The organism is Kribbella capetownensis (assembly GCF_004331485.1).
Taxonomy (GTDB): domain Bacteria; phylum Actinomycetota; class Actinomycetes; order Propionibacteriales; family Kribbellaceae; genus Kribbella; species Kribbella capetownensis.
On the sequence record NZ_SJKD01000013.1, the window covers coordinates 111320 to 167135 of the forward strand.

Below are 55816 nucleotides of genomic sequence, written 5' to 3' on the forward strand. Positions count from 1 at the left end.
CGACCCTTCATCGGGTCGTAGGCGAGCAGGAAGACCCTTGCTGCCAAGGCATCCGGCGCCTTCGCCTTGCCGAGGGCAACAGTCTTCCGGGCACGTGCCGGGCGTCGGGTCGGGACACTCCGGGCGGGCCGCCGCAGCGGCGTCACCACAGCTCTACTCATGGTCTTCCTCCTTGGCCGGACGGCCCGGGCGGCGGATCTTGCCGACACCTGACGGCAGCCGGCCGGCATCGGCCAGCGCCCGCCGGAGCAGGTACTCGATCTGTGCGTTGGTGCTGCGCAGGTCGTCGGCCGCCCACCGGGCCAGCGCGTCATGCACCACGGGATCCAGCCGGAGCAGGATCTTCTTGCGTTCGACGGCCACGGCGCCCGCTCACTGGTAGAGCGAGCCGGCGTTGACCACCGGTTGGGCATCCCGGTCGCCACACAGGACCACCATCAGGTTGCTGACCATGGTCGCCTTGCGCTCCTCGTCCAGGTCGACCACCTCGTGCTCGGACAGCCGGGCCAGGGCGAGCTCGACCATGCCGACCGCGCCCTCGACGATCCGCTGCCGGGCCGCGACGACCGCGCCGGCCTGCTGGCGGCGCAGCATCGCCTGGGCGATCTCCGGTGCGTACGCGAGGTGGGTGATGCGCGACTCGATCACATGCACCCCGGCCGCCTGCACCCGCGCGGCGATCTCGGCCGACAGCGTCTCGGTGATCTCGTCGGTGCTGTCCCGCAGCGACAGGCCACCCTCGTCGGAGTGCACGTCGTACGGGTAGCTGTTGGCGATGTGCCGGACCGCGGTCTCGGTCTGGATCGCGACGAACTCGACGAAGTCGTCCACCTCGAACATCGCCTGCGCGGTGTCCTCGACCTGCCAGACCACCACCGCGGCGATCTCGATCGGGTTGCCGTCGGAATCGTTGACCTTGGCAACGGCCGTCTCGTGGTTGCGGATCCGGGTGGAGATCTCGCGCCGCTGGGAGATCGGGTTCACCCAGCGCAGACCGTCGGTGCGCAGCGTCCCGGCGTACCGACCGAGGATCTGCAGCACGCGAGCGCGGCCCGGCGAGACCGGCGTCAACCCGGCGCCCACGATCAGGCCGGCCAGGAAGATCAGCACGGAGACGGCGGTCAGCACGCCCTGGTCCTGGCTCACGCCGATCACGAACAACGCCACGGCGCCCACCACCAGCACGAACGCCAGCCCGGCCATCGGCCACCCGTTGACCTCCCAGGCGCCCCGCTCGGTCACCTTCGGCTTCGGCATCTCCACCGCAACATCCACGTCCGCCATCACCAGCTCCTCTCGAATATCCCCAAGGTAGCAAAGTGATATCACTTTAACAAGCGATCGAGTCGCTGGCGGGTTCTGTCACCGCTGGCGGGGTTCTATCCGGCCAGCGAGCAAACAACCCGCCGGCGAACCTGCCTAGAGGGGTTGGGAGAGGGCTTCTAGGTGGGATTGCCAGTGGGGGGCTTGGGAGTTGGGGAGGGGGTCTATGGCGGAGTCGGACCAGGCGTGGATGGGGCGGATGCCGTGCAGGGCGTTGACGAGCCAGGCCTCGGTGGTGTTCTGGAGCTCGGTCGGGGTGATGGGGTGTTCGGAGACGGGCGTGCCTTGGGCGGTGGCGACGCGGCGGAGGAGTTGGGCGGTCACGGACGGCAGGAGCGGGCGGTCGGGCGGTGGGAAGCAGAGCGTGTCGTCCTCCCACCAGGCGAGAGCCGAGTAGGCGGCCTCCAGCACGGTGCCGTCCTGGTCGAGCAGGAGGATCTCGTCGGCACGATGCGCGGCGGACTCCTTCAGCTTGCCCAGCAGCTCCAGGTCAGGGCCCTTGACCCGCGGCTCGGTGCGTGGATCCGGACCCTCGAGTACGGCGACCCGGAGGCGGCCGCCGGTCGGCGGAGCGGGCCGGCGCTGAACCGCCAGCTCACCCGACTCGTGCAGCTCGAACCTGGGAAACCAGCGACCGAAACCCGGCAACCGGCCGACCTGTTTGTCCCAGTACGCCGACGCATCCACCCCCGCCGCAGCACACGACCCGACGAACCGCTCCCGGTGCAGCTCGATCCCCCGAACCTTGCTATCAGCAACCAAGAACGAGTCCGCCACCCGCAGACCACCACTCATGTCCCCCACCCTTCGGCCGCGGCGTTCCCGCCCACGGCTGCCATTGCCTTCAGCACCATTTCGTCGTACTCCGCGACCGGGTCGGAGTCGAGCACGATCGCACCCCCCGCGCCTACTACCGTTCCGTCCGGCGTCAGTACCGCCGTACGGATCACCACACTCAGATCCGCCCGCCCGTCCACGGTCAGATAGCCGAGCACACCCGAGTACACGCCACGGGCACTCGACTCCAACGAGTCCAGAATCTCCATCGTGCGGATCTTCGGCGCGCCCGTCATCGATCCCGGCGGGAAGCACGCCTGGACCGCGTCGATCGCACTCACCCCGGAGCGCAACCGGCCGCGGACCGTGGTGACGAGTTGATGGACGGTCCGGTAGCTCTCGACCTGCATCAGCTGCGGCACGTGCACCGTGCCTGGCTGGCTGACCCGGCCGAGGTCGTTGCGGATCAGGTCGACGATCATCAGATTCTCGGCCCGGGTCTTCTCGTCCTCGGCCAGCGCCTTCGCCGCCAACTGGTCCTGCGCCGGGTCCGAATCCCGCGGCGCGGTCCCCTTGATCGGGCGGCACTCGGCCCACCCGTCCGCGTCCACGGTCATGAACCGTTCCGGCGACGAGCTGGCCACCGCCAGATCGCCGTACCGGAGGAAGGCGGCGTACGGCGCCGGGTTGGTCGCCCGCTGCCAGCGGAAGAACTCGAACGGGTCGGGTACGGACGGCAGGCGGACCCGGTTGGTCAGGCAGATCTCGTACGTCTCCCCCGCCTCCAGCGCCGCCATGCACGCCTCGATCCCGGCCAGGTACGTCGGCCGGTCCTGCTCGAGATGCGCCTCGAGGTCGAGCCGCGCGATCGCCGGTACGCCGTCGCCGGCCATCCACCAGTCCGACGCGGTCCGCACCGCCCGGTCCAGCCACCCCGCGCCCGCGTCTCGTTCGTCGACGGCGACGAGGTACGTGATGTCCCGGTCGTGGTCGATCACGACGAACCGGTTCGCCCAGATCCACAGCGCGTCCGGTGTCGGCGCCTCATGCGCCGCGACTCCCCCGGTCAGCGCCTTGAGCTCGTAACCGAAGTACCCGACGTACCCACCGTTGAAGAGTCCGGTCAGCTCGTCCGGTACGGCGTCCAGCCGGCCGGCCTTCTCCGCCAGCCGCTCGCCCAGCTCAACGAACACATCGCCATCGGCGGCATCCCGGACGACAACCTCGGCGTCGGGCCCGGCCGTCGTACCGAGCACGGAGACACGTCGTATCGCCCGGTCCGTCAGGCTGCCGTCGAGCCAGAACGCAACAGGTTCTTCGGCCAGCAGCTCGCGGTAGACAGTCTCTCCGTCGAGCGCCCGGTCGACCGTCCGGACGGACCAGCTCAGCGCACCCACAGGCACACGCTACCTACCTGCGGGCGGATCCACGCCCCTTGATCGTCAGGCGGTCAGAGCGAGCTTGGTGCGCATGGCTGTGATCCGGCGGATCGGGATCGCGACCTCGAGGCCGTCCTTCGACTCCGCGCGGTCCGCCAGCCATCCGGCCGCGGTGTCGCGACGGGCATCCGGCGTACCGGGAAGGTACAGCGCGTTCACCAGACGGTGGGCGTCGTCGCGGCTGCGGATCATGTAGACGTACCGCTCCCGCTGGCTCTCCATCACGTCGAACCCGGCGTGGTGGAGCTGGTCCTTGAGCTCGGTGATCTCGCCACCGGCCGGGAACTGCGGGGTCGATCGCAGCCGCGTGGTCAGACCGCTCAGCGTGCGGATGTCACCGCGGCGGAGCGGTCGTACGGCGGGCACGATCGCGGCCAGGACACCGCCGCGACGCAGTACCCGGGCCGCCTCGGCCAGGACCGCCGGCAGCGGCTGCAGCACCATCAGGCCCATCGAGCAGGTGACGACGTCGAACACCTCGTTCGCGAACGGCAGGTGCAACGCGTCGGACTGCACCCGTGGACCGGGCGCACCGGCCAGCTGAGCCGGGTTGTTGTCGACGCCGACGACCCAGTGGCCGTGCAGCTCGCGGGAGACCGGCCCGTTGCCGCAGGCCAGGTCGAGGACGCGCCGCGCCTCGCCGGAGACGGCGCGAACCAACCAGCGGTACGGCGTGTGGTCGCCGGCCACCGCGCGGGAGAGCAGGGCTTCGGTGCTACCCGGAGTCGCGGTGTGGAACTCGCGCAGGTACTCGGGCCAGTCGATCAGATTCTCGGACATCGCGCAGTGAGGCTACCTCGTGACCACCCGCCGTACACCATCGAGCGCACAGCGTGGGTGGTCTCTTAATACAGCTTTGAACTCAGACCCGGCTGACGAAGATGTGGCCGGCGGTCTCGTCGCTGATCACGCCGCCCGCCTCGCGGCTGCCGACCAGGACACCCTCGGAGTCCATTGTCGAATCGACCTCGCGGCCCGGCAGCGCGCCGGCCCGGCGCAGTACGGCCATCGCGCCGTCGTCGGTCTGGACCGGCTCGGCGATCCGGCGGACCAGCACCCGGACACTCTCGCCGGTGGACGCGTCGAGCACCTTGTCCAGCGGCTCGACGCCGATCCGGAAGTCCTCGATCCCGCTCGCCCGGCCGCTGGTCTCCAGCTCCTCCAGACCCGGGATCGGGTTCCCGTACGGCGACTCGGTCGGGTTGTTCAGGATCTTGAGCAACCGCAGCTCCACCGCGTCGCTCATCACGTGCTCCCAGCGGCAGGCCTCCGCGTGCACGTCCTCCCACTCCAGCCCGATCACGTCGACCAGCAGCCGCTCGGCCAGCCGGTGCTTGCGCATCACCCGGACCGCCTGCTTCCGGCCGACGTCGGTGAGCTCCAGGTGGCGGTCGCCCTCCACCTTGATCAGCCCGTCGCGCTCCATCCGGGCGACTGTCTGGCTGACCGTCGGACCGGACTGGTGCAGGCGTTCGGCGATCCGCGCGCGCAGCGGCAGGATCCCCTCTTCCTCCAGCTCGTAGACGGTCCGCAAGTACATCTCGGTGGTATCGATCAGCTCGCTCACGACAACCATTCTCACCTATGTAGGCAAGCCTGACCGAATTCCCGGTGAACACGCGGATCGAGTAGGTCATCAGCGCAACTGCACGCAGGATGGACCGATGGCGCCTGCGGTGATGTGGTTCCGGCGGGACCTCCGGCTGACCGATAATCCTGCGCTGCTTGACGCAGTCGCCGCGGGTGACGGCCGGGTGCTCGGCCTGTTCGTGCTCGACCCGCAACTGTGGGACCGCGCGGGTGATCCACGCCGTGAGCAGTTGACGGCGTCGTTGCGGCAGCTCTCCGATTCCATTGGCGGCCGGCTCGTCGTACGACGGGGTGATCCGGCAACCGTCGTACCGGCGTCGGCCGAGGAGATCGGCGCGGCCAGTGTCCACATCAGCGCGGACTACGGCCCTTACGGACAGCGCCGGGACAAAGAAGTTGAAGCCTCATTGAAGTGTCCGCTGGTGGCGACCGGATCGCCGTACGCGATCGCTCCCGGGCGCATCCTGAATCAGCAGAATCGCCCGTACCAGGTGTTCACGCCGTACTTCCGTGCCTGGCTCGAGCACGGCTGGCGTCGCCCGGTCGCTGCGCCGGCGAACGTCAGGTGGCTCGAGGCAGGTGGTGAGGATCTTCCGAAGAGCACCCTGGGCAGCGCCGCGCTCGACCAGTGGCAGGAGTACCTCGACGACGTCGCGCGGTACGACGACGAGCGGGATCGGCCGGATCTCGACAGCACCTCACGGATGTCGATTCCGTTGAAGTACGGCGAGATCCACCCGCGCACCATGCTCGCCGACCTGGCGCGCAAACGCAGTCAGGGCGCGGAGGCCTATCGTCGCCAGCTCGCCTGGCGCGAGTTCTGCGCGGATCTGCTCGCGCGGTATCCCGATGCCGCCTGGAAGCCACTACGGCCTGAGTTCGAGCGGATGGAGTACGACGAACCCGGCGCGCTGTTCGATGCGTGGCGCGAAGGCCGGACCGGGTATCCGTTCGTCGATGCCGGGATGCGGCAGCTCGCCGAGACCGGCTTTCTGCACAACCGGGTGCGGATGGTGGTCGCGTCGTTCCTGGTCAAGGACCTGCATGTGCATTGGAAGTTCGGCGCCCGCTGGTTCATGCGATCGCTGCGTGACGGCGACCTCGCGTCGAACTCGCTGAACTGGCAGTGGGTGGCCGGCTGCGGAGCCGACGCGGCGCCGTACTTCCGGATCTTCAACCCGGTCGGCCAGGGCAAGAAGTTCGATCCCGACGGCGAGTACGTCCGCCGCTGGGTGCCCGAGCTGCGCGATCTCGACGCCAGCGCGGTCCACGAACCGTGGAAGCACGGCTACCCCGATCCGGTCGTCGACCACGCCGAAGCCCGCCGCGAGGCACTCCGCCGGTACGACGCCATCCGCTGATCCCCGGATCTCCGCCACTCACCAACCACTCAGTGCCCGCCGCCACCCGCTCACCGCCGGTCGAACCCGGCGAGTGAGCAGGGGTTGGTGAGTGGCGCACGTCCGCACCCTTGACGCCCACCTCACCCATACATCTATAGTGCTAGGTAACTAGATGAATGGGGTTTGGTTGATGATCGAGTTCCATCTGGACGGGCGGTCGGGGGTGTCGCCGTACCAGCAGATCGTCCAGCAGGTCCGGAACGCGCTGCGCCTCGGACTGCTGCGCAAGGGCGACCAGTTGCCGACGGTGAAGGACGTCGTCGCGGCGCTGGCGATCAACCCGAACACGGTGCTCAAGGCGTACCGCGAGCTGGAGCACGAAGGCCTGGTGCAGGCCCGGCCGGGACGCGGCACGTTCGTGACCCGGACGCTGACCGACAACACGCTGGCCGCGCACGGCCCGCTGCGGCAGGACCTGCGCCGCTGGCTGGCGAAGGCACGCAAGGCCGGCCTCGACGACGAGAGCATCGAGGCGTTGTTCCTGACGACCTTTCGGTCCGCCGCTCTGGAGGACTTAGCATGACCCCCGTCCTGCAGGCTCGCGGCCTGGGTAAGAAGTACGGCCGGCGCTGGGCGCTGACCGACTGCGATCTGGAAGTGCCGGCCGGACACGTCGTGGGGCTCGTCGGCCCGAACGGCGCCGGCAAGAGCACGCTGCTCAACCTGTCCGTCGGGATGCTCACGCCGAGCGCCGGATCCGTCGAGGTGCTGGGCGGGCCGCCCGGCGCACAGCAGGCCAAGGTCGGGTACGTCGCTCAGGACGCGCCGACGTACGCCCGGTTGAGCGTCGCCGACCACCTGAAGCTCGGTGCGAAACTCAATCCCGGCTGGGACCACGCCGTGGCCCGGCGGATCCAGCGACTCGGGCTGGACCCGAAGCAGAAGGCCGGCAAGCTGTCCGGCGGCCAGCGAGCCCAGCTCGCGCTCACTCTCGGCCTGGCCAAGCGGCCCGACCTGCTGATCCTCGACGAACCAGTTGCCGCGCTCGACCCGCTGGCCCGGCGCGAGTTCCTGCAGGACCTGATGGAGGCTGTCGCCGAGCAGGAGCTCAGCGTCGTGCTGTCCTCGCACCTGGTCTCCGATGTGGAGCGTTCCTGCGACTTCGTGATCGTGCTGGTCGACTCGCGGGTCCAGGTCAGCGGCGAGATCGACACCCTGCTGGCGACGCACTTCCGGCTGACCGGTCCACGCCGCGCCGCCAAGGATCTGCCTGGCGATCAGCACGTGGTGACCGAGAGCCACACCGACGTGCAGTCGACGTTCCTGATCCGGACCGAGAAGCCGATCCTCGATCCGGCCTGGACCGTCACCCAACTCACCCTCGAGGACCTGGTACTGGCGTACATGGCCAGCAGCGTCCCCGCTCAACCCGAACGTCCGGTCCTGGAGGTGCAGCGATGATTTGGCTGACCTGGCGGCAGTTCCGCGTCCAGTTCCTCGTGGTCGCGTCCGTGCTCGCCGCGGCCGCGGTCGTCCTGGCGGTGACCGGCCCCGGCCTGCTCGACGACTACCACCGCCTGGCCGACGACTTCATCGCGAATCTCGGCTTCGAGCGCCTCAACCCGGTGCTGTACAACGCCGGGCAGGTCCTGCTGTACGCCGTTCCGCCGGTGATCGGCGCGTTCTGGGGCGCACCCCTGATCGCCCGCGAACTGGAGACCGGCACCCACCGGCTGGTGTGGAGCCAGAGCGTCTCGCGGTGGCGCTGGCTGGCCACCAAGGTCGGATTCACCGGACTCGCCGCGATCGGGATCACCGCCCTGCTGAGCCTGGCGGTCACCTGGTGGTCAGACCCGATCGACGACGCGATCAACGCCGGCCAGCAGTCGAACAGCTACCTGCCGCGGATGTTCCCGCCGGTCTTCGGCGCCCGCGGTCTGGTCCCGATCGGGTACGCCGCCTTCGCCTTCGCGCTCGGGGTCGCGATCGGGCTCGTCGTCCGGCGTACTGTCGTCGCCCTCGCGATCACGCTGGCCGCGGTGATCCTGGTGCAGGTCCTCACCCCGACCTTGATCCGGCCGCACCTGATGGCGCCGACGGAGACCTATCTGACCGTCAGCCTGGACAACATTCGTGGCTTCATGCTGACCGGGGACGGCAATCCTCCAACAGTGAAGCAGATCGAGGTGGCGAGCGGGTCAGTCGGCGCCTGGAAACTGTCCGACCGCACCGTGGACAAGGCCGGCAACACAGTGGGCACGCTGCCGAGCTGGGTGATCGGGTGCGAGCCTGGACCGCCCAATCAGACCGCCGCCGAGCGACCGGAAGCGGCCGCTTGCTTCCAACGGATGGCGGACGAGGGCTACCGGCAGCACATCAAGTACTTCGATGCGGACAGGTTCTGGGCGCTGCAGTGGCGTGAGTTCGGGCTGTTCTTGCTGCTGGCGCTGGGACTGACCGGGTTCAGCTTCTGGCGGATCCGCCGCGACCTGTCCTGAGTTTCCTGACGATCAGGGCGATCGCGAGGAGTCCGGCGCCCACCACCGCTGACGTCCACGGGAGGGTGACGGCGAGAACGACGCAGCCGATGAGGCCGATCACGTTGAGGGCACGGGGCCATCGACGCTGATCGGCCGGCTGTGTGAAGGCCGAGGCGTTGGCGATCGCGTAGTACAGCAGGACGCCGAACGACGAGAAGCCGATCATGCCGCGCAGGTCGGTGGTCAGGACGAGGATGCCGACGACCACGGCGAGCGCGAGCTCGGCGTGGTGCGGGACCTGGAAGCGTGGATGGACGGCGGCCAGCCAGCCGGGGAGATCGTGGTTGCGGGCCATCGCGAGCGACGTACGACCGATGCCGGCGATCAGGGCGAGGAGCGCGCCCAGGCTCGCGAGCGCGGCGCCGATCCGGACGACGGGACTGGCCCAGGCAGCGCCGACGGTGTCGACCGCGGCGGCGAGCGGGGCGATGGTCGTCGCCGGATCGAGCACGAGCAGCAGCGCCACGCCGACGGCAAGGTAGATGCCGATAGCAACGATGACGGCGGTACTGATCGCCCGCGGGATGGTCTTGGCCGGCTCCCGGACCTCCTCACCCATGGTCGCGATCCGCGCGTACCCGGCGAACGCGAAGAACAACAGTCCCGCGGCCTGCAGGACGCCGTACGGCGAGGTGCCGGTGAGCTCCAGGTCGCGATGTGGCTCACCGGTGAGCAGCACGATCAGGACGAGCGCGAGGACTGCGAGCGTGCAGGCGACCAGGATCCTGGTCAGTCGCGCGGTCTTGGTGACACCTCGATAGTTGACCGCCGCCAACCCGCCCACGGCAGCCAACGCAACCAGCCTGCGCAACCATCCGCCACCCGGTACGGCGTACGTCGCGAACGTCAACGCCATCGCGGCACACGACGCCGTCTTCCCCACCACGAAACACCAACCGGCGGCGAAGCCCCACCACTCCCCCAGCCGCTCCCGCCCGTACACATACGTCCCACCCGAGACCGGATAGACAGCCGCCAACTGAGCCGAGGACACCGCGTTGCAGTAGGCAACAACCGCGGCAATCGCCAACCCGATCAGCAGCCCCGACCCGGCGGCCCGCCCAGCCGGGCCCCACACCGCGAAGACCCCGGCGCCGACCATCGACCCGAGGCCGACCACGACGGCGTCGCCAACGCCCAACCGCCGGGCCAGAGCGGGTTGAGGCTGGGCGGGTTGACGCTGGGCGGGTTGAGGCTGGGCGGGTTGAGGCTGGGCGGCACTCACGTCAGTCGCCCGCCGCCATCGCCGCGGCGATCTTCCGGTCGGCATCGGCAACGTCCTCCTCGGGCGCCGGCGGCATCAGGTCGGCCCACAGCGGCAGCATCTCCCGGCGCGCCTCCAGCATGCCCAGCGGCCGCGGGTAGAACCACACGTGGAAGTGGGCCGAACCGTCGCCCCAACGATAGACGTGGACCCGGGCGATGCCGCCGAGCCCGAGGATCGCTCGCTCGATCCGGGCGACCACCGGACCGTAGCTGGTCGCGTGGGCGGCGGGTAGGTCGGCGAAGCTGTCGTGGTGACCCCGGCTGGCCAGCCAGACCACTCCGGGGATGGTGACGTCCTTGGCCGGGCACAGCGCCCAGTTGTCGTCCATCCAGAGCGGCGGCCGGTGTTCGGACTTCTCGAACGACGCCAGCCAGTCGCAGAGGCCGCACGGATCCCCACCGGGCTCGCCGACGCGGGGTGGTTCGGGGATCACGCGCGGCGGCGGGTCGCGGCGGATCAGCGGTTCGGCGTAGGGCAGTGTCATGGCGGTCCCTCCAAAGCTGTCGGTCCCGTCAGTGAAACATGACTGTTGCAGAAATTGCAACGACCATGTTTCAGAAGTTCAGGACTCCGCGCAGCGTCAGGTCGAGGGTGAGCCGGCGGACCCGGGCCTTGGACCAGTGGTGCCGGCCGCGCATGTGCACGTAGGTGAAGATCGCCGACACCATCAGCACCTCCGCCACGTCGCTGATCCGGCCGTGCGGATGCAGCGAACCGTCCTGCTCGCCCTCGCGCAGGAACCGCTCGAACGGATCGATGAACGAGACCGGGCCGTTGCGTGCCTGCTCCTGGTGGAACACCAGGTCCGAGGACAGGATCAGCGGCAGATGCCGGTCGATCACGTCGAACAAGGCCTCGAGCGTCTTGACCAGGCCTTCTCGGCCGGTGCCGGAGCCGGCCAGGATCGGCCACAGCGTGTCCCGGTAGTCCTCGGCCAGGGCGTCGAGCAGCGAGTTCAGCAGCAGTTCGACGGTCAGTCCCTGCCGCCACAACGTGACGCGGGACCGGCCGACCTTCTCGGCGACCCGCTCCAGCGTGACGCCGGACCAGCCGTGCTCGGCGAGGACGGCGACGGTCGCCTCGCGCAGCGTCTCGTCCACCGCGATGGTCATCTCCGGCCACTCCTCACCGAGGGCTCTTGTGCAACACGGTCGTTGCACTGCACGATGACTGTACCAAGAACCGAAGGAGCGACCGTGGACACCAGGACGGAGATCCGGTTGCGGCTGACCCCGCAGGAGGTGGCGGGGCTCGCCGCGCTCGCGGTCGGGCTGCGTGGGGTGACCGAAGCCGAGCTGACCGAGGAGGACGCGGCCGTCGCGGCGCTGGAGCTCGCGCTCACCCGGCTGATCGAGGACTTCGAAGTGCCCGATGAGACCGCTCGGGTGCGGGTCCAGCAGGCCCGCGACGAGCTGCGGGCCAACTGGGTCCGGGGCGGCGCATCACTCTGAGGACGTGGCCCTGAGGATGATCAGCAGGCGGGCCACCTCGGCGGCTACCTCGTCGCGGGCCGGGCCGAGGTACTTGCGGGTGTCGACCAGGGCCGGGTTGCCCCCGAGGACTTCGCGGACCTTGGCGGTGAAGACGTTGTTGAGGTGGGTGGCGATGTTGACCTTGGTCATGCCTGCCTCGACGGCTCGGCTGAGGTCGGGGTCGGCGACGCCGGAGGATCCGTGCAGGACGAGGGGGACGGGGACGGCGGCGTGGAGTTCGGTGATGAGGTCGAAGTCGAGGGACGCCGTACGTTCGGTCATGGCGTGAGAGGAGCCGACGGCGACAGCCAGGGCGTCGACGCCGGTGGCTTCGGCGAAGGCGAGGGCGTCGTCGGGGCGGGTGCGGGCTCCGGGCGCGTGCACGCCGTCCTTGCCGCCGACCTCACCGATCTCGGCCTCGACGAACACGCCGTGGTCATGGCAGAACGCCGTCACCTCGGTGGTCGACGCGACGTTGTCGGCGTACTCGAGCTTCGACGCGTCGTACATGACGGAGGTGAAGCCGAGTGAGACTGCCTCGGTGACCAGGTCGCGATCCATCGCGTGGTCGAGGTGGACGACCACCGGGACCGTCGCGGCGGCCGCAGCGGCCAGGGTGGCGACACCGATCGGTTTGAGGGCGCCGTGGTACTTCACCGCGTTCTCGCTGATCTGCAGGATGACCGGCGCACCGACCTGCTCGGCGCCGGCGATCAACGCGGTCGCGTGCTCCAACTGGATCACGTTGAACGCACCGACCCCGCGACCGGCTTTAGCGGCAGCGAGGACGACCTCTGCCCCAGACACCAAAGGCATTCGACTTCTCCTTAAGAGTTGACCGTGACCTGGGGGTGCCAGCGGCGGTAGGCGGCCAGGTCGATGTCCCCGGCAACCGGTGTCAGCACCGCAGCGGCCGATGCGGCCACGGCGGACTTCAGTACGACGGACCAGTCGGGCTCCGGCGATTCCGCGACGGCCGCCGCAACCACCGCCGTACAGGCATCGCCGGCACCAGTCGGGTTGCCACTCACCTTCTCGACCGGCAGCGCGCGCCACACACCATTGTTGCTGGCAGCAACCATGCCGCGCGACCCGTCGGTGATCACGGCCGCGCTCGCGCCCAACCCGACCAACTGCCGGGCGCCGTCCTCGACCGTCGTATCGCCCAAGGCGTCACGTAACTCGGCCGCGTTGGACCGCACCACCGCACCAGCCTTCGCAGCCGCGGTCAGCGCGGCACCGCCGGCGTCGATCACGGTCAGTACGTCGTGATGCCGCGCGCGGACCGCGAGTTCGGCGTACGCGTCAGCAGGCAGACCCGGCGGGAGGCTGCCGGAGCACGCCAGCACGCCCAGCCGCGACCACGGCATCCGGTCCCCGAACGCACGCCACTCGTCGGCGGTCACCGAAGGCCCGGTCTCGTTGAAGATCGTCGCGTCCCCGTCGGCACCGTTGACGATGGCAACGGTACGCCGGGTCTCGCCGGCGATCGGCGTGAGCAGTGCGGTCAGGCCGGCATCGAACAGCTCCTCGGCAACCAGCTCACCGGTGACCCCGCCGACGAACCCGAGCACCAGTACCTGGTGTCCTAACGTCGACGCCACTCGAGCGACGTTCACACCCTTGCCACCGGCCCGCTGTCGGACAGTGCCGACGCGGTGACTGCCACCGACGACGAGCTCGTCGACCTCATACGTGACGTCCAGCGCGAGGTTGAGGGTGATGGTCCCGATCAGTCCAGCCACGACCCTGCCCGCATCACCTTCTGAACGACGTACCCGTCGTCCAGCAGCACCAGATCCGCCCGTTTGCCGGTCTCGATCCCACCCACGTCGTACCAGCCGAAGGCCTGCGCCGGCGTGGTCGACGCCATCCGGGACGCGTCCACCAGGGACACCCCGGCCTTCACCGCGTTGGCGTAGGAGACATCCATCGTCAACGTGCTGCCGGCGATCGAATGCTTGCCGTGAGCAAGCGTCACCAGGCCTTCCTTCACGTCCACCTCGAGACTGCCGAGCTTGTACCGGCCGTCCGGCATCCCGGTGGCCTCCATCGCGTCGGTGATCAGGGCGATCCGGTTCACTCCAGCCGCCGCGAGGGCGACCCGGACGACCTGCGGATCCAGGTGCAGGCCGTCGTTGATCACCTCGAGCAGCAGCCGTTCGTCGTTGAGCGCGGCACCGACCGGCCCGGGATCGCGGTGGTGGAACGGCCGCATCCCGTTGAACAGGTGCGTGGCCACGGTCGCCCCAGCGTCGGCACCGGCGATCATCTGCTCGTACGTCGCGTCAGTGTGCCCGAGCGCGGCGACGGCCCCCGCGTCGACCACCTGGCGGATCGCGTCCAGACCGTGTTCGAGCTCCGGCGCGATCGTCACCATCTTCACCGCGTCGCTCAGGACCTTCGTCACGTCGTCGGCGACCGGGTCTCGTAGGAGCGTCGGCTCGTGCGCACCACACCGTGCCGCGGACAGGAACGGTCCTTCGAGGTGGACACCGGCGATCACGCCGTCGGTGATGAGGTCCGCGAGACAGGCGGTCTGCGAGACGATGTCATCGAGCGGCGCCGTCACCAGGCTGGCGAGGGTGGTCGTCGTACCGTGCCGGGCGTGGAAGGCCGCGACCTTGCGCGCCTCCTCCGGGTCGGTCGTCGAGTACGTCGATCCGCCGCCGCCGTGAGTATGGATGTCGACGAAGCCCGGGACGACGGTGACGTTGCCGAGGTCCTCGGGCCGCTTGCCGTCGGCCGGCATCCCCTCCGACCTGCGGCCGAACGCGACGATGTCCGCGTCGACCACCTGGATCCAGGCGTTCTCCAGAACGTCGTCCGGCGTGACCAGCCGGCCCACGCGATACGTCGTCATACCGTCTGATCTCCACTCTCGTCGGTGGTCACGCGGTCCCAGGCCATCACCGCGGCGCCGAGGCAGCCCGCGTCCTCGCCGAGTACGGCGGCCACGATCTCGGGCTCGCGCTGGAAGGTGAGCCGCGCGTGGATGCCGTCGCGCAGCGGTTGGAGCAGAGTCTCTCCCGCGCCCACCAGCCCGCCGCCGATTGCGATCCGGGTCGGCGCGACCAGAGTCGTGTAGAGGACGAGCGCGTCGATCAGCGCCCTCAGCGCGTCGTCCCAGACATGTGCGGCGTCCGGATCTCCTGCAGCCAGCAACTCCAGGACCTCGCGCGCGCCGTCCACGGTCCGGCCGGTACGGGCGCCGTACCGACGGGCCAGGGCGGCCGCGGAGGCGACCGTCTCGAGGCAGCCCCACTGACCACAGGCGCACTGCTCGGCCGCGTCGCCGTGGACGAATCGGGTGTGGCCGAGTTCGCCGGCCCAGCCGTCGCCGCTGACCAGGGAGCCGTCGATCACCATCGCGGCGGCGATGCCGGTGCCGAGCGGCAGGAACATCGAGTTGGTAGTGCCGGTGAGTGCGCCCTGGCGGAGCTCGGCGTATCCGCCGGCGCGGACGTCGTGGGCGAGCACGATCGGTACGCCGTCACCGATCGCGGTCTCGAGTTCGGCGCGCACCGGCGTACCGACCCATTCCAGGTTCTCGGCGCCGACCGTGCCGGACTCGGCGTCGATGACACCGGGCACGACGACACCGATCGCACGCACTCGGTGACCGTCCGCAGTCGCCTTCTGGCTCAGCTCGACGACGGTTTCCAGCAGGGCATCGAGCACGGCGCGGCCCCCGGCCTCCCGGGGAGTCGGCCTGGTCTCGCGGTGCAGCACGGCACCGTCCGCGGCGACCAGGCCGCACTTCATCCGGGTTCCACCGAGATCGACGGCAACCACGACTTCACAGGGGTCCACGGAGCGCCATTATGCAGCGTTACCGGGCAGTCCGAACATCCGTGAGCAATCTCTGGACAACCTCGACCAGACCACTGGTGTCCCGCAAGCGATGTAGCTCGAGCGATGGCGGTGTCCAGGTGCGTGCATCGCTTGCGGGACACCGGCGACTCTGGTTCAGTTGCGTCCGAAAATCCGCGGGCAGGGCGCCGCGGGTCATCGGCCGCCACCGGATCAGGTCCGGAGGCCCCGGTCGAAGGCGGCGACCAGGAACGCGACCAGGTTCTCGGCCAGCTTGCCCGGGTCCTCGGCATCGTCCACGCCAGGCGCGCGGGACAAGGCCTGGGACTGGTGCAACGCGAGCAGTCCGAGCATGTTCACGTATCCGAAGGCGACCGCCTCGGGCGAGGCGTGTGGCAAAGCCGACTGAAGCGCGGCCAGGTACCGCGATTCGATCGGGTCGGACTCGGCGGCGTACAACTCCCGGATCCGCTGGCTCGGATCGAACGCGATCCGGCCGATGAAACGCGCGACCACCGCGCCACGCTCACCCCGGCGCAGGACCAGATCCAGCCCGGGCTCGATGAATGCGCGGATCACCTGCTCCGCGCTCGGCCCGCCGCGGGCCTCCAACTGGTCCAGCCGGCGCCGGCGCTCGGTGTTGACCGGCGCCATCGCGCGCGCGACCGCGGCTCGCAACAACGCTTCCTTCGAGCCGAAGTGGTAGTTGACCGCGGCGATGTTCGCCGCCGCCGCGACCGTGATGGCGCGCAGCGACGTTCCCTCGTAACCCCCTTCACCGAAGCGTTGCTCGGCGACATTGAGCAATCTCTCCCGGGTCGATTCGACCGGTGTTTCCACAAACTTCTCCTTCCCCCCGGCTACCGCTCGCTCAGGCACCCCACCTGCTCACTCGCCGTAGCCTGCAGTCAGCATAGTTCAAACGGTCGTTTGAACTGGAGGGCTCAGCTCCCTAATCTCCGAGAATTCCTCAGATTTATCTGAAAACTCCTTCCTTCCCACGGTTCACAGCCCTCACACTTCCCGATCGCGGTCCGGTTGCCGCCGTGATCGGGCGTCTGGTTAGGGTCGTGCGGTATGAGTCTGGTTCGGGTGGAACGGCGGTTTCAGGGACCCAAGCGGTCAGGCAATGGCGGGTACGTCGCAGGACAGGTGGGTACTGCGCTGGCCGAGCGGATCGGCGCAGGTGTGGTGCCGCGGGTGACGCTGCGGATGCCGCCACCGATCGAGAAGGACCTGGCGCTGGACGCCGACGTCGAAGGGGCGCGACTGACGGACGGGGAGGCCGTGGTCGCCGACGCCGTACCGGTGGACGCCGCCTTCCTGGCCGACGCGACCATCGACCCGGTGTCGCCCGATGAGGCTCGTGCGGCCGAGGCGGCGTACAAGGGTCTGAGCAATCATCCGTTCCCGAGTTGCTTCGTCTGCGGGCCGGAGAACCCGGACGGCCTGCAGCTCAAGCCAGGACCGCTCGGCGACGGACGAACGGCGTGCACGTGGCAGCCGAGCGGCGATCTGGTGACCGACGGCCTGGTCGACGACGTGTTCGTGTGGTCCGCGCTCGACTGCCCCGGCGGGTGGACGATCGATCTGGAGGGCCGCCCGTCGGTTCTCGGTCAACTGACGGCCTGCATCGACGCGCGCCCGCAGCCCGGCGAGCAGTGCGTGGCGCTCGGCCGCTACCTCGGCGAGGAGGGCCGTAAGACATTCACCGCGAGCACCCTGTACGACGCCGACGGCCGCGTGCTCGCTCGCGCCCGGCACACGTGGATCATGGTCGACCCGGCGCTCTTCAACTAGCGGGCGCGGGCCGCGTGGGCTCGGACCTTGGCCCGGTTGCCGCACGTCGCCATGGAGCACCACCGCCGGCGCCCGCGCGGGTCGAGGAACAGCCAGCCGCACGACTCCCCCGGGCACATCCGGACATGCGCCCGCGACGGTCCGGTCAGCAGCTCACCCGCGAGCAGAGCCAGGTTGTCCAACGGGAGCGCCAGATCCTCCGGCAGCTCCCACACCGGGCCGTCGTCCGACAGCACCAACTGCCGTCGGCCTGACGCCCGTTCGATCACCAGGGCCACGGCTTCGAACGACTCAGCGGTCGCCTGCCCGGTCAGTACGTCGTACAGCTCGGTCCTGAACTCGAGGGTCGTGTGCAGCCGCCGCGTCGCCTCGGTCGGCTTGCCACCGGCCTGCTCGATCAGCCGGAACACGGTGGCCGGCGGCACCAGGCCGACGTACGAGTTCCAGATCAGGAAGGCCTCGTACGAGGTCAGCCACTCGGTCCGCGCCGGGCCACGGGTGGTCCAGTCGGACCGAGTGTTGACGAAGTCGAGGACCGGGTCCGCGCCGACCGGCTTGGGCAGGACGACGCCCTGCACGAGCTCGAGGTGCGACGGCAGCGCGGACATCACTCAGCTCAGCTCAGTTGCCCGGCTGCTGGGTCGTGGTGGCCGGCGTCGGCACCGGGATGCTGACGTTGCCGTTCTGCGGGATGACCATGAACTGGATCTTGCCCGATTCGATCGCGGTCTTCAGCAGGTAGCCCTGCGCGCCGAGCATCGCGACCTGTGCCTTGACCGACTGCAGTTCGACGTTGACCTGCTGGTTCTTCTGCTCCTGGGTCGCCTTGGCCAGCTCGGCCCGCTGCTTGGCCTCGAGGCCGTCGATGATGCCCTTGTCCAGCGGCGTCGGCTTCTGGATCGTGAAGGACAGCTCGCCACAGTCGTTGGTGCCGTTGTACGACGGGCCGCAGAAGTAGTCACCGCCGACGGCGGCCGGCAGCAGCCGGGTGAACTCCTTCGCCGCGGCGGACTGGAAGGCCGCCTTCTTCGACTCGTTGTTGTAGAGCTCGGCCCAGCCGTAGTCGGCCGCGACCGCCGCCAGCGCCCGGTCGATCTGGGGCCGGAAGTAGCTCTGCAGCATCTGGTCCCAGCCGTCGTCCTCGTACGCGTCGGTCTTCAGCCCGATCCGCTCGTGGAACGACTTCAGCACGGCCTCGTCCCGGTTCAGGGTGAAGTACACCTGGACCCGGACCCCGAGCCGGACGTTGTCCTTGCTGACCACGGTGACCTCGTCGGCCGCGTCGGTGTCGGCACCGTCGCCGCCGATGATGTACGAGCGCTGGTCGACCGGGTAGGTGTAGACCGTGTCGCCAGGGCCGATCAGCTTGTTCGTGGAGCCCGGCGGGATGACCGACTTGAACTTCTTGTCCTCGATCACGCCGCCGCCGTAGTGCAGACCGATCCGGTTCGCGTCGGTGTCGGCGAAGTTGAAGATGTTGAACAACGCGATGATCACGATCACGGCCGCGATCAGGCCGCCGATCACCTTGACCTTCGTGCTCCCACCCTTGGCGACGGCGGTCGCACTCCCCAGTTTGGCCATCAGTCGTCGAGCTCCTTGCGTTCCACCAGTCGCCGGATGTCGGCGAGGGTCAGGTCTGCGGTGACCGCGACATCGCGCGGCACCGACGGATGCGAGCTGAGCGTACGCAAGCCCTGCTCGGCAGCCGCGACCGCCCGTTCCAGCGTCCTGACCTCGTGCATCAATGCCCGGTGCTCGGCGTTGACCTCGGCCAGGGCCTGCTCGGCCTGGGCAGCCCGGCGGTACGACGCCCACGCCATCCAGGCGGTTCCGACCAGCAGGATCACGATGACCGGAAGTCCGAGTCTCAGCATGTCTCCTATGGGACCACGGCACCCCGTTCGTCTGTGCGCGAAAACTGGTTGAACGCCGGGCCTTCGAACAGTAGGTTTTCAGTACACGCGAAGGGAGGTGGTCCAACGCATGAATTGCTATCGGACTCGTGAGGTGGCGGCGGGCTAACCGCCAACCACTAACAAGTGGGCATGTGGTCGGCCAATTCAACGCCAGCCACCGGGCCCGCGGGCAGTCAGGTCAGTCCGCCTGACCCAGAGTTCGGCCACCCGGTCGCGTTCTGGAAGCGCTCGCGGGCTTTTTTCTGCCCTCACTCCGGTGGTGGGCAGTCCAGGCCGAGTTCTTCGCCGATCTCGCGAAGTTGGGCTTCGAAGTACGCGCCGGCATCCGGCAGCACCCAGTGCAGCTGTCCGAAGACCTCCATGCAGATCAAGCCGTAGAGCCTGACCCAGTAGCTCAGCGCGAGGTAGATCGCACCGGCCGGCATGCCCTGGAACTCCTCCGTCTCTTGCTGCAGCTGGGCGAGCAGCACCGGTCCGAGGTCCTCGTCGGCCGGGTACGGGAACGGCTTCCAGTGCCAGATCTGCGCGACCAGGTCCTTGAACACGGCCCCGAAGCGCATCGCCGCCTGATGCCCAGGGGTGTCCGCGTGGTCCTTGGCATCCGGGTTCGGAATCGCCGTACCGAACAGCAGCGCGAACTCCGAGGGATGCGCGAGCGCCCAGTCCCGCAGTCCGTTGGTCAGCAGGAACAGCCGGGCACCGAGATCCGCGTCGGTGTCGGCGGCCTGCAACTCCATCAGCGCACCGGTCAGTTCGTCGTACAGGTCGGCGATGAGGGCGGTGACGAGCGCCTCGTGGCTCGGGAAGTAGCGGTACAGGGCCGGTGGGGTCAGGCCGAGCTCGCGCGCGACCGCACGCAGGCCGACCGCGCCCACGCCGCCGCTGACCAGCAGCCGCCGCGCGACTGCCTTGATGTCGGCCAGTGTCGCGGCCCGCTGCCGGTCACGCCGGGTCGCACCCTCATCCATCGAAATTCTCCTTGACAGGCCGGCCTCCCGGATGTCTAGAGTTAACACCGTTAACAGTTAACGCTGTTCACTGAGACACCCGCCGCTCAAATCTAACGCCCTGGGGAGAGTTTCGTGTTCGAGACGCTCGGCCACTTCACGTACCGGCGCCGTCGCCTGGTGCTCGCCCTGACCGGAGTCCTCGTCGCCGTCGGGCTGGCCTGGGGCACCGGCGTGTTCGGATCGCTGGCCAACGGCGGGTTCGACGCACCGGACACCGAGGCCGCCAACGCGGTCGCGACGATCGAGCAGAACGTCGGCCGCACGGGCACCGACGTGATCGTGCTCTACCGGAGTTCCACGCAGACCGTCGCTGACCCGTCGTTCCGGCAGTCCGTCGAGCAGCACCTGTCCGGGCTGCCGTCCCAGGACGTGCTGAGTACGACGACGTACTGGAGCACTCGCTCGCCCCTGTTCGTCTCCAAGGACCAGCACAGCACGTACGCCGTACTCACGCTGGCCGGCGCGGATCAGGAGGAGCGGCTGGCGACGTTCCACCGGATCGCCGACCAGGTGCGTACGGCGCCATCCGGGCTTGATGCGAAGGTGGGCGGCGAGATCGCGGTGTTCGACGAGGTGAACACCCAGACCGAGCACGACATCGTGCACGCCGAGACGATCTCGACGCCGATCGTGCTGGTGCTGCTGGTGGTCGTGTTCGGCGGCCTGGTCGCCGCCAGCCTGCCGTTGTTCGTCGGCGCGCTGGCGATCCTGGGCGCCTTCGTGCTGCTGCGTGCGCTGACCGCGATCACCGACGTGTCGATCTTCACGATCAACATCGTCACGATGATCGGCCTCGGGCTCGCGATCGACTACGCCCTGTTCATCGTCACCCGGTTCCGCGAAGAACTTGCCAAGGGCAATGATGTGGAGACGGCTCTGACCGCGACCATGTCGACCGCCGGCCGGACTGTCGCGTTCTCCGGTATCACCGTCGGCGTCGCGATCAGCAGTCTGGTGCTGTTCCCGGTGATGTTCCTGCGCTCGATGGCGTACGGCGGTGCGGCCGCTGTACTGGTCGCGATGGCGGCGGCGCTGACCGCACTCCCTGCTCTGCTGGCGGTTCTAGGGCATCGGGTGAACAGCTTGCGGTTGCCGTTCCTCAAGCCTCGCGAGGCGCGCGCCGGGCACGGAGCGTGGTACCGGCTCGCGCACAGTGTGATGCGGCGCCCGGTGCGGTATGTGCTGGTGCTGGTGCCGGTCTTGCTGGTGCTCGGGATCCCGTTCCTGCAGGCGCAGCTCGGTGGCGTCGACCACCGGTCGTTGCCTGCCGGCGCGACCTCCCGCACCGTGACCGAGACGCTGCAAAGTGACTTCGCTGGTGCGGGTGGGTCGGACATCGTCGTGGCCGTCCGGTTCGACTCCCCGCCATCCGATCCGTCGACGGCACTGGCGCCGTACCTCGCGAAGTTGCGTCAGGTCGCCGACGTCGAGAATGTGCGGGTCGGTGGGTACGAGAACGGCGTCGCGGAGTTGGTCGTGCACACGCACTTCACCGCGCAGGAACTGCCGGCGCGCGATGTCGTCCACGACGTACGGGCGATCGCACCGCCGGGTGGGACGCAGACCCAGGTCGGTGGTGAGACGGCCGCGGTGATCGACCTGCTCGATGTGCTGGCCGGGCGAGCGCCGTACATGGCCGGGTTCATCGTGCTGGTGACGTTCGTGCTGCTGTTCGTCGCGTTCGGATCGTTCGTGCTGCCGGCCAAGGCGCTGCTGATGAACGTGCTGTCGCTGTCCGCGGCATTCGGGGCGATGGTCTGGATCTTCCAGGACGGTCATCTGTCCGGGCTGCTCGACTTCACCCCGGCCGGATTCCTGGACGCGACCAACCCAGTGCTGTTGTTCGCCGTACTGTTCGGGCTCTCGATGGACTACGAGGTGTTCCTGCTCAGCCGGATCCGGGAGGAGTACGACCGGACCGGCGACAACACACAGGCGGTCGCGCTCGGACTGCAGCGGACCGGCGGCATCATCACGAGTGCGGCGCTGCTGCTGATCATCGTGGTGGCGGCGTTCTCCACCTCGGGCATCGTGTTCGTGAAGATGATCGGGGTCGGGCTGGTGATCGCGATCGCGCTGGACGCGACGATCGTGCGGGCGCTGCTGGTGCCGGCGACGATGCGGCTGCTCGGCCGGGCCAACTGGTGGGCGCCGGCTCCGCTGGCGCGGTGGTGGCAGCGCAACGGCTTCCGCGAGACCTCGGAGGCTCCTCAGGGCTGGAGCCGGAGCAACTCCCAGTCGTCCGAGGAGGAGTTGGTCCGCCGGTAGGCCAGGCGGTCGTGGAGCCGGCCGGTCCGTCCCTGCCAGAACTCGAACGCGTCCGGCCGGACCAGATAGCCACCCCAGAAGTACGGCGTGGAGATCTCGGTGCCCTCCGGCCACTGACGCTCGTACGACGCGTACTGCAGGTCGAGCTCCTCGCGGGACGCGACCGGCTGGCTCTGCTGTGACGCCCAGGCGCCTAGCTGTGACTCGCGCGGCCGGTGGACGAAGTACGCGTCGACCTCGTCGCCGGGGAGCTTGGTCGCACTGCCCTCGATGCGGACCTGCCGCTCCATCGCGTGCCAGGGGAAGGCGAGCGCGCAGTGCGGGTTCGCGGCCAGGTCGCCGGCCTTGCGGGACTGCTGGTTGGTGAAGAACACGAGCCCGCGCTCGTCGAGGCCCTTCAGCAGCACGGTCCGCGCCGACGGCCGGCCGTCGCCGTCCGCGGTGGCGAGCACCATCGCGTTCGGCTCCGGCAGGCCGGCTTCGGTCGCCTGCGCCAGCCAGGTCCGGAACTGGACGATCGGGTCGGGATCGACCTGACTCTCGAGCAACTCCCCCAGGCCATAGGTCTGCCGCATCTCCGCAAGATCCACGGTCCGAGCCTACTGGGGTCCTACTTGCTGAGGCTGCGCCAGGACCGGCCGAGTTTGCTGGTGCGGAAGGTCCGCCACAGGACCGTCGACGCCAGCATCCGGGCGGCCGAGTTCCGGACCAGACGGCGGTTCTTCGGGATCACGACCGGCGCGGGCCGTGGTTTGGCGATCCGAACGACCGGGCGGGTGTCCTCCGGCAGGTGCCGGTTGATCTCTTCGAGATGCTGGTCGAACGTCGCCCGCCAGAGCGCCTGCCGCAGGGTGGCCTCGCCGCCCGCCGAGCTGGCGCCGGCCGTGGACGCCGCCCATAGCGTGCTGAGCGACCCGGGGTCGAAGCCGTCGACCTCGGTCAGGAGTCGCTCGATCAGTTCGCGGTCGGGCGCGTCGGCCAGGCAGCGGACGGTGCTCTTGGCCGGCCGAGGTGTCGCCGGGGCGACGACCGGCTTGAAGAACGGTACGTCGGCCCACTCCGGCACCAGGTGCCGCACCAGCTTGCGGTGCAAGGCGTTCTCGACCCGCTGACTGGGATCGAGCGCGAACGCGGCCCGGACGAACGCCGGGATCAGCAGCGGCGAGACGACACCACTGCGCTCCCCCGTCGTCCCCCAGCGACGCAGTCGTTCGACCACGTAGAAGTAGTCGATCATGGTCGCGTTCTCGATGCCGCCGTGCACCGCGTCCCGCAGTACATGCTCGATCTGGTCGGCGACGGCGGTCCTGGATCGCTCGGACGGACCCGCGGTCGGGGTCAGCCGGGTCTGCAGACGCTTGCCGAAGGCCTGGAGCTTGTCGTGCAGCGGGAGTGCGTCCAGCGCGAGTACGTCGTTCGGGTAGAAGTGGCCGTGGGCAACTTCACCGCCGGCACCGCCGATCGCCAGGTGGGCGACGTTGGCCAGAGTGGCGGGCGGCGCGTGGAACAGGTAGCTGGCCGGACGGAGGCCCTCCGCGTACCGATGCCAGCGCAGCGCGCGCTCCACCAGCGCCGGCGGCTTCGGCGGCTGAGCCGATACCTTCGCCTTCACGCCCACGGCCTTGCGGGTGGTGAAGTGCTCGACCTGCTGCGGGAGCATCTGCACCAGCGACTCGGCGACGTCGAGCTCGCCCGGCACTGCGTCGTAGCTGTTGAGCTTCACGTCCACACCGGCGGCCAGGAAGGATGCGGCGACCACTCTGGAATCGCGGCCACCACTCAGGTCGACGGTCGGCTTGCCGGGCCACAGGCGACCTACTGACCGCGCAACATCCTGCAGCGCCTCGGCCGTCTCCTCCACCGTGTCCGGGCTGTCGGTCGACCACACGCTGGTGGTCTCGATCCGGCTGACGGTCTGCCGGCGGCGCCTGCCGTCAGCAACGATGTGGGTCGCCCCGGGAACCGAGAGCACTCCGTCGTACGGCGTGCTGTCGTCCATGAACCAACCGCAGGCCGCGGCGAAAGTCCAGCCGCGCAGGTTCGCGGCGGCATGGATGCCGCCGAACAGCAGCGCGGCCACCGGGCGGTTGCTCCACACCCAGCCGTCGGCCAGCCGCAGCTGGAACAGCCGGCCGACACCGATCGAGTCGGTGAACAGGTCCAGGCGGTCCTCGTCCGGGTCCATCACCGCCATCGTGAACGGTGGGGCCAGCTCCAGGAAGCCGGCCGGATTCCGGCGGACCGCGTGCGCCAGCTTGGCCGGCGCGTCGTGCGGCGGGACGTCGCCGATGACCCGCTGATAGCCCAGCGGTGCGTGCTGGGTGGCGATCCGGAGTTCGCCGGCGTCGTGCCAGGACGGCCAGGACGAACCGCTGTCGTCCCGGTCCCAGACGTGCAGGCCGATCGTGCTGCCGTCGTACCCGCTGTGCTTGCCCTGACGATCCCAGAGACCGTCGTAGTACGCCTCGATCCGCGCCCGCCCCGCGGCAGCCCGGGAGGCGCTGTCGTTGTTGAAGGCGTAGGCGACCAGAGTTTCCATGCAGAGCCAGATGCACGCTCCGCGCGGAAAGTTACGATCTATTCCGGAAATTTACCGAGGCGGTTGCTGACCGGGGAAAGTGTTGCCGGGTGGCTGCTGGCCGGGGTACGCGCCGGGCTGCTGCCGGTCCTGTTGCTGACCGGGTTGATAGGCCTGTGGCGGTTGGCCCGGGTAGGTCGATGGGGGCTGCTGTTGCTGGCCGGGGTAGCCACCCCACTGCTGCGGCTGCGGGGCGAGGGCCGGGTTGTAGCCGCCACTCTCGCCGCGGAGCGCTCGCGCGGTCTTGGCGTCACTGACCCACCGGCCGATGCCACCGACCAGCAACACGATGCCGAGGAACAGCGCGGACCCGTCGGTGAGCATGTAGGCCACCGTCCGCGAGCCGGGGAGCTGGAACAGCTTGATCACGTCGTACGCGGAGCGGATCGGCGCAAGCAGCACGACCAGCCCGGCGACCGTCATCAGTCCGCCGGCTCCGACCATGACGCCCGCCCCGATCGGCCGGATGGCGATCAGCAGACCGACGATCACCGCGATGGCCGCCAGCATCAGGAGCCACTGCAGTCCGTGCTCGATGATGCTGTCGAACCGGACCTGGCGCGCCAGGGCCAGCCGGGTGCCGGCGTACGAGCCACCGACGATACCGGCGTAACCAACGATGATCCCGAGCACGAGGCCCAGGGCGGGATTGGGCTTGGCTGGCATGTGTTCCACCGTAGACCTCGAACCGGTCACAAATCTGTCCGGTCGCCGAGCCGGAGACATATGCTGCCTGGGCGCCCAACGGTGCGCGCGGCTCTCCTGGTGGGCTTCGTGCGTCGATCACGAGGACGAGGGAGTCGCATGTCAGATCCGAGGACCGAGGTGCAGCACGGGCTGGAGGGCGTGGTCGCCTTCGACACCCAGATCGCGGAGCCGGACAAGGAAGGTTCGGCGCTGCGCTACCGGGGCGTGGACATCGAGGACCTGGTCGGCCGGGTGCCGTTCGAGAACGTCTGGGGTCTGCTGGTCGACGGTGCGTTCACTCCGGGTCTGCCGCCGGCCGAACCGTTCCCGCTGCCGGTCCACACCGGTGACGTCCGGGTCGACGTGCAGTCCGCGCTGGCCATGCTCGCGCCCGCCTGGGGTCTGCGGCCGCTGTACGACATCGACGACGTCCAAGCGCGCGAGGATCTGTCCCGGGCGGCGGTGATGGCGCTGTCGTACGTCGCCCAGGCGGCTCGTGGCATCGGGCAACCGATGGTGCCGCAACGCGACGTGGACAAGGCGACGACGATTACCGAGCGGTTCATGATCCGGTGGCGCGGCGAGCCCGATCCCAAGCACGTGAAGGCGGTCGACGCGTACTGGACGTCGGCGGCCGAGCACGGCATGAACGCCTCCACGTTCACCGCGCGCGTGATCGCGTCGACCGGCGCGGATGTCGCCGCCGCACTGTCCGGTGCGGTCGGTGCGATGTCCGGACCGCTGCACGGCGGTGCGCCGGCGCGGGTGCTGACGATGATCGAGGGCGTGGAGCGCGGCGGCGATGCGCGTGCTTATGTGAAGGGTCTGCTGGACGCGGGCGAGCGCCTGATGGGCTTCGGACACCGCGTTTATCGCGCGGAGGATCCGCGGGCACGGGTGCTTCGTCGTACGGCGCGGGAGCTGGCTGCACCGCGGTACGAGGTGGCTGAGGCGTTGGAGCAGGCTGCGCTGGCCGAGCTGCGGGAGCGGCGGCCGGATCGGGTGCTGGAGACCAACGTGGAGTTCTGGGCGGCGATCGTGCTGGACTTCGCCGAAGTACCGCCGCCGATGTTCACGTCGATGTTCACCTGTGCGCGGACGGCCGGGTGGAGCGCGCATGTGCTGGAGCAGAAGCGGACCGGGCGGCTGATCCGGCCGTCGGCGATCTACTCGGGTCCCGCGACCCGCCCCGCAACCTCGATCGAGGGCTGGAAGCCGGGCTGGGCCTGACGCGCCTGCTGCTAGCGGTCCTGGCTGGGTGAGCGGCCGGTGCGCTGCTTGTACTGGCGGCTGAAGTACGGGACGTCGGTGTAGCCGAGGGCAGCTGCGGTCTGGGTGACCGTCAGGCCGGTCTCGGTGAGCAACTCGTGGGCGCGGTCGATCCGGCACTGGATGAGGTACTGCGCCGGTGACATGCCGAGCTGTGCGACGAACCGGCGGGTGAACTGCGCTCTGGAGAGCGCAGCGCGATGTGCCATCTCGGCGACAGTCCAGTCATGTCCTGGGTCCTGGCGGAGCTGGCGTGCCACCTCATCGACCGCGGTGTCGGTCGCACTCCGGCCGGGGTTGTGCACGGCGTCCCAGACGAGCCCGAGCACCTGTTCCAGGCACAGCTCCGCCTGCCGTCTGCCCAACGGATCCTGCCGCCGGTACGACGCATCACTGGTCCGAGCGAGTACGCCGAGCAGCTCTCGGTCCATCACCTCGCCCCACCGCGGGTCCGGCACCACTCCGCTCCGGTCGACCTTGAAGTGCATCCCGAACACCAGCAACCGCCGCCGCGGATCGTGCGTGGCTCTTGGCGCATCACCTGGTGCGAAGACCGCGCACACACCGGGATGCAGCTCTCGCCGTTCCCCGGCCAGCTCCATCGATCCTCGTCCGTCCAGCACGCACCACAGCAGGTGGTCCGGCAGCGGACGCGACACCCACGACCAGCTGGGCTCGCAGCGCCAGAACGTCGGCGGCGACAACAGGTCGAGCCTCAACGGCGCCGGGTAATGCGACAAAAGTTCAACTCCTCGCGCGAATCATCCGTGGCCGGCCGCACTGGACTTCAGGAGAATAGTGCTGTCTGGAAGACGGTAGACGACTCCGGGCGCCGATGACGGATCTCTTGTGGGAGCTGTGCATGAGCGTTTCGTACAAGGAAGAGTTCGAGCAGGCGGGCTACACGCTGGTGCGTGGGCTGTTCGAGGTCGACGAGGTCGAGCGGCTGCGGGACCACTACATGGAGTTGCGGCACCGGGGGTCGTACCAGGGCGACTTCGCCGGTCACACCTCGGCCGACCGCGATCCGCTCCGCCGGTACCCACGGATGGCGCAGATGCACCGCTGGGACGACACGTCGCTGCGCTGGATGATCGATGCACGGCTCGACAAGGTGATGACCGAGATCCTCGGCAGGTCGCCGTACGCGGTCCAGACGATGATCTACTTCAAGCCGCCGGGGTCCCGCGGGCAGGCGCTGCACCAGGACAACTTCTATCTGAAGGCCGAGCCCGGCACCTGCGTAGCGGCGTGGATGGCGCTCGATCACGTGGATGAGGCGAACGGTTGTCTCGAGGTCGTTCCCGGCAGCCACCGCTGGCCGATCCTGTGCACCGAGAAGGCGGACACTACGGTCAGCTTCACCGACGTGACCGTTCCGCTGCCGGAGCAGGGCGCCGCCGTACCGATCCAGATGACACCAGGCGACGTGCTGTTCTTCCACGGCGCCCTGGTCCACGGCAGCAACCCGAACGTCACCACCGATCGCTTCCGGCGCGCGCTGATCGGGCACTACATCGAGGGCGAGGCCGAGAAGGTCGCCTCCTACTACCACCCGGCGCTGCGGATGGACGACGGCTCGGAGTTGACGCTCGAGGTCGCCGAGGGCGGCGGTGAGTGTGGCGAGTGGACCGACACCCCGGACGGGCCTGTCGCCGTACTGACGGGGACCCAAACCATCACCCGCAAGCACGAGTAGCCGCGCGTCAGGTTGGTTGAGACCCGGGGTGGGGCGGTTGGTGGGATGTGGGAGGATGGGGCCTGCTGACAGCGTCGTCGGCTCAGGAAAGGCAGACGACGAAGGGAAACGCTGGTGACCAGCGACATTCAGATTCCTGCAGAGCTCAAGCCCGCCGACGGCCGCTTCGGGGCCGGACCGTCGAAGGTGCGCCCGGAAGCCGTTGCCGCGCTGGCAACCGAGGGCGCCAAGCTGCTCGGTACGTCCCACCGGCAGGCACCGGTCAAGAACCTGGTGGCTCGGGTGCAGCAGGGCGTGGCGGATCTGTTCCAGCTGCCCGACGGGTACCAGGTGGTGCTCGGGAACGGCGGATCGACGGCGTTCTGGGACATCGCGACGTTCGGGCTGATCCGGGAGAAGAGCCAGCACCTGAGCTTCGGTGAGTTCTCCTCGAAGTTCGCGAAGGCCACGCAGCTCGCGCCGCACCTGGGCGACCCGACGGTTGTGAAGTCCGACCCAGGGACGCGTCCGGTCGCGGTCGCCGAGGCCGGCGTGGATCTGTACGCCTGGCCGCACAACGAGACCTCCACCGGTGTGATGGCGCCGGTCCAGCGCGTCGCCGGCGCCGATGAGGGTGCGCTGGTCGCGATCGACGCCACCTCGGGTGCAGGTGGTCTGCCGGTCGACATCAACGAGGTCGACGTGTACTACTTCGCGCCGCAGAAGTGCTTCGCGTCCGACGGCGGGCTGTGGATCGCGGTCATGAGCCCGGCGGCACTGGCGCGGGTCGAGGAGATCACCGCGTCCGGGCGGTGGATCCCGGCGTTCCTGGATCTGGCGACCGCGATCGACAACTCGAGCAAGAACCAGACGTACAACACGCCGTCTTTGGCCACGCTGTTCCTGATGGCGGAGCAGACCGACTGGATCAACAACCAGGGCGGGCTGGAGTGGAGCGTCGGGCGGACGACCGACTCGAGCAACCGGCTGTACACCTGGGCCGAGAAGTCCGACTACGCCACGCCGTACGTCGAGGACCCGGACGCCCGCTCGCTGGTCATCGGCACCGTCGACCTGGATGACTCGATCGACGCCGCCGCGGTCGCGAAGACGCTGCGCGCGAACGGGATCGTCGACACCGAGCCCTACCGCAAACTCGGCCGCAACCAACTCCGCGTCGCGATGTTCCCCGCAGTCGACCCCGAAGACGTAGAAAAACTAACCCAAGCCATCGACTACGTAGTCGACCACCTCAAGTAACCCCCACACCCAACAGCCGCCGATCCTCTCGCGAGGTCGGCGGCTGCTCGTTTCCTGAGGGTCCGCTACTGCTGCCGCCGCTGGGCGGTGCGGGTAGTTGGCGTTGAGCGCGCGCTGGTTGTCCCGTGGAGGATGCGGGGGCCGAGGGCGGCGGGGCCCTCGCCTACATCCTCACTGTTAGGTGCGGCGGTGGGGGGTGGGTGGGGATTGGCCGGTTAGGCGGGCGTTTTCGGCTTGGCGGTCTCGGCGTTCCCGGCGGCCTGGGGGGAAGGTGAGGATGGTGATGAGGAGGGCGAAGGCGGCGGCGCCGATCAGGATCCAGCGGAGGCTGTGGCTCTTCTTGGACTCGGTTCCGGCGTCGTCGGTCGTGCCAGGCTTCGGAGTCGCGGTCGCGGGCGGTGGCGAGGCGGCCTTCTTCACCGGGACCGGGACCTGGTAGACGGGCGAGTCCTTGGCGTCGTACCCGACCAGGAGCGTGCTGTCGGTCTTGCCGAGAGCGACCGACTCGCCCTGACCCAGCGGCGTCGCGCCCTTCGCGACGACCGTCGGCGTCTCACCCCAGGCAACGGTCTGTACGTCGGTGTACGTCCGCAGCACCGCCTGCTGGCCGTCAGACAGGAACACGCCGTCGGTGAAGACTCCCGGCGGCGCAGGCGCGAACTTCGTGAGCTCGTTGGTCCCCTCGCGCGACGGAGCCGGCGGAGCCGCGTAGATCGCGGCACCCTTGGTGGCCTTCGTCACGATGTACAGCTGGTTCGTACCGGGCTCGACCAGCAGCGTCTCGGCGTCGTGGGCACCATCGGGATAAGTGAAGTCGTACCGGTGGTAGGTCATCTTCTCCACGTCGCCGCGCTGCTTGGGCTCGGGCATCGTGTAGATCGAGACCATGTCCCGGTCGGCCTTGTTGTCGCCGATGTCGGCGACGTAGATGAAGCCGTCCTTGTCGACCGCGATCGCCTCGACGTCGCTCACCTCCGCGTTGAAGTTGAGCACCATCTCGACCTTGCCGGACAGGTCGATGCCGAACACCCGGGCGCGATCGCCGGAGTCGTTGATCGTCCAGTAGATGTCGTCGAAGTTGTGCGACTTCGCCAGCCCGGACGACTCCTCGACCCGCGGGTCCCCGATCGTGAACAGCTTCTTCGGCGCCCCCGGCGTCGGATCCGCGATCGGCACCCCGGCCGAGCCCGCCGCGCGCGACGCCGCCGCGGCCGACGTGGCCCCGGTCGCGATGGCTCCGGCCGAGGTCGCCCCGGCCGATGCGGTGGTCGCCGAGGGTGCCGCTGCCGACGGGGCAAGCGGGAGCACTCCGAGGGTGAAGAACGTGGCGGCGGCCAGGGCAAGGGGACGGAGGAGGGTCACGAGCGAACCTCGCGGTCGCCGGGCAGCACGAGTTGGGCGAGCCGGGGTGTGACATGCCACTCGTCGATCAACGTCCGGTACTCGGACTCCAGCTCCGGCGTCGGCTTCGCACCGGTCCGGGCGGCACGGAGCAGCAGGTTACGCGGAGTGTGCTGACTGTCCACGAACTGCACGACCTCCACCCGGTATCCGACCTGTCGCAGGACCGCCGCCCGAAGGGAATCCGTCAGGACGTCGGCGAACCGCTCACGAACGATGCCATATCTGGTCATCAGCGCATAAGGCGCCGGTGGTGAGACGCTCTTGAGCTGCTTTTGGATGTCGTGATGGCAACACGGAGCCGCAAGCACCAGTGGAGCCTCCCACCAGACCGCCCGCGCCAGCGCGTCGTCGGTCGCTGTATCGCACGCATGCAACGCCAGCACCACGTCCGGCCGTACGTCGAGCTCCGCATCCTCGATGGTCGCGTCGACGAACCGCAGATGGTCCTGCCAGCCGAGCGCCTCCACCCGCCGCGTGTTTCGCGTCCGCGCCTGCGGATTGCGGTCGATCCCGGTCATCCGTACGTCGTGCCCGGCCTCGGTGAGCAGGTGGTACGCCGCGAGCGTGAGGTACGCGTTGCCGCAGCCGAGGTCGACCACCTGCAGCGGCCGCCCGGTCGCAATCCGCCCAGCCGCGACCGCCTCGTCCAGCGCCGGTGCCAGCAACTTGCAGAACTCGTCGATCTGCTTGTACTTCGACTGCCGCGACGGCTTCACCCGGCCGAGGTGGTCGCTGATTCCGAGCTCGATCAGGAACGGCGCATCCGGATCGAGCGCCCGCTGCTTCACCCGGTCGTGGCCGGTCTCCTGCTCCCGGCCGTCCTCCTGCCGGTGCAGCAACTCCTTGCCCTTCTTGGTGTAGCGCAGCCGGAGCGTCTCGGTCGTGGTCTCGAGGTGCCACGACCCGTACGGCACGTCCAGCAACTCGTCCACCGCCTTCGCGGCGTCCGGTCCGGCGGCCAGGTTGCGAGTGTGCGCCTGGCGCTCGTCGTACTCGGTGATCTGCAGGTGGCGGTGACCCTTCAGGTCGACATACCGGAGCTCGACGCGCTGGTACTGCGGCTGGTCGTGGCCACGCCGCCGCCCGGATCCGAGCGCACGGACCAGGGACGCCTGGTCCACCAACGCCGTGCGAATCGCCTCCCGTGCGCCGGGCTGCTGATCCGGGTCCACCTCTGCCTGCATCGCGCCATTGTCGCCGACCGCTCCAGCCGATCCCAAAAGGGTCTCGTCGACAGTCGGTCGCGGTGGGTGAACTCATTGCAGTTTCTGGTCGTCGGCGAGCAGCCCTAGCGAGCGCAGCCGGGTCGCGATCCCGCCCACCTGACGGCCGAGCGCCTCGACCAGTTCGTCCTTGCCGGCGCCGCCCTTGAACAGGTCGGACAGCGTCTGCTCCTCGTCCGGCGTCCAGGGGCGGAACGCGTTCGGGTGCTTCTTGCGGGCGGCCTGGATCTTGCGGGTCATCGAGCGCATGTCCAGCAACTCCAGGGACCGGATCCGCGCCTGGCGGTGCCGGCCGACCTCCTCGCCCTCGCGCCAGAAGACCACCGCCCCATCGTCGAACGTCATCAGGTCGGCCGGGACGTCGCAGTAGTCGGCGTCGTCGAGCATCACTCGCAGCATGGTGGTTCTCTCCGTTTCGTGGTGCGGACCGGCCGGACGAGCCGCCACTCCGGTCCCGTGTCACCGGAGAAGATGCCGCGATCCAGCCCCTCCCCGACGACCACTTCGCAGCCTGTGGACAACCAATCGCAGAACTTCTTTGCAAAATCTCTTTGCAGAGAGCCTTTGCAGTCCTACGATCGACATCATGAGCGACGAAAGGGACGACCTGAAACCGGCGCCTCCGGGCAAGACGGTCCACCTGGACCGGCACCTGGTGCGGGCGCTCGCGCACCCGATGCGGAACCGGATGCTCGGGCTGCTCCGGATGTACGGACCACAGACCGCGACCTCGCTGGCCGGCCGCCTCGGGGTGAACACCGGCGCCACCAGCTACCACCTGCGCCAGCTGGCCGATGCCGGGCTGGTGGTCGAGGACGACAGTCGCGGCAACGCGCGAGACCGCTGGTGGAAGGCGGCACACCAGAGCACCCAGTTCGATCCGGCCGAGCTGCTGGATGAGGAGCCGGAGCTGGCGATGGGCTTCCTGCACGGCATCGGGCAGACGTACGCCGAGAGCATGTTCGGCTTCATCGATTCGATGCAGACGCTGACGCCCGAGTGGAGGGACGCCAGCCTCCTGTCGGACTACATGTTCCACCTGCGTCCGGAGGAACTGAAAGCACTGCAGGTCGAGTTGCTGGCGGTGCTGGACAAGTACAGGACAGCCGATCTGACCGCACCGCTGCCGGAAGGCGCGGAGCAGGTGTCGGTGCAGATCCAGGCGTATCCACGCGAGACCGCTGAACGACCAGACGAAGTGAGGTGAGGGGTGTGGGCACTGTGAGGCAGGCGGATCGAGCGCCGCTGGTGGCGTTCCTGGTGGCGAACGTCGTGTCGATCTGCGGGACCCGGGTCAGCGCGATCGCGATCCCGTGGTTCGTCCTGATGACGACCGGATCGCCGGTCAAGACCGGTGTGGTCGCTCTGGCGGAGATGGGCCCGCTCGTCCTCAGCAAGGCGTTCGGTGGCCCGTGGATCGACCGGGTCGGGCCGAGGAGGATCAGCGTCCTGGCAGATGCCGCGAGCGCTGGAGTTGTGGCGCTCATCCCTGTCCTGCACATGCTGCACGCGCTGTCGTTCCCGATGCTGCTGGTGCTCGTCGCGGTTGCGGGAGCGCTCCGTGGACCGGGCGACGCGGCCAAGGGGACGTTGATTCCGGACATCGCCCAGGCGGCCAAGGTGCCGCTGGAGCGCGTGACCGGACTGGAGAGTACGACGGAGCGGCTGGCCGGGTTCATCGCGTTCGCGATCGCCGGCGCACTGATCACGCTCGTCGGCGAGGTGAACGCCCTGTGGATCGACGCCGCGTCGTTCGGAGTCTGCGCCGTACTGATCTACCGCTGGATCCCGCGACGGCACCAGGCCGCCGAGAACGCAGCGGATGACGAGTCGGAGGGCAGCTACGGGCAGCGACTGCTGGAGGGCTGGCGATTCCTGCGCAAGGACAAGCTGATGATGCCGCTGGTGCTGATGATCGCGGTCACCAACCTGCTCGATGCCGCGATCGCCGCCGTACTGCTGCCGGTGTGGATCAGGGACCACGGCTTCGGGCCTGGGCACACCAGTCTGATCCTCCTGTCGTTCGGAATCACCGCCACGGTGTTCGCACTGGTCGCGTCGGCCGTCGGCGACCGGATCCCGCGCAAGCTGGTCTTCACGCTCGCGTTCCTGATCTGCGGTGCGCCCCGGTTCGTCGTGATGGCGTTCGACGCGCCGGTGTGGATGGTGATGGTGATCTACGCCGTCGGAGGTATCGGTGCCGGCTTCATCAACCCGGTGCTCGGCGCCCTGTTCATCGAGCGGATCCCGCGGCAGATGCTCGGGCGGGTCAACTCGCTGGCCGACGCGGTCTGCTGGACCGGCGTACCGCTGGGTGGCGTCGTGGCCGGCGCTGCGATCGCCGGCATCGGCCTGGCGCCGGCACTGCTCGCAGCAGGAGTGGTGTACCTGGTCGCGACGATGTCACCGGTGCTGATCGGCCGGAACGAGCGGTGGAACACTACACAGGATCCGACGGGTCCTCTGGAAACGGAGGCCGGCCTGAGTCCGGTGGCAGTCCCCACGTCTTAGCCTTCGCCGCCTCGGTCTCCTGGCGCCGCATCCGGTCGCGCTCGGCGCCCAGGAGCCCGAGCAGCACCAGATCGAGCAGCATCCCACCGACCGCCGCGAACTGGGTCCCGGCGAACTGGAACACCTGGGTGACCAGCAACGACACCAGCACCGCCAGCTCGAACAGCCGGATGGCCCGGGGCCGGTTGCCCTTCCGCAGCTGCAGCCAGCCGCGCAGCGTGAAGGTTGCCGACAGCAAGCTCCCGGCGGCCACTCCGAGCACCGGGAAGTCGGTCACCAGCCCGTCGTCGAAGCGGATCCCGGCCGCGATGATCGGCGCCCCGATCGCCTGCACCACCAATACGCCGACCGCCACGCGAGGTGCGTAGCGATGCGTGGCCAACCGGTCGAAGCCACGCTGGACGGCCTGCCACGCGGCGTCCACCGGCGCGGCCAGCTCGACCTCGTCGGCCGGACACGCGGCCAGCAGCTCCCGGGTCTCCTGGCGACCCGCGACGTCGAGGCCCACCTGGCGAAGCTGCTGCGACGCCTGCGCGAGCCGACGGCGGGACAGACCGCCCGCCACACCCTCTACGGCGTGGTCGACCACGTTGGCCAGCTGCTCGCGTGGATCGATCGGCCGCCGGGTGGCGATGAACCGGGTCCCCAGCACGATCAGCACGAAGATCACGTACACGATCGCGGCGGTCGGTTGGTAGAAGTAGTCGTTGTCGGACGTCACGAACTTCCCGACCTCGTCGATGAACAGCCCGAACCCGACCCCGCCGACCAGTGCGGCCGCGGGCCGGACGACCGGACCGACGTACCCGAGCAGCAGGACGATGGCGACCAGCATCAGCAGTCCGCCCGGGAGCACGTGGGCGATGTGCAGGCCCTTGCCGCCGATCTGCGGGTAACCGCTCAGACCGAGGATCAGACGGGTGATCAGCACCGTCGCCACCCCGGACACCACGAAGGTGGTCAGATGCTCCCCCGATCGCACGTTGCGGACCAGGCCCGCCCGCAGCAGGTACGACGATCTGGCGGTCGAGGTCATCATGCGCCAGAACGTTAGTCGCCCAGGCTTCAGCGGACGAGTGCCGCCACGATCACGATGACGACCAGGGCGGCCAGTACGAGCGAGGTCACCAGTCGGCGCGTGCGGGGGTCCACCCCGTCAGGGTAGGCGGCACTTGCCGAGGACCGTGCCGAGGGGTCGGCCCCGGCACGGCACAGCCCCGGTCTAGGGCCAGGTGACCAGCGGCTCAGGACGGTGGACGCCTCGTGGGCGGTAGCCGAGGGCGTCGGAGAGGCCGAGGTAGTCGGACAGCAGCCAGATGATGGCGAGCCACATCTCGGTACCCTGCAGACCGGGGATCGCGCGGTCGTCGGTGCCGTCGGGCGCGAAGGCGAATCCTTCACCGTCGACCCAGCGACCCAGGATCCGGCTGAGCTGATCCTCGGCCCAGCGCTTGCCCTCGTCCAGCCCGGCGCTCGTCTGCTTGCGCGCCAGCCACAACGGGTGGATCACGTCCAGCACGTTGCAGGAGTTGTAGTTGTCGCCACTGAACATCCGACGATCGTTGCTGTGGGCAAGCACCGTCCTGACGGTCTGCTCCGGGTACGGCAGCGGGAGGCCGAACTGCGCATAAGTACCGCGGGTCAAGCGGTAGAACCCGTTGACGACCTGCAACCAGCCGTCGTCCGGATGCGGCTGACCCCAGGCACCGCTCGACGGATCGGCCCGGACCGTCAGCCAGCCAAGCAACGTCATCAAGGGCCCGGTTTCCTTGTGGTCACGGAGATTCCGGGCCAGAGCGGTGCCCAAGGCATCGATCGCGGAACCCGCCGACCAGGCGTGCCGCGCCCACGGCAGGCGGTCGAGTTCGTCCGGCTCGAAGTCGGTCCGGATCGGGTGCTCGAAGCTGCTGTCCAGGACCTGCAACGCGTACCCGACGCACAGGATGTGGTAGCTCGCCGGCCCTTCCAGCACAGCGAGTTTGGCGTCGGACGGGACCTCCTGACCGACGTCGGCGAGGTCCCCGGGCGCGACCAGACCGGTCTTCGGGTCCTGCCGCGCGCGGAGGCGGCGTACCAGGTCGTCGCGGGTGTGACCTGCGGGCGTACGACGGAGCAGTACGTCGGCGAGCTCGATCGCGTCGCACCACGGGCGAACCGCGGGCTCGTGATCGAGCCCCGGGCGGTCGACGAAACGCTCGCCGTCCCAGCAACGGGCCAGTACGTCGTCCACCTGGTCGCGCGCCTTGGCGGCAAAGGCGGTCAGGCGCGCGCCAAGGTCAGACGTGGAAGCCACCGACACGCCGGGCTCGCGCGACCGCAGCACCCGGGCCGGGTTGCCGGCCACGACCGTGCTGGCCGGAACGTCCTTCGTGACCACAGCGCCGGCGCCGATGATCGAATGCGGCCCGACCGTCACCCCGTCCAGGATCGTCACGTTCGAGCCGATCCAGACATCGTCACCGACCGTGATGCCGAGCGCCGTGTGCGGCTGCCGGAAGATCGGCTGACCCGGCGCGGTGCCGTGGTTGAACGCGAGCAGCGAGGTGTGCGCCCCGATCCGTACACCGTCCCCGATCGTGATCCGGCCGCGCACCGCCGAGAACGGATTGATGGTCGAGTCCGATCCCAGCGCGATGTGGCCGGTGACGTAGGCGTGCGCCGCGATGTACGACCGCTCCCCCATCTCGAGCTCGTCGCAGTACACCGCGGCCGACTCCGCGACGTACGCCGTCTCGGCGAGCGTGACCGATCCGCCCAGCCGCGCCTGTCGCTCGGCCTGCCGCTCACGCTCCTCGTCGGTGGCGATCCGGTGGTACTCCCAGGGCAGGAAATCGAGTCGCAGCGGCTCAGCAGATGTCATGGGATAACGCTATCCAAGACTTGCGATCCGCGCCTGGCCAAAACCGGCGCTGCTACTCTCCCGTCTGTGCGGGGTAGGGAACAACCATGACGACACCCGGATCTTTGGCCGGCGGCGAGACCGCTGACGACGGTCCGGCGAGCAGTGGTGGGCGCCGGAGTCACCGAGTCACGATCAGCGATCTCGCGCGCCGTCTGCAGATCTCGAAGGCCTCGGTCTCGTACGCGCTGAACGGCCGGGCCGGCGTCAGCGAGGAGACCCGGCAGCGGGTCCTGGCCCTGGCCGACGAGCTCGGCTTCCACCCCAACTCGGCCGCCGTCGCGCTGTCGGCCAGCCGGACCCGGACGATCGGCATCGTGATCGCCCGCGACCCGGCGCTGATCTCGACCGAAGCGTTCTACATGCGCACCCTGGTCGGCATCGAGCAGTACCTGAACGAGGTCGACTCGTCGCTGCTGCTCCGGCTGACCGGCGAGTACGGTGAGGACCTCGACGTACTGCGGCGATGGTCGCGGCAGGGGCGCGTCGACGGGTTCATCCTGTTCGACGAGCACGACGACGACCCGCGGATCCCGCTGCTGCAGGACCTCGGGGTGCCGTGCGTGGTGGTCAGCTCGAACGCGCCGAACGACCACGCCGGCCGGTTGATCAGCTCGCCGGAGGAGACCGTCACCCTGCTGCTCGACCACCTGGCCGGGCTCGGGCACCGCGACATCGCGCACATCAGCGGGCCGTTCACGTTCGTGCACGAGCAACTGCGGGTGCGGATGCTGAACGAACATGCCGAGCGGCGCGGGATCCGGGTACGGCACATCGAGGGCAGCTACCGGTACGACGACGGCGCGGAGCAGACCCGGCTGCTGCTGACCGGGCCGAACCCGCCGACCGCGATCGTGCTCGGCAACGACCTGATGGCGGTCGCCTCGCTCCGGGTGGCGATGGACCTCGGTACGGCGGTTCCCGGCGAGGTCTCGATCCTGGCCTGGGACGACTCGCCCCTGTGCGAACTGGCCCGGCCCGGCATCACCGCGATCGACCAGAAGACGATGGAACGCGGCCGCGCCGCCGCCGATCTGCTGTTCCGGGTCGCGGCGGGCGAAACCGACCTGCATGAGGAAGCGCCGGCCGGGGAACTGCGGGTCCGGGAGTCGACTGGGCCGGCCGGCTCTTGACGGGGTCTTTGAAGACTCTGTGAATTCGGGCGGATCCGGTGTGTGTCGGATTGCGCTTGCCCCACCGGAGGTGAAGGTTGGTCGGGTCACGAGGTAGTAACGAACACGCCTCTACTGAACCGGTTAGGGTTTCGAAACTTAACCGGTTAGGCCACTATGGGGCCGATCCGCCTTCACAGGTCCGTGGAGGCTCGACGGGACGAGGGAGTCCGACGTGAGACTGCGTTCGCTTGTAGCCGCGGCAGCGGTGACCGCCCTGGGAATCAGCCTGGCCGCCTGCGGTGGCAGCGACTCGGGTGATTCCTCCGACGGGGGTTCGGGTGGAGACCAGACGCTGACCTACTGGGCCAGCAACCAGGGCACCAGCCTGGACAACGACAAGGAGGTGCTGACCCCGGTCCTGCAGAAGTTCACCCAGGACACCGGCATCAAGGTCAACCTTGAGGTGATCGGCTGGAACGACCTCCAGACCCGGATCCAGACCGCCATCACCTCCGGCCAGGCGCCGGACGTGGTCAACATCGGCAACACCTGGGCCGCCTCGCTGCAGGCGACCGACGCGTTCCTGCCGTTCGACGGCGACGCGATGAGCGCGATCGGCGGGAAGGACAAGTTCGTGCCGACGGCCCTGGCGACCGGCGGCAAGGAGGGCACCGACCCGACCTCGGTCCCGCTCTACGGTCTGGCCTACGGCCTGTATTACAACAAGGCGATGTTCGCCGCGGCCGGCCTGCAGCCGCCGAAGACCTGGGAAGAGATGGTCACCGACGCGCAGAAGCTGACCAACCCCGCGAAGAAGCAGTGGGGCATGGCGCTGGCGGCCGGCAGCTACACCGAGAACGTGCACTTCGCCTTCATCAACGCCGCGCAGAACAAGGCCGACTGGTTCAACAGCGACGGCAAGCCGACCTTCACCGGTGACGGCAACGTGCAGGGCGTCCTGCGCTACCTCGACCTGATGCAGAAGGACAAGGTCGCGAACCCGTCCAACGCGCAGTACGACAACGGCACCAAGTCGGTGAACGACTTCGCCACCAAGAAGGTCGCGATGGTCATCAACCAGAACAACGCCGACTCCTCGATCGTTGCCAACGGCATGAAGGCCGGCGAGTACGGCGTCGTGCCGTTCCCGGCCCCGGCCGGTGGCGAGCAGGTGGCCAGCCACGTGGCCGGCATCAACCTGTCGGTCTTCAAGAACACCAAGCACAAGGACGCGGCGCTGAAGTTCGTCAAGTACATGACGGACGCGACCACCCAGACCACGCTGGGCAAGCCGTTCTCCTCGCTGCCGGTACTGAAGGACGCCAAGCCGGTGTTCACCACCGACGCGACCGAGGCCGCGACCTTCGCCGACGTCTACAACACCAAGTCCAAGCCGCTGCCGCTGGTGCCGGCCGAGGACCAGTTCGAGAGCACCGTCGGCAAGGCGATGAACACCATGTTCGCCAAGATCGCCACCGGCGGGACGGTGACCGCCGACGATGTGAAGGCGGCCCTGAAGACCGCCGAGGATCAGGTGGCCGCGAGTAGCTGACGCCACGCCCAGTGGCCCGGACGACGCCGTCCGGGCCACTGCCCGCGTCAGCCCACCACCGATCCCGACAAGACAGGAGGCGACCAAGACGATGTCCGTCGCCACATCCGAAGCACGGCCGGCAGCCGAGGCGAAACCCGCGAAGAAGAAGCGCGGCCCGGAGCACCGGCCCGGTCTGAACCGGTGGCTGCCCTACCTTCTGCTGGCACCGGCGGTGCTGGCGGAACTGCTCATCCACATCGTCCCGATGTTCGTCGGCATCTGGATGAGCTTCGTCAAACTGACCAAGTTCTACATCGCGAACTGGTCCGCCGCGCCCAGCGCGGGGCTGAACAACTACAAGGTCGCCCTGGACTTCAACAACGCGGTCGGCGAGGGCCTGCTGAAGTCGTTCGGCGTCACCGTCGCCTTCTCGCTGATCACGGTCGGGCTCTCGTGGGTGTTCGGGATGGCCGCGGCGGTCGCGCTGCAGCCGCAGTTTCGCGGCCGCAGCCTCGTCCGCACGCTGTTCCTGGTCCCCTACGCGTTGCCGGCGTACGCCGGGATCCTGACCTGGAACTTCATGCTGCAGCGGGACACCGGCGTGGTGAACCACGTGCTGGTGGACAACCTGCACCTGACCTCCGACCGGCCGTTCTGGCTGATCGGCGGCAACGCACTCGTGTCGCTGATCACGGTCGCGACCTGGAAGCTGTGGACGTTCGCGTTCCTCACCCTGATGGCCGGCCTGCAGAGCATCCCGCGCGATGTCTACGAGGCCGCCGCGGTGGACGGTGCCGGCAACCTGCGGCAGTGGCGCAACATCACGCTGCCTTCGCTGCGGCCGGTCAACCTGGTGCTCGTGCTGGTGCTGTTCCTGTGGACGTTCAGCGACTTCAACACGCCGTACGTGCTGTTCGGTACGGCGCAGCCGCCGGCCGGTGACCTGATCACCTTCCACATCTACAACGCGTCGTTCCTGACCTGGAACTTCGGCACTGGTGCGGCGATGTCCGTGCTGCTGCTGATCTTCCTGATGATCGTCACCGGCGCCTATCTGCTCATCACCGGAAGGAGGTCGCGCCGTGGGTGAGACCAGAGGCTTCAAGGTCTACCGGGGCGTCGTACTGGTCGTCCTCGGGCTGTTCGTGCTGATCCCGCTGTACGTGATGGTCACCTCGTCGCTGAAACCGCTGAAGGACGTGCAGGGCGCGTTCACCTGGTGGCCGTCGAACCTGACCATCGCACCGTTCGTGGACATGTGGAAGACGGTCCCGCTGGCCCGGTACTTCGTGAACAGCACGGTCGTGTCCGTGGCCGCGACGGTGCTTTCGGTGGCGCTGGCGATCCTGGCCGCGTTCGCGGTGTCGCGGTTCAAGTTCCGCGGCCGGACCGTGTTCACGACCACGGTGCTGTCGACGCAGATGTTCCCCGGTGTGCTGTTCCTGCTGCCGCTGTTCCTGATCTTCGTGAACATCAACAACTCGTTCGGGCTGCAACTGGTCGGCACCCGGCTCGGGCTGATCATCACCTACCTGACGTTCAGCCTGCCGTTCTCGATCTGGATGCTGGCCGGGTACTTCGACAGCATCCCGAGGGAACTGGACGAGGCGGCGCTGGTGGACGGCTGCGGTCCGATGGGCGCCCTCTGGCGCGTCGTACTTCCGGCCGCGCGACCCGGTGTGATCGCGGTCGCGATCTACTCGTTCATGACCGCGTGGGGTGAGGTCCTGTTCGCGTCGGTGATGACAACAGAGGCGAACCGCACCCTGTCCGTCGGCCTGCGGCAGTACTCCACCCAGACGAACATCTACTGGAACCAGATCATGGCTGCCGCCCTCGTGGTCAGCGTCCCCGTGGTGATCGGCTTCCTGCTCGCCCAGCGACACTTCGTCGCCGGTGTCACCGCGGGTGCGGTCAAATAGACCGCATGTACTTCGAGGATTACGTGCCGGGTGCTCGCGTCGAGCACCCGGCCACCGTCACCGTCGAGCAGTCCGAGGTCATCGATTTCGCCCGGCAGTTCGATCCGCAGTACTTCCATGTCGATCCGACCGCGGCTGCCGACGGCCCGTTCAAGGGCCTGATCGCGAGCGGCTGGCACACCGCCGGCCTGATGATGCGGCTGTACGCCGATCAGTACCTGTCCAAGGTGGCCAGCCTGGGCGGTCCCGGTGTGGACGAGCTGCGTTGGCTCGCACCGGTCCGCCCCGGCGACGTACTGCGACTGCGCACCGAAGTACTCGAGGCGCGGGTGTCGCGGTCCAAGCCCGATCGCGGCCTGGTCCGCACCCGGACCGAGCTGCTCAACCAGGACGACGAAGTCGTGTTCTCCTGCATCGTCCTGAACTTCCTCGCCGTCCGCCCCTGACCCAGCGCCGTCGGGTCAGGGTCGTCTGGGCTACTCGCGGCCGAAGATGGAGACGTCGGCGGACCAACTGGTGGCGGACTTGTTCCCGATGCTGATACTCAGCTCGGTCGGCTTCGAGCAGCTGACCTCGTAGCCGGAGATCGTGGTCGGCGCAGGACAGGTCGTCAGGTTCTGCTGGACCCACGCGTTGACCTGCGTCCGGACCTGCTGATCGGGGAACATCGCGGCGAGGACGAACGGGAGGTCCGCCCGCAGCTTGGCGAGGCTCTGCGCCCGGCCCTGCGGGAAGGTGCCGTTTCCGGTGCTGTACGTCGCGAACGAGAAGTTGCCGACCACGGTGTTGTCGCGCAGCGACCCGTGCAGCGACAGCTCGTACTCCGACCGGCCGGTGACCTTGCTCTTGGCGCACTTGTAGCGGTTGGAGCCGTCAGGCGAGCACTTGTACCCCTTGGCCTTGGCCTGCGCCATGACCCCCGTCATCTTCACGCCTGGGAAGCAGCCCAAACAGTCCTCGGCTTGGCCGCTGGGCGACGGTTCGCTCGACGTCGACGTACTGCTGCTCGGCGTCCAGACGCTCGGCGACGCCGGACCCGACCCGCCGGCCGAGTCGTCAGAACCGCCGGCCAGGCGAACGACGACGAGACCCAGACCGACGACGAGGACCACAGCGCCCGCCACGGCCAACGCGATCAGACCACCACGCCCGCGCCGCGGCGGCGGCCCTGGGTACTGCGGCCCGGGATACGCCTGCCCCTGGTACGGCGGCTGCGCAGGATAAGGCTGCTGCCCTTGATAGGGCGGCTGCCCTTGGTACGGCGGCTGCCCGCCGGGATTCTGCCGGTCGTCCATCGACCTCAATGTACGAGGCCAACGGTTCAGCTCAGGTGAAGAGCTTCTCGCCCCAGTAGGTGCCGGGGGTGACGCCGGCCGGGCAGGCGAAGATTCCGGAGCCGACGTGGTGGATGTACTCGTTCATCGTGTCGGAGCGGGCCAACTGGTTCTGGATCGGGATGAACTGTTTGCGCGGATCCCGCTGGTAGGCAAGGAAGAACAGTCCCGCGTCCAGCCGGCCGAGCCCGTCCGAGCCGTCCACGAAGTTGTAACCGCGGCGGAGCAACTCAGCACCCTTGTTGAACTGCGGATGCGCCAGCCGGACGTGTGAATCCATCGGAACCTTCGGTTCGCCGTCGGAGGTCTTGGCGGCGAAGTCGATCGCGTCGAACTCGTCCGCCTTGCCCAGCGGCGCGCCGGTGCCCTTGCCCCGGCCGATGATGGTCTCCTGCTCGCCCAGCGACGTACGGTCCCAGATCTCGATGTTCATCCGGATCCGCCGCGACACCAGGTAGGAGCCGCCGACCATCCAGTCCGGGCCGTCCTCCGGCTGCACCCACAGCTGCTGCTCGAGCTTGTCGGTGTCCTCCAGCTTGAGGTTGTTCGTCCCGTCCTTGAAGCCGAAAAGGTTGCGCGGAGTCGCCTGCGCCTTCGACGTGGACGACGTCCGGCCGAAGCCGAGCTGGGAGTAGCGGACCGCGACCCGGCCGAAGCCGATCCGGGCCAGGTTGCGGATCGCATGCACCGCGACCTGCGGATCGTCGGAGCAAGCCTGTACGGCGATGTCGCCGCCGGACCGGTTCGGGTCGAGGTCGTCACCGATGAAGTGCGGCAGATCGACCAGCGCCTTGGGACGCTTGGCTGCCAGTCCGAACCGCTGGTCGAACAGCGAAGGACCGAATCCGATGGTCAGCGTCAGCCGGGCCGGCGGCAGGCCGATCGCCTCACCGGTGTCCTCCGGCGGTGCCTCGTCCGGTCCGTTCACCGCGCCGTACTGGCCGATGTCGCGACCGGCCGTCATCAGCGCGGCCGCGGCCGTCCACTCCGTCAGCAGAGCGATCAGGTCGTCCCGCTTGGTCGTGGTCACGTCGAACGCGGCGAAGTGCAGCCGGTCCTGGACCGGCGTGACGATCCCGGCTTGGTGCGGTCCGTGGAACTCGACCGGACCGGTGTTGTCCGCGGCCTGCGACTCCTCGCCGGTCAGCACCGAGTGCGCGGCGTATCCAGCGACTCCGGTGGCCACGGCGGCACCCGCCGCGCCGAACAGGCCGCGGCGGGAGATGCCTTTACCTTCGGTCATTTCTTCGCGATCACTCCTGCAACCTTGCTGACCGGTTCGGCCAGCCCGTCGACGACCCGGCTGAGCTCCTTCTTCTCCGCCTCACTGACCTGGTACGGCTTGAAGCCGTCGCCTTCGCGGTACTTGTCGACCGCGGCGAAGACCGCCTTGAAGTTGGTGTCGAGCGAGGTGACCAGCGCCGCGTCCCGGGCCTGCAGGGCCGGGCGGAGCGCCTGGACCGCGGCCTGCGAACCCTCCACGTTGGCCTGGAAGTCGTACAGGTCGGTGTGCGAGTAGCGGTCTTCCTCACCGGTGATCTTGCCGGTGGCAACCTCGTCCAGCAGCTCCTTGGCGCCGTTGGCCAGCTGCAGCGGGTTGAGCTTCACGACCTTGGCCTTCGCCACCACCGTCTTGACGTCGGTCAGCAGCTGGTCGGCGTACTTCTCCATACCCTTGGTGGTGTTGGAGACCCAGAGCGCCTGCTCGATCCGGTGGTACCCGGTCCACTCAGTGCCCGGCTCGACGTCGTTCACCCGGGCGTCGATCTTCGGGTCCAGGTCGCCGAACGACTCCGCGACCGGCTCGATCCGCTCCCAGTACGTCCGCGACACCGGGAACAGCGCCTTGGCCTTGGCCACGTCGCCGGCCTTCACCGCGGTGACGAACTCGGTGGTCTTCTGCTCCAGCGCGACCGCCTGCGAGTTCACGTACCGCTGGTAGCTGTCGGTGGCCTGCTTGAGCAGCGTGTCCTCGTCCACCTGGGCCGCGGCGCCGCCGGCGACGGTGAGGTCGCCGCGGATGCCGTCGCCGACCATGCCGGGCTTGCAGACGGCCTGGTACTTGCCGGTCGGCAGCTCGACGATCAGGTCGCGCTTCAACCCGGGGCCGATGTTCTCGACCTCACCCATCACCCGGTCGCCCTCGGCGTACACGTAGAACTCGGTCACCTTGCTGCCGCCGTTGGAGACCGAGAACGTGCTGGTGCCGGACTTCACGTCGCGGCGGCTGAGGTCGCACGCGGAGTCGGTCGCCTTGACCGACACCGGACCGGTGCCGTCGTCGGCGGAGGCGGCCGGCGTGTCATCCGCACAGCCGGTCAGCGTGGCGAGCCCCAGTACTGCGCCGAGAGCGATGACCCCGCGGGTCGTGGACGTGAACATGGTTCTCCTGGACGGTGAGGTGGGATCAGGCCGCTTCGGCGGTCTTGGCCGGTACGGCCGGCGGCGTGCTGGTCCTGACCGGGCGGAAGTACAGCACCAGCACGGGGACGAGGTACGCCAGCCACGCGAGCGCCTCGAGGACGGTCGGCGCGGGGTTGAAGTTGAAGATGCCCTTCAGCAGTACGCCGTACCAGCTGTCCGGCGGGATCACGTGCGAGATGTCGAAGGCGAGGTGCTGCAGCCCGGGCAGGATGCCCGCCTCCTGCAGGTCGTGGAAGCCGTAGGCGAAGATGCCGGCCGCGACCAGGATCAGGATCGCGCCGGTCCACTTGAAGAACACGGCCAGGTTGATCTTCACCGCGCCGCGGTAGATCGCGACCCCGAGCAGGACCGAGGTGGCCAGGCCGAGCAGGACGCCGACGAACGGTACGGCGGTGGTCGCGGTGGCGGCCGAGGCGTACACGATGAAGGCCGTCTCGATGCTCTCCCGGAACACCGCCAGGAAGGCCAGGATGACGACGGCCCGGGCGCCGACCTCGAGGGCCTGGCCCATCCGCTCGCGCAGTTCCTTCGCGATGCTGCGCGACGCCTTGCGCATCCAGAAGATCATCCAGGTGACGAAGCCGACCGCGAGGATCGACATCACCCCGCCGACGGTCTCCTGGGTGGTGAACGACTTCGCGGTCAGCGCGGTGACGAACTGCAGCAGCCCCCAGGCGGCGGCCGCGACGGCCAGCGCCGCGCCCACTCCGATCCAGACCAGTTTGAGTCGATCCCGATGTCCCGACTTGACCAGGAAGGTGGCGAGGATGCTGACGACCAGCGATGCCTCGAGGCCTTCACGGAGTCCGATCAGATAGTTCGCGAGCATGGCGGGACTCTTTCACATCATTAGGTACGGCTAACCTTCCTGAGGTTAACCTAAGAAGTCCCATTCGCCTACTGTGGTGTACGCCGCACTGTGGCCAGGCCCCTCGCCGAGCCGGGACTGGATCAGGCGCAGCGATCCGGCGGTCCAGAGCGGTCCTTCGTAGGTGTCGAAGATCCGCACCCACCGGGTCACGTCGACCGGCCGCCGCAGCCGGGCCAGGGTCAGATGCGGTGTGAACTTGCGTCCCTCGACCGTGACGCCGGCCCGGTTCGCCGCCGCCCGGGTCGTCATCGACAGGTGCTGCAGCGAGTCCGTGTCGTCGCGGATCCCGGCGTACAGGACCCTTGCGTCGGGCACGCCCGGGAAGGCGCCTGCTCCGGTGACACGCAGTTCGAAGGGCTTCTGCCGCTTCGCGGCCGCCTCCAGCCGCTCCCCCAGTTCATCGGTCTTCCAGTCCGGCACGTCGCCCAGGAACGCCAGCGTGATGTGCCAGTGCTCGTCCGCGGCCCACCGGATGTCGTCATCCGGATGCTGCCGCCTGGGTTCGACGAACTCGCTCAGATCCTCCACTACCTGCACAGATGGCACCACGGCCACGAACAATCGCATCCGAAAACTCTATCCGTGGTGGAAACTGCTTTTGTGGACGAACGGAAGCTGCCGTCGCCGTGTGTGGTGATTCTGGTGGGGCCGGGGGCGGCGGGGAAGTCGACGTGGGCGGCGGAGCGGTTCTCTGATGGGCTGATCGTGTCGAGTGACCGGCTGCGGGCGCTGGTCGGGGCCGGGGAGGACGACCTGGCTGCGAGTGCGGATGCGTTCGCGCTGCTGGAAGAGGTGGTCCGGCAACGGATCGGCCGGCAGTTGACAACCGTGATCGACACGTTGGGCCTGGACAAGGATCGGCGGCTGCGGTGGCTCGAGTTGGCCCGTGCGGCCGGCATCCCTTGTGTCGCGGTCGGTTTCGACACCCCGGCCGCGGAGTGCCGGCGACGGAACCGCGAACGGCTGAAGCGCATCCCCGCCGATGTGCTCACGAGTCAATTGCGCTCGTGGACGGCCGTGAAGAAGGAGCTGCCGCTCGAGGGGTACGACGACGTACTGCAGCCGACCGCGCTGCGCGTCGTACCCGAGGCGTTCGTGGATGCGGGCGCCGCGGCAACCAGACAGACGCAGGCTCCGGCTGGGTTGCGATTCGGACTGCAGTTGAGCAGCTACACGCACAAGGCCGGTCGGGCCGGGACGGCCGAGTGGGTCCGGGATGTTGCCGGCCGGGCTGAGGCGGCCGGGTTCGACGCGATCTACGTGATGGACCACTTCCGGCAGATCCCGCAGGTGGGGCGCGCCTGGGACGACTTCCTGGAGAGCTGGACGACGCTCGGCTATCTGGCTGCCTGTACGACGCGGATGCGGTTGGGGACGCTGGTCTCAGGGATCACCTATCGGAACGTCGCGCATCTGGGGAAGATCGCGGCGACGCTCGACGTACTGAGTGGCGGACGGGCCGTGTGTGGCGTCGGGCTCGCGTGGTTCGAGGCCGAGCACAAGGCGTACGGGTGGACGTTCCCACCGGTGGCGGAGCGGTACGCGCTGCTCGAGGACACCTTGCAGTTGCTGCCGGTTTTGTGGGGACCAGGCAACAAACCGTTCCATGGCAAGGTGCTCGACGTACCGGACACCACTTGCTATCCGCGCCCACTGCAGGAGCATCTACCGCTGCTCGTCGGCGGCAGCGGACGCCGGACACTGCGGTTGGCAGCGCGCTACGCCGACGCGGTCAACGTGTTCGGCGACGCCACCGCAGTCCGTCGGCACGCCGGCTACCTTCGCGAACTGACGGACCGTCCGATCGAGGTCACGCACCTGTCCACAACCCTTGTGGGTAAGGATTCCCGGGCTGTGGACGACCTGGTGGAAAGGCTCCGGCCGCGCAACCAGAACCCGGCTCGGTACGCCGCCTCGGTCAACGCCGGCACGGTCGACGATCAGATCGGGCGCTTCCGCGAACTCTCCGAGGCCGGCGCCGCCGAGGTGATGATCAGCCCGCCCGACCTCGACACGCTGGACACGGTCGGCGAGGTGATCTCAGCTTTTCGGGTCTAGCTCGAGGTGCAGCAGCGCGTTCTCGATCAGCTCGGACATCGCCGGGTGGATCCAGTACTGGTTGCGCGCCATCGCGTAGGCGTCCAGGCCGAAACTCATCGCCTGGATGACGGGCTGGATCACCGAGGACGCCTGCGGGCCGATGATGTGGCAGCCGATGATCTGGCCGGTCTTCGGGTCGGCCAGGATCTTGGCGAACCCGCTGGTGTCCTCCATCGCCCAGCCGTACGCGATGTCGGCGTAGTTCTCGCGACCGACGACGTACTCGATCCCGCGCTCGCGGGCCTCCTCCTCGGTCAGGCCGACGGACGCGATCTGCGGGGAGCTGAAGACGGCGTGCGGGACGAAGCGGTGGTCCGCCTTGATCCGGTCGGTGGGGTGGAGCAGGTTGTGCTTCACCACGCGGGCCTCATGGTTCGCGACGTGCTTGAGCTGGTGCGGGGTGGTCACATCGCCGAGCGCGTAGATGCCGTCGACGGTGGTCTGCTGGTACTCGTCGACAACCACCCGTCCGTCGTGGTCGACCTCGACGCCGGTGGCATCCAGGTTCAGTACGTCCGAGTTCGGCGTACGCCCGACGGCGATCAGGAGCTCATCCACCTCGATCTTGTCGGCGCCGTCCGGGTACAGCGTCCGGATCAGGATCGACCCGTCGTCGTTGCGCGCCACCCCGATCGTCTCGTGGTCGATGCGTACGTCGTACTTGCCGCGGGCGAGCTCGGTGAAGCGCTGGGCGATGTCGCCGTCCTCATGGCGCAGCAGCAGCTCCGACCGGGCGATCAGCGTGACGTCGACGCCGTACGACGAGAAGATGTGGGCGAACTCGGCGGCGACGAAACCGCTGCCGATGATGCCGAGCCGGCGCGGCAGCTTCTCCAGTCGCATGATCGTGTTCGACGTGTGATACCCGGCATCCTCGAGGCCGGGGATGAACGGGATGATCGGCCGGCTGCCGCCCGCGAGCACGTACCGGTCGGCCGTGATCACGCTGGTCTGGCCGTCCTTGCCGTCGACCGTCAGCTCCTTGGTGCCGGTGAACCGGCCGGTGCCGTCGTACACGGTGACGTTCGCGTTGTCCGCGTGGTGGTGCCGGTACTCCGAGCCGGACGCGGCGATCGGGTCGATCCGGTCGAAGATCCGGTCCCGGACCTCCGGCCAGCGCACCCCGATCAGTTCCTCGTCGACGCCGTACCGGGAACTGATCGACGGGGTGGCGGCCAGGTCGGCGGTGTGTACGAACATCTTGGTGGGGATGCAGCCCACGTTCAGGCAGGTGCCGCCGAACGTGCCACGCTCGACGATCGCCACCTTCCAGTCCGCGAACCGCCGGTTCACGATCGTGTTGCCGGAGCCGGTCCCGATAATCACCAGGTCGTAATGGGTCACACCCTATTGTGCGCCTGTGACCCCAGCTCCCGCCGTCAGGCGACTCGGGGGCCGAGCTCCTTCGTGTCGTCGAGTGGCTCGGACTTCAGCCCGACGACCTCGGTCTGCGGGCCGGCGTCGACCACGGCCTTCTCGCCGAGGAGCTCGGTCTGCGGCAGAACCTCCAGCCGCGGGCGGGGCAGCAGACGCGGCCGGATGGCGAGTCCGCGCCGGCGGGAGAAGTACAGCACCGATCCGACCGTGCCGAGCACTGTCAGTCCACCGCCGACGATCAGCGTGTAGCGGGCGCCGAACTCCTGCCCGACCCAGCCGATGAACGGCGACCCGAGCGGCGAACCGCCCATCAGGACCGTCATGTAAAGAGCCATCACCCGGCCGCGCATGCTCGGCTCGATGCTGAGCTGCATGGTCGCGTTCGCCGAGGTCAGCATGGTCAGCGAGGCCAGCCCCACCAGCGGCAGCACGACCGCGAAGGTCAGGTACGTCGGCATCACCGCGCTGATGATCTCGAACGCACCGAAGGCGAGCGCCGCCCCGATCACCAGGCGAGCCCGGATCCGGACCCGGCGGGCCGCCAGCAGCGCACCGGACAGCGAGCCGATCGCGAGCACCGAGCCGAGGATGCCGTACTCCCCGGCGCCCTTGTCGAACACCTGCGTCGCCATCAGCGCCGAGGTCAGCTGGAAGTTCAGGCCGAAGGTGCCCGCGAAGAACACCGCAACCAGCACCATCATCAGGTCCGGCCGGCGCCACAGGTAGCGCATGCCGTCGCGGATCATGCCTTTCTCCCGGCCCGCGGGAGCCGGTGTGTGCAACTCATGGACCCGCATCAGCCGCAGCGACAGGATCACGGCCGCGTAGGTGAAGCCGTTGATCAGGATGACCGGACCGGTGCCGATCCAGTTGATCAGCAGGCCGGCCAGCGCCGGGCCGAGCAGCCGCGCCGCGTTGAAGGACGCCGAGTTCAGCCCGACGGCGTTGGACAGCTCGTCGCGGCCGACCATCTCGACCACGAAGGACTGCCGGGTCGGAGCGTCGAACGCGGTGCCGACACCGAACAACAGGGCCAGCAGGTACACGTGCCAGGGCTGGACGACCCCGGCGATGGTGAGGCTGCCGAGGACCAGGGCGACGGAGGCCATCGCGATCTGGGTGCAGGTCAGCACCGTCCGCTTCGGCAGGCGGTCGGCGACGAGGCCGGCGTACGGGCCGAGCAGCAGGGCGGGCAGGAACTGCAGTCCGGTGACGATGCCGAGCGCCGTACCGGAATGGGTCAGCTCCAGGACCAGCCAGTCCTGGGCGACGCGCTGCATCCAGGTGCCGACGTTCGAGACGATCGCACCGGAGGCGTAGAGACGAAAGTTACGGACTTTGAACGCGCGGAAGGTCGGACTCATGTGGCCGCCAGGCGTTCGAGAACAGGGGCTGCTTTGCGCAGGATGTCGCGCTCCTCGTGGGTCAGTTGCTTGAGCTTGGTCTGCAGCCACTCGTCGCGGCGCCGCCGGTTGGCGTGGATGAGCTCGCCGGCCTTCGCCGTCAGTTCGACCATGATCTGGCGCTTGTCGGTCGGGTGCGGGCGGCGGACGACCAGGCCCGCCTCCTCCATGTTGGTCACGATCCGCGTCATCGACGGCGGCTTGACCTGCTCATGGGCGGCCAGCTCACCGATCGTCATCGCCTCGTGCTTGGACAACGCGCCGAGCACGCTGAGCTGGTTGGCGCTGAGGTCGTGACCGGGCTCGCGCTGCCGCCGGATCTGCCGGGACAGGCGCAGGGTCGACGACCGCAGGGCACTCGCCAGCCCGACGTCACTCTTCACCTGCTGTGCTACGACTTCGGGCATACCGTTACCTTAACTCATTACCTTTGCTAAAGAAAACGCATTACCACCGGATGGTATTCCCGGTGACTCGGTGACGGGCCCCGGGCGGCCGGCGGGGCGCTAGAGTTCGCGGGCATGGGGACGAGTGCTGAGCTGGCGCGGTTCGAGCAACGGTTCCGGCGCGCGGGGCTGCCGCTGTTCATCGAAGACTTCTCGCCGACCCACGACATCTTCACCCGGGCCACGCCGCTGCTGGTCCTGGTCTTCCTGGCCGAGGTGCTCGGGGCGATCTCGCTGCAGTGGCCGGTCTGGGTGAACGTGCTGGCGGCGCTGGGCGCGATGCTGGTGCTGATCGCGGGCTTCGGCCTGCTGAACCGCTTCCGCGACCGGCCGTTCTGGTCGCTGCCGACCCGGTTCGGCGTACCCGAACTGGCTTTCTTCGTGCTGCTCCCGGCCCTGCTCCCCGTGGTCACCCAAGGCCAGTTCCGCCAGTTCTTCGGCGTTGCCATCGGCAACCTCCTGCTGGTCGGCGTCGTGTACGTCGTGATCGGCTACGGGCTGATCGGGACGATCTTCTGGAGCCTGCGCCGGCTGGCGAGCGAACTGGCGAACTCGGTGGCCAGCCTGGTCCGGGCGCTGCCGTTGCTGCTGGTGTTCTCGCTGGTGCTGTTCGTGAACACGGAGATGTGGCAGGTATTCGCCGGGATGCCGATCGCGTTCATCGTCGTCTCGGTAGTCGCGTTCACCGTGCTGAGCGCCCTGTTCCTGCTGATCCGGCTGCCCCGGGAGGTGGACGCGATCGAGCGTGACGCCGGTTCCGGTCCGCCGCTGCGCCGGATCCAGCGGATGAACATCAGCATCAGCCTGGTCATCCGGCAATGGATGCAGGCGCTGGTGGTGAGCGCCGGGGTCGGGCTGTTCTTCGTCGCGTTCGGCATGCTCGCGATCAGCGAGCACATCTACGACCAGTGGGGCATCACTCCCGGGTCGTGGTCGTACCACATCGATCTATTGGACCACCAGATGCTGATCAGCGCGTCGCTGGTGAAGGTTGCCATCGGCATCGCCAACTTCACCGGGCTGTACTACTCCATCGCGCTGCTCACCGACTCGACGTACCGGACCGAGTTCCTGGACCACGTCAGCACCGAACTGCGTGAGCTGTTCGCCGCGCGGGCGGAGTACCTAGAGCTACGGCGGACCACTGCCTAGGCCGGACCCTTCGATCTAGAGGGACTCCTTGAGGAAGCGCAGTTCGTGGAGCATCAGGCCTTCGACGGTCGCCGCGTCGGTAGGCATGTGGGTGGCTCCGGACAGCGGGAGCACCTGATGCTGACGGCCCGCCGCGAGCAGTGCGGCCGACAACCTGAGGGTGTGGGCGGCAACCACGTTGTCGTCGGCCAGGCCGTGTACTAGCAGCAACGGACGGCGGAGGTCGGCCGCGTAGGTGAGCAGTGACGAGCCGTCGTAGACCTCTGGGTTCTCATCGGGATGCCCCAGGAACCGTTCCCGCCAATGCGTGTCGTACATCCGCGAGTCGCTCGGCGCAGCGCCGGCGATCGCCGCGTGGAAGACATCCGGCCGGCGAAGGACCGCTGCCGCCGAGAGCAGGCCGCCGTAGCTCCAGCCCCGCATGGCGACCTTGGTCAGATCGAGGACACCGGTCTGCTGCGCGACCGAGTGCAGCGCCATCACCTGATCCTCGAGCGGAGCCGACATGGTGTCGAGATAAACCGCCTTCTCCCACACCGGACCGCGTCCCGGCGTACCCCGGCCGTCGGCGATGATCACGGCGAACCCGGCTTCGGCGTACCACTGGGCGGTGGCGAACCACGCACCGGTGACCCGCACCGCCAGCTGGCTGGCAGAACCGCCGTACGGCGACATCAGGACCGGCAGCGGTGCGTCGCCGGGCTGATGCCAGGAGGGCAGCAGCAGTGCGGTCCTGATCTGCAGTTCGCCGGTCCGTAGCCAGGTGATCCGCGGTGTGAGCGCCGGTTTGGCGTTGAGCGCCCTGATCGCTTGGTCCGGTCGGCCGTCCCGCTGTACGACGAACGATCGGCCGGACTCGGTGTTGGAGACCATCAGGAGCGCGCCCGGTACGCGGCTTCCGGTGTGAATGCCGGCGCCTTCGCTCAACCGACGCAGGCCGGTCTCGTCATACAGCCAGAGGTGACGCTCGGTCGGCTCGTCGTTCGCCTCGAAGAGGACTGCCTCGCCTGAGACATCCAGTACGGCGCGGACCTGCAGGCCGCCTGGGGTGACTGCCTGGCCGCCGACGGTCAGCCGCCGAGTCTCTCCCGCGTCCTCGGTGTGGACGAGTCGGCCCGACTCGGTGCGCGCCGGGGTCCCGGCGATGAGCTCGACCCACGCAGGATCCCGCTGCTCATGCACGAGCCGCGTCTCACCGGTCTCCGGATCGGCCGATAGCACCTGCACCGTCCGCTGATCCCGAGACTGCACCCCGATCAACGGCCCCTGTGAATCCCACCCCACCGAAGTCAAATACTCATGAGCCGCCCGATCCCACCGCACCTCGACACCACCAGAGCCTTCGGTGCCGGAGCTGCCGGACAGGTCGAACGCGTGCAGGGTGACGATGGCGTTCGGCGTACCGGCGGCAGGGTAGGCGATCTCGCGGGGCGTCCGGCCCGGGTTCGCCGGGTCGGCGATCCACCAGCGCTGGACCGGGGTCTGGTCGACCCTAGCCGCCAGCAACCGGGTGCCGTCAGGGGACCACCAGTGGCCGCGATTCCGCTGCATCGACTCCGCAGCGACGTGCTCAGGCAGACCCCAGGCGACCTCGGGATCCGGATCCGCGGCCAGCTGCCGATCGTTGCCATCAGCAAGCTCCACCACCTGCAGTGCGCGGCCGGTCACGTACGCGACCCGGCGCCCGGTCGGGTCGATGCGCGGATCGACCACCGGTCCCGCGGTAGGTACAGCTACCGGCCGGCGCTTCGAGCTGTCGAGGTCGAGCTGGTACAGGTCGCCCTTGACCGCGAAGACCACCCGGCGGACCGCGCGGTCAGTCGAATACGCGACAACACCCGCCGTACGCTCGCGACTCCGCTCCCGCCGGATCAGCTCGGCCTCAGGCACCGGGCCGTCGTCGCCGAGGTTCTCCGGTGCAACCAGGAGAATCTCCTGACCGTCGTTCACATCGAGCAACCAGAGACAGCCAGTCCGGTCCTCCGGCCCACGCGTCCGCAAGAAGAGCACACGCTCCCCATCCGGAGACAACGTGAACGCCCGAGGCAAGCCAAGCGTGAACCGACCC

Annotated in this window: 56 protein-coding genes (1 of these 56 only partly in view); 19 read left to right on the forward strand and 37 right to left on the reverse strand. The window is 68.5% G+C overall.

All coding sequences use genetic code 11. The features are described 5' to 3' along the window. The 7 genes from E0H75_RS39080 to E0H75_RS39110 all read right to left on the reverse strand — a co-directional run. Positions 1-161 carry the beginning of a GOLPH3/VPS74 family protein gene (locus E0H75_RS39080; protein ID WP_131518774.1) on the reverse strand. It extends 568 nt beyond the left edge of the window, so only the first 161 of its 729 coding nucleotides appear in the window; it begins with the start codon at positions 159-161; its stop codon lies beyond the left edge, outside the window. Beyond that, a complete protein-coding gene (locus E0H75_RS39085) occupies positions 154-363 on the reverse strand; it encodes a type II toxin-antitoxin system antitoxin (protein ID WP_131360533.1) in 210 nt (69 codons plus the stop codon). The genes E0H75_RS39080 and E0H75_RS39085 overlap by 8 nt, the downstream gene beginning before the upstream one ends. A gap of 9 nt (positions 364-372) precedes the next feature. Further along, positions 373-1284: an SPFH domain-containing protein gene (locus tag E0H75_RS39090; RefSeq protein ID WP_131518775.1), complete on the reverse strand. Its 912-nt coding sequence runs from the start codon at positions 1282-1284 to the stop codon at positions 373-375. A gap of 135 nt (positions 1285-1419) precedes the next feature. Next, the gene (locus tag E0H75_RS39095; protein WP_131518776.1) at positions 1420-2118 is read right to left on the reverse strand and encodes an aminotransferase class IV; all 699 of its coding nucleotides are present in this window, start codon (positions 2116-2118) and stop codon (positions 1420-1422) included. Beyond that, positions 2115-3497 carry an aminodeoxychorismate synthase component I gene (gene pabB / locus E0H75_RS39100; RefSeq protein ID WP_131518777.1) on the reverse strand — a complete coding sequence of 461 codons (1383 nt, stop codon included), beginning with the start codon at positions 3495-3497 and terminating at the stop codon, positions 2115-2117. Before pabB ends, E0H75_RS39095 begins: the two co-directional genes overlap by 4 nt. A 45-nt stretch (positions 3498-3542) precedes the next feature. After that, a complete protein-coding gene (locus E0H75_RS39105) occupies positions 3543-4319 on the reverse strand; it encodes a class I SAM-dependent methyltransferase (RefSeq protein ID WP_131360541.1) in 777 nt (258 codons plus the stop codon). A gap of 82 nt (positions 4320-4401) precedes the next feature. Then, entirely contained in the window at positions 4402-5115 is a 714-nt protein-coding gene (locus tag E0H75_RS39110) for an iron-dependent transcriptional repressor DtxR (RefSeq protein WP_131518832.1), read from the reverse strand. Positions 5116-5203: 88 nt separating this feature from the next. Between E0H75_RS39110 and E0H75_RS39115 the strand changes: the two genes are divergently transcribed. The 4 genes from E0H75_RS39115 to E0H75_RS39130 all read left to right on the forward strand — a co-directional run bounded on the left by E0H75_RS39115 (position 5204) and on the right by E0H75_RS39130 (position 8970). After that, a complete protein-coding gene (locus E0H75_RS39115) occupies positions 5204-6490 on the forward strand; it encodes a cryptochrome/photolyase family protein (RefSeq protein WP_131518778.1) in 1287 nt (428 codons plus the stop codon). A 172-nt stretch (positions 6491-6662) separates the two neighbouring features. Beyond that, complete coding sequence (locus E0H75_RS39120) at positions 6663-7055, forward strand: GntR family transcriptional regulator (RefSeq protein ID WP_131360545.1); 393 nt, start codon at positions 6663-6665, stop codon at positions 7053-7055. After that, entirely contained in the window at positions 7052-7933 is an 882-nt protein-coding gene (locus E0H75_RS39125) for an ABC transporter ATP-binding protein (protein WP_131518779.1), read from the forward strand. The genes E0H75_RS39120 and E0H75_RS39125 overlap by 4 nt, the downstream gene beginning before the upstream one ends. Further along, positions 7930-8970 carry an ABC transporter permease gene (locus E0H75_RS39130; protein ID WP_131518780.1) on the forward strand — a complete coding sequence of 347 codons (1041 nt, stop codon included), beginning with the start codon at positions 7930-7932 and terminating at the stop codon, positions 8968-8970. The genes E0H75_RS39125 and E0H75_RS39130 overlap by 4 nt, the downstream gene beginning before the upstream one ends. On the opposite strand, the gene E0H75_RS39135 is transcribed toward E0H75_RS39130, so the two are convergent. The 3 genes from E0H75_RS39135 to E0H75_RS39145 form a co-directional block, all read right to left on the reverse strand. After that, positions 8936-10153, reverse strand: coding sequence for an APC family permease (locus E0H75_RS39135; protein ID WP_238163534.1), 1218 nt, complete (start codon positions 10151-10153; stop codon positions 8936-8938). The genes E0H75_RS39130 and E0H75_RS39135 overlap by 35 nt on opposite strands. A gap of 85 nt (positions 10154-10238) precedes the next feature. Continuing rightward, positions 10239-10763 (reverse strand): hypothetical protein, encoded by a 525-nt coding sequence (locus E0H75_RS39140; RefSeq protein WP_131518782.1) that lies wholly within the window; start codon positions 10761-10763, stop codon positions 10239-10241. Positions 10764-10833: 70 nt separating this feature from the next. Further along, entirely contained in the window at positions 10834-11391 is a 558-nt protein-coding gene (locus E0H75_RS39145; protein ID WP_131518783.1) for a TetR/AcrR family transcriptional regulator, read from the reverse strand. Between the two features lie 84 nt (positions 11392-11475). On the opposite strand from E0H75_RS39145, the gene E0H75_RS39150 reads away from it, so the two are divergent. Further along, positions 11476-11730, forward strand: a complete 255-nt coding sequence (locus E0H75_RS39150) for a hypothetical protein (RefSeq protein WP_131518784.1) — start codon at positions 11476-11478, stop codon at positions 11728-11730. Here E0H75_RS39150 and E0H75_RS39155 read toward each other — a convergent pair. From E0H75_RS39155 to E0H75_RS39175, 5 genes are all read right to left on the reverse strand, one after another. Beyond that, positions 11722-12567: a class II fructose-bisphosphate aldolase gene (locus tag E0H75_RS39155; RefSeq protein ID WP_131518785.1), complete on the reverse strand. Its 846-nt coding sequence runs from the start codon at positions 12565-12567 to the stop codon at positions 11722-11724. The two genes, E0H75_RS39150 and E0H75_RS39155, sit on opposite strands and share 9 nt — an antisense overlap. A gap of 11 nt (positions 12568-12578) precedes the next feature. Further along, entirely contained in the window at positions 12579-13496 is a 918-nt protein-coding gene (locus E0H75_RS39160; RefSeq protein ID WP_131518786.1) for a 1-phosphofructokinase family hexose kinase, read from the reverse strand. After that, positions 13484-14614 (reverse strand): N-acetylglucosamine-6-phosphate deacetylase, encoded by a 1131-nt coding sequence (nagA, locus tag E0H75_RS39165; RefSeq protein WP_131518787.1) that lies wholly within the window; start codon positions 14612-14614, stop codon positions 13484-13486. Before nagA ends, E0H75_RS39160 begins: the two co-directional genes overlap by 13 nt. Then, a complete protein-coding gene (locus tag E0H75_RS39170; RefSeq protein ID WP_238163535.1) occupies positions 14611-15564 on the reverse strand; it encodes an ROK family protein in 954 nt (317 codons plus the stop codon). The genes nagA and E0H75_RS39170 overlap by 4 nt, the downstream gene beginning before the upstream one ends. A gap of 213 nt (positions 15565-15777) precedes the next feature. After that, entirely contained in the window at positions 15778-16404 is a 627-nt protein-coding gene (locus tag E0H75_RS39175; protein WP_131518788.1) for a TetR family transcriptional regulator, read from the reverse strand. Between the two features lie 237 nt (positions 16405-16641). Here E0H75_RS39175 and E0H75_RS39180 point away from each other — a divergent pair, with 237 nt between their 5' ends. Further along, positions 16642-17364: a hotdog family protein gene (locus E0H75_RS39180; protein ID WP_131518789.1), complete on the forward strand. Its 723-nt coding sequence runs from the start codon at positions 16642-16644 to the stop codon at positions 17362-17364. Here E0H75_RS39180 and E0H75_RS39185 read toward each other — a convergent pair. The 4 genes from E0H75_RS39185 to E0H75_RS39200 form a co-directional block, all read right to left on the reverse strand. After that, the gene (locus E0H75_RS39185; protein WP_131518790.1) at positions 17361-17972 is read right to left on the reverse strand and encodes a CGNR zinc finger domain-containing protein; all 612 of its coding nucleotides are present in this window, start codon (positions 17970-17972) and stop codon (positions 17361-17363) included. The genes E0H75_RS39180 and E0H75_RS39185 overlap by 4 nt on opposite strands. A 13-nt stretch (positions 17973-17985) precedes the next feature. Continuing rightward, a complete protein-coding gene (locus E0H75_RS39190) occupies positions 17986-18948 on the reverse strand; it encodes an SPFH domain-containing protein (RefSeq protein ID WP_131518791.1) in 963 nt (320 codons plus the stop codon). Continuing rightward, entirely contained in the window at positions 18948-19241 is a 294-nt protein-coding gene (locus tag E0H75_RS39195) for a hypothetical protein (protein WP_238163536.1), read from the reverse strand. The genes E0H75_RS39190 and E0H75_RS39195 overlap by 1 nt, the downstream gene beginning before the upstream one ends. Positions 19242-19531: 290 nt before the next feature. Then, positions 19532-20251, reverse strand: a complete 720-nt coding sequence (locus E0H75_RS39200; protein WP_131518793.1) for a TetR/AcrR family transcriptional regulator — start codon at positions 20249-20251, stop codon at positions 19532-19534. 114 nt (positions 20252-20365) lie between these two features. On the opposite strand from E0H75_RS39200, the gene E0H75_RS39205 reads away from it, so the two are divergent. Continuing rightward, positions 20366-22561, forward strand: a complete 2196-nt coding sequence (locus E0H75_RS39205; RefSeq protein ID WP_131518794.1) for an MMPL family transporter — start codon at positions 20366-20368, stop codon at positions 22559-22561. On the opposite strand, the gene pdxH is transcribed toward E0H75_RS39205, so the two are convergent. From pdxH to E0H75_RS39220, 3 genes are read right to left on the reverse strand one after another with little or no spacing between them, the layout of a single operon-like run. Beyond that, positions 22504-23151: a pyridoxamine 5'-phosphate oxidase gene (gene pdxH, locus E0H75_RS39210; protein ID WP_238163537.1), complete on the reverse strand. Its 648-nt coding sequence runs from the start codon at positions 23149-23151 to the stop codon at positions 22504-22506. The two genes, E0H75_RS39205 and pdxH, sit on opposite strands and share 58 nt — an antisense overlap. Positions 23152-23171: 20 nt before the next feature. Then, entirely contained in the window at positions 23172-25100 is a 1929-nt protein-coding gene (locus tag E0H75_RS39215; RefSeq protein ID WP_131518795.1) for an asparagine synthetase B family protein, read from the reverse strand. A gap of 51 nt (positions 25101-25151) precedes the next feature. After that, positions 25152-25805, reverse strand: coding sequence for a hypothetical protein (locus E0H75_RS39220; RefSeq protein WP_131518796.1), 654 nt, complete (start codon positions 25803-25805; stop codon positions 25152-25154). A gap of 138 nt (positions 25806-25943) precedes the next feature. On the opposite strand from E0H75_RS39220, the gene E0H75_RS39225 reads away from it, so the two are divergent. Beyond that, complete coding sequence (locus E0H75_RS39225) at positions 25944-27056, forward strand: citrate synthase 2 (protein ID WP_131518797.1); 1113 nt, start codon at positions 25944-25946, stop codon at positions 27054-27056. A gap of 11 nt (positions 27057-27067) precedes the next feature. On the opposite strand, the gene E0H75_RS39230 is transcribed toward E0H75_RS39225, so the two are convergent. Beyond that, the gene (locus E0H75_RS39230; RefSeq protein WP_131518798.1) at positions 27068-27835 is read right to left on the reverse strand and encodes a helix-turn-helix domain-containing protein; all 768 of its coding nucleotides are present in this window, start codon (positions 27833-27835) and stop codon (positions 27068-27070) included. Positions 27836-27957: 122 nt separating this feature from the next. Between E0H75_RS39230 and E0H75_RS39235 the strand changes: the two genes are divergently transcribed. Next, a complete protein-coding gene (locus tag E0H75_RS39235; protein WP_131518799.1) occupies positions 27958-28794 on the forward strand; it encodes a phytanoyl-CoA dioxygenase family protein in 837 nt (278 codons plus the stop codon). A 114-nt stretch (positions 28795-28908) separates the two neighbouring features. Continuing rightward, on the forward strand, positions 28909-30033 hold the full coding sequence (gene serC / locus E0H75_RS39240; protein ID WP_131518800.1) for a phosphoserine transaminase: 1125 nt from the start codon (positions 28909-28911) through the stop codon (positions 30031-30033). Positions 30034-30210: 177 nt separating this feature from the next. Here the strand turns inward: serC and E0H75_RS39245 are convergent, their stop codons facing one another. From E0H75_RS39245 to E0H75_RS39255, 3 genes are all read right to left on the reverse strand, one after another. Beyond that, on the reverse strand, positions 30211-31395 hold the full coding sequence (locus E0H75_RS39245) for a hypothetical protein (RefSeq protein ID WP_131518801.1): 1185 nt from the start codon (positions 31393-31395) through the stop codon (positions 30211-30213). Continuing rightward, on the reverse strand, positions 31392-32621 hold the full coding sequence (locus tag E0H75_RS39250) for a class I SAM-dependent methyltransferase (RefSeq protein ID WP_131518802.1): 1230 nt from the start codon (positions 32619-32621) through the stop codon (positions 31392-31394). The genes E0H75_RS39245 and E0H75_RS39250 overlap by 4 nt, the downstream gene beginning before the upstream one ends. A 72-nt stretch (positions 32622-32693) precedes the next feature. Continuing rightward, on the reverse strand, positions 32694-33059 hold the full coding sequence (locus E0H75_RS39255) for a hypothetical protein (protein WP_131518803.1): 366 nt from the start codon (positions 33057-33059) through the stop codon (positions 32694-32696). 187 nt (positions 33060-33246) lie between these two features. On the opposite strand from E0H75_RS39255, the gene E0H75_RS39260 reads away from it, so the two are divergent. Beyond that, the gene (locus E0H75_RS39260) at positions 33247-33867 is read left to right on the forward strand and encodes an ArsR/SmtB family transcription factor (RefSeq protein WP_131518804.1); all 621 of its coding nucleotides are present in this window, start codon (positions 33247-33249) and stop codon (positions 33865-33867) included. 5 nt (positions 33868-33872) lie between these two features. Continuing rightward, entirely contained in the window at positions 33873-35171 is a 1299-nt protein-coding gene (locus tag E0H75_RS39265) for an MFS transporter (RefSeq protein ID WP_238163538.1), read from the forward strand. Here E0H75_RS39265 and E0H75_RS39270 read toward each other — a convergent pair. Together E0H75_RS39270 and E0H75_RS44765 are read right to left on the reverse strand one after the other, a co-directional pair. Continuing rightward, positions 35101-36210: a hypothetical protein gene (locus E0H75_RS39270; protein WP_238163539.1), complete on the reverse strand. Its 1110-nt coding sequence runs from the start codon at positions 36208-36210 to the stop codon at positions 35101-35103. The genes E0H75_RS39265 and E0H75_RS39270 overlap by 71 nt on opposite strands. A 183-nt stretch (positions 36211-36393) precedes the next feature. Continuing rightward, positions 36394-38031: an acyltransferase gene (locus E0H75_RS44765; RefSeq protein WP_131518806.1), complete on the reverse strand. Its 1638-nt coding sequence runs from the start codon at positions 38029-38031 to the stop codon at positions 36394-36396. 86 nt (positions 38032-38117) lie between these two features. Here E0H75_RS44765 and E0H75_RS39280 point away from each other — a divergent pair, with 86 nt between their 5' ends. The 5 genes from E0H75_RS39280 (at position 38118) to E0H75_RS39300 (ending at position 43087) form a co-directional block, all read left to right on the forward strand. Continuing rightward, on the forward strand, positions 38118-39203 hold the full coding sequence (locus E0H75_RS39280; protein WP_131518807.1) for a LacI family DNA-binding transcriptional regulator: 1086 nt from the start codon (positions 38118-38120) through the stop codon (positions 39201-39203). 214 nt (positions 39204-39417) lie between these two features. After that, entirely contained in the window at positions 39418-40737 is a 1320-nt protein-coding gene (locus E0H75_RS39285; protein ID WP_131518808.1) for an ABC transporter substrate-binding protein, read from the forward strand. A 91-nt stretch (positions 40738-40828) separates the two neighbouring features. Next, the gene (locus E0H75_RS39290) at positions 40829-41809 is read left to right on the forward strand and encodes a carbohydrate ABC transporter permease (RefSeq protein ID WP_131518809.1); all 981 of its coding nucleotides are present in this window, start codon (positions 40829-40831) and stop codon (positions 41807-41809) included. After that, positions 41802-42641: a carbohydrate ABC transporter permease gene (locus E0H75_RS39295; protein ID WP_131360601.1), complete on the forward strand. Its 840-nt coding sequence runs from the start codon at positions 41802-41804 to the stop codon at positions 42639-42641. Before E0H75_RS39290 ends, E0H75_RS39295 begins: the two co-directional genes overlap by 8 nt. 5 nt (positions 42642-42646) lie before the next feature. After that, a complete protein-coding gene (locus tag E0H75_RS39300) occupies positions 42647-43087 on the forward strand; it encodes a MaoC family dehydratase (RefSeq protein WP_131518810.1) in 441 nt (146 codons plus the stop codon). Between the two features lie 30 nt (positions 43088-43117). Here E0H75_RS39300 and E0H75_RS39305 read toward each other — a convergent pair whose 3' ends face one another. The 5 genes from E0H75_RS39305 to thpR are packed head-to-tail and all read right to left on the reverse strand — an operon-like array spanning position 43118 to position 47837. After that, entirely contained in the window at positions 43118-43936 is an 819-nt protein-coding gene (locus E0H75_RS39305) for a hypothetical protein (protein WP_131518811.1), read from the reverse strand. A 31-nt stretch (positions 43937-43967) separates the two neighbouring features. Then, a complete protein-coding gene (gene efeB / locus E0H75_RS39310; protein ID WP_131518812.1) occupies positions 43968-45218 on the reverse strand; it encodes an iron uptake transporter deferrochelatase/peroxidase subunit in 1251 nt (416 codons plus the stop codon). Next, entirely contained in the window at positions 45215-46357 is a 1143-nt protein-coding gene (efeO, locus tag E0H75_RS39315) for an iron uptake system protein EfeO (protein WP_131518813.1), read from the reverse strand. The genes efeB and efeO overlap by 4 nt, the downstream gene beginning before the upstream one ends. Before the next feature lie 25 nt (positions 46358-46382). Next, on the reverse strand, positions 46383-47228 hold the full coding sequence (efeU, locus tag E0H75_RS39320; protein WP_131518814.1) for an iron uptake transporter permease EfeU: 846 nt from the start codon (positions 47226-47228) through the stop codon (positions 46383-46385). 45 nt (positions 47229-47273) lie between these two features. Then, on the reverse strand, positions 47274-47837 hold the full coding sequence (gene thpR, locus E0H75_RS39325; RefSeq protein ID WP_131518815.1) for an RNA 2',3'-cyclic phosphodiesterase: 564 nt from the start codon (positions 47835-47837) through the stop codon (positions 47274-47276). 33 nt (positions 47838-47870) lie between these two features. Between thpR and E0H75_RS39330 the strand changes: the two genes are divergently transcribed. Next, the gene (locus E0H75_RS39330) at positions 47871-49328 is read left to right on the forward strand and encodes an LLM class flavin-dependent oxidoreductase (protein WP_238163540.1); all 1458 of its coding nucleotides are present in this window, start codon (positions 47871-47873) and stop codon (positions 49326-49328) included. On the opposite strand, the gene E0H75_RS39335 is transcribed toward E0H75_RS39330, so the two are convergent. The 3 genes from E0H75_RS39335 to E0H75_RS39345 are packed head-to-tail and all read right to left on the reverse strand — an operon-like array spanning position 49311 to position 52557. Then, complete coding sequence (locus E0H75_RS39335) at positions 49311-50714, reverse strand: mycothione reductase (RefSeq protein ID WP_131518817.1); 1404 nt, start codon at positions 50712-50714, stop codon at positions 49311-49313. The genes E0H75_RS39330 and E0H75_RS39335 overlap by 18 nt on opposite strands. 35 nt (positions 50715-50749) lie before the next feature. Continuing rightward, positions 50750-52111: an MFS transporter gene (locus E0H75_RS39340; protein ID WP_131518818.1), complete on the reverse strand. Its 1362-nt coding sequence runs from the start codon at positions 52109-52111 to the stop codon at positions 50750-50752. Further along, positions 52108-52557: a MarR family winged helix-turn-helix transcriptional regulator gene (locus E0H75_RS39345; RefSeq protein ID WP_131518819.1), complete on the reverse strand. Its 450-nt coding sequence runs from the start codon at positions 52555-52557 to the stop codon at positions 52108-52110. Before E0H75_RS39345 ends, E0H75_RS39340 begins: the two co-directional genes overlap by 4 nt. A 114-nt stretch (positions 52558-52671) precedes the next feature. Here E0H75_RS39345 and E0H75_RS39350 point away from each other — a divergent pair, with 114 nt between their 5' ends. Next, complete coding sequence (locus E0H75_RS39350) at positions 52672-53748, forward strand: hypothetical protein (protein WP_131518820.1); 1077 nt, start codon at positions 52672-52674, stop codon at positions 53746-53748. 15 nt (positions 53749-53763) lie between these two features. On the opposite strand, the gene E0H75_RS39355 is transcribed toward E0H75_RS39350, so the two are convergent. Continuing rightward, the gene (locus tag E0H75_RS39355; protein WP_238163541.1) at positions 53764-55698 is read right to left on the reverse strand and encodes a S9 family peptidase; all 1935 of its coding nucleotides are present in this window, start codon (positions 55696-55698) and stop codon (positions 53764-53766) included. Positions 55699-55816 lie beyond the last annotated feature (118 nt).

Excerpts from the sequence above, each read along its gene's own strand:
- E0H75_RS39090 (WP_131518775.1), bottom strand. The coding sequence starts at position 1,284 with ATGGCGGACGTGGATGTTGCGGTGGAGATGCCGAAGCCGAAGGTGACC.
- E0H75_RS39095 (WP_131518776.1), bottom strand. The coding sequence starts at position 2,118 with ATGAGTGGTGGTCTGCGGGTGGCGGACTCGTTCTTGGTTGCTGATAGC.
- E0H75_RS39105 (WP_131360541.1), bottom strand. The coding sequence starts at position 4,319 with ATGTCCGAGAATCTGATCGACTGGCCCGAGTACCTGCGCGAGTTCCAC.
- E0H75_RS39110 (WP_131518832.1), bottom strand. The coding sequence starts at position 5,115 with ATGGTTGTCGTGAGCGAGCTGATCGATACCACCGAGATGTACTTGCGG.
- E0H75_RS39115 (WP_131518778.1), top strand. The coding sequence starts at position 5,204 with ATGGCGCCTGCGGTGATGTGGTTCCGGCGGGACCTCCGGCTGACCGAT.
- E0H75_RS39120 (WP_131360545.1), top strand. The coding sequence starts at position 6,663 with ATGATCGAGTTCCATCTGGACGGGCGGTCGGGGGTGTCGCCGTACCAG.
- E0H75_RS39125 (WP_131518779.1), top strand. The coding sequence starts at position 7,052 with ATGACCCCCGTCCTGCAGGCTCGCGGCCTGGGTAAGAAGTACGGCCGG.
- E0H75_RS39130 (WP_131518780.1), top strand. The coding sequence starts at position 7,930 with ATGATTTGGCTGACCTGGCGGCAGTTCCGCGTCCAGTTCCTCGTGGTC.
- E0H75_RS39140 (WP_131518782.1), bottom strand. The coding sequence starts at position 10,763 with ATGACACTGCCCTACGCCGAACCGCTGATCCGCCGCGACCCGCCGCCG.
- E0H75_RS39145 (WP_131518783.1), bottom strand. The coding sequence starts at position 11,391 with ATGACCATCGCGGTGGACGAGACGCTGCGCGAGGCGACCGTCGCCGTC.
- E0H75_RS39155 (WP_131518785.1), bottom strand. The coding sequence starts at position 12,567 with ATGCCTTTGGTGTCTGGGGCAGAGGTCGTCCTCGCTGCCGCTAAAGCC.
- nagA (WP_131518787.1), bottom strand. The coding sequence starts at position 14,614 with ATGACGACGTATCGCGTGGGCCGGCTGGTCACGCCGGACGACGTTCTG.
- E0H75_RS39180 (WP_131518789.1), top strand. The coding sequence starts at position 16,642 with ATGAGTCTGGTTCGGGTGGAACGGCGGTTTCAGGGACCCAAGCGGTCA.
- E0H75_RS39185 (WP_131518790.1), bottom strand. The coding sequence starts at position 17,972 with ATGTCCGCGCTGCCGTCGCACCTCGAGCTCGTGCAGGGCGTCGTCCTG.
- E0H75_RS39190 (WP_131518791.1), bottom strand. The coding sequence starts at position 18,948 with ATGGCCAAACTGGGGAGTGCGACCGCCGTCGCCAAGGGTGGGAGCACG.
- E0H75_RS39195 (WP_238163536.1), bottom strand. The coding sequence starts at position 19,241 with ATGCTGAGACTCGGACTTCCGGTCATCGTGATCCTGCTGGTCGGAACC.
- E0H75_RS39200 (WP_131518793.1), bottom strand. The coding sequence starts at position 20,251 with ATGGATGAGGGTGCGACCCGGCGTGACCGGCAGCGGGCCGCGACACTG.
- E0H75_RS39215 (WP_131518795.1), bottom strand. The coding sequence starts at position 25,100 with ATGGAAACTCTGGTCGCCTACGCCTTCAACAACGACAGCGCCTCCCGG.
- E0H75_RS39220 (WP_131518796.1), bottom strand. The coding sequence starts at position 25,805 with ATGCCAGCCAAGCCCAATCCCGCCCTGGGCCTCGTGCTCGGGATCATC.
- E0H75_RS39225 (WP_131518797.1), top strand. The coding sequence starts at position 25,944 with ATGTCAGATCCGAGGACCGAGGTGCAGCACGGGCTGGAGGGCGTGGTC.
- E0H75_RS39235 (WP_131518799.1), top strand. The coding sequence starts at position 27,958 with ATGAGCGTTTCGTACAAGGAAGAGTTCGAGCAGGCGGGCTACACGCTG.
- E0H75_RS39250 (WP_131518802.1), bottom strand. The coding sequence starts at position 32,621 with ATGCAGGCAGAGGTGGACCCGGATCAGCAGCCCGGCGCACGGGAGGCG.
- E0H75_RS39255 (WP_131518803.1), bottom strand. The coding sequence starts at position 33,059 with ATGCTGCGAGTGATGCTCGACGACGCCGACTACTGCGACGTCCCGGCC.
- E0H75_RS39260 (WP_131518804.1), top strand. The coding sequence starts at position 33,247 with ATGAGCGACGAAAGGGACGACCTGAAACCGGCGCCTCCGGGCAAGACG.
- E0H75_RS39270 (WP_238163539.1), bottom strand. The coding sequence starts at position 36,210 with ATGATGACCTCGACCGCCAGATCGTCGTACCTGCTGCGGGCGGGCCTG.
- E0H75_RS44765 (WP_131518806.1), bottom strand. The coding sequence starts at position 38,031 with ATGACATCTGCTGAGCCGCTGCGACTCGATTTCCTGCCCTGGGAGTAC.
- E0H75_RS39280 (WP_131518807.1), top strand. The coding sequence starts at position 38,118 with ATGACGACACCCGGATCTTTGGCCGGCGGCGAGACCGCTGACGACGGT.
- E0H75_RS39290 (WP_131518809.1), top strand. The coding sequence starts at position 40,829 with ATGTCCGTCGCCACATCCGAAGCACGGCCGGCAGCCGAGGCGAAACCC.
- E0H75_RS39300 (WP_131518810.1), top strand. The coding sequence starts at position 42,647 with ATGTACTTCGAGGATTACGTGCCGGGTGCTCGCGTCGAGCACCCGGCC.
- E0H75_RS39305 (WP_131518811.1), bottom strand. The coding sequence starts at position 43,936 with ATGGACGACCGGCAGAATCCCGGCGGGCAGCCGCCGTACCAAGGGCAG.
- efeB (WP_131518812.1), bottom strand. The coding sequence starts at position 45,218 with ATGACCGAAGGTAAAGGCATCTCCCGCCGCGGCCTGTTCGGCGCGGCG.
- efeO (WP_131518813.1), bottom strand. The coding sequence starts at position 46,357 with ATGTTCACGTCCACGACCCGCGGGGTCATCGCTCTCGGCGCAGTACTG.
- efeU (WP_131518814.1), bottom strand. The coding sequence starts at position 47,228 with ATGCTCGCGAACTATCTGATCGGACTCCGTGAAGGCCTCGAGGCATCG.
- thpR (WP_131518815.1), bottom strand. The coding sequence starts at position 47,837 with ATGCGATTGTTCGTGGCCGTGGTGCCATCTGTGCAGGTAGTGGAGGAT.
- E0H75_RS39340 (WP_131518818.1), bottom strand. The coding sequence starts at position 52,111 with ATGAGTCCGACCTTCCGCGCGTTCAAAGTCCGTAACTTTCGTCTCTAC.
- E0H75_RS39345 (WP_131518819.1), bottom strand. The coding sequence starts at position 52,557 with ATGCCCGAAGTCGTAGCACAGCAGGTGAAGAGTGACGTCGGGCTGGCG.
- E0H75_RS39350 (WP_131518820.1), top strand. The coding sequence starts at position 52,672 with ATGGGGACGAGTGCTGAGCTGGCGCGGTTCGAGCAACGGTTCCGGCGC.